General features: G+C 66.5%; 59 protein-coding genes (1 of these 59 running past the window's edge). 30 read left to right on the forward strand and 29 right to left on the reverse strand.

Going from position 1 to position 55409, the window contains the following annotated elements:
* From UU7_RS10250 to UU7_RS10270, 8 genes are all read right to left on the reverse strand, one after another.
* On the reverse strand, positions 1 to 286 hold a 286-nt coding region (locus UU7_RS10250; protein ID WP_007807998.1), incomplete at its 3' end, for a hypothetical protein.
* 24 nt (positions 287 to 310) lie between these two features.
* On the reverse strand, positions 311 to 778 hold the full coding sequence (locus tag UU7_RS10255) for a GNAT family N-acetyltransferase (protein ID WP_007808000.1): 468 nt from the start codon (positions 776 to 778) through the stop codon (positions 311 to 313).
* Between the two features lie 120 nt (positions 779 to 898).
* Positions 899 to 1231, reverse strand: coding sequence for a hypothetical protein (locus UU7_RS18390; protein ID WP_157582142.1), 333 nt, complete (start codon positions 1229 to 1231; stop codon positions 899 to 901).
* Positions 1232 to 1381: 150 nt separating this feature from the next.
* Complete coding sequence (locus tag UU7_RS10260; protein WP_007808002.1) at positions 1382 to 2107, reverse strand: hypothetical protein; 726 nt, start codon at positions 2105 to 2107, stop codon at positions 1382 to 1384.
* Positions 2108 to 2352: 245 nt separating this feature from the next.
* Positions 2353 to 2823 carry a hypothetical protein gene (locus UU7_RS18395; protein WP_157582145.1) on the reverse strand — a complete coding sequence of 157 codons (471 nt, stop codon included), beginning with the start codon at positions 2821 to 2823 and terminating at the stop codon, positions 2353 to 2355.
* On the reverse strand, positions 2823 to 4118 hold the full coding sequence (locus UU7_RS17695) for an AAA family ATPase (RefSeq protein WP_007808004.1): 1296 nt from the start codon (positions 4116 to 4118) through the stop codon (positions 2823 to 2825). Before UU7_RS17695 ends, UU7_RS18395 begins: the two co-directional genes overlap by 1 nt.
* An 81-nt stretch (positions 4119 to 4199) precedes the next feature.
* Entirely contained in the window at positions 4200 to 5870 is a 1671-nt protein-coding gene (hutU, locus tag UU7_RS10265; RefSeq protein WP_007808006.1) for a urocanate hydratase, read from the reverse strand.
* 63 nt (positions 5871 to 5933) lie between these two features.
* A complete protein-coding gene (locus UU7_RS10270) occupies positions 5934 to 7550 on the reverse strand; it encodes a tetratricopeptide repeat protein (protein ID WP_007808008.1) in 1617 nt (538 codons plus the stop codon).
* A gap of 153 nt (positions 7551 to 7703) precedes the next feature.
* Between UU7_RS10270 and UU7_RS10275 the strand changes: the two genes are divergently transcribed.
* The 3 genes from UU7_RS10275 (at position 7704) to UU7_RS10285 (ending at position 10338) form a co-directional block, all read left to right on the forward strand.
* Positions 7704 to 8249 carry a YybH family protein gene (locus UU7_RS10275; RefSeq protein ID WP_040673269.1) on the forward strand — a complete coding sequence of 182 codons (546 nt, stop codon included), beginning with the start codon at positions 7704 to 7706 and terminating at the stop codon, positions 8247 to 8249.
* An 80-nt stretch (positions 8250 to 8329) separates the two neighbouring features.
* Positions 8330 to 9829 (forward strand): DNA-3-methyladenine glycosylase 2 family protein, encoded by a 1500-nt coding sequence (locus UU7_RS10280; RefSeq protein ID WP_007808011.1) that lies wholly within the window; start codon positions 8330 to 8332, stop codon positions 9827 to 9829.
* A complete protein-coding gene (locus tag UU7_RS10285; RefSeq protein WP_007808013.1) occupies positions 9826 to 10338 on the forward strand; it encodes a methylated-DNA--[protein]-cysteine S-methyltransferase in 513 nt (170 codons plus the stop codon). The genes UU7_RS10280 and UU7_RS10285 overlap by 4 nt, the downstream gene beginning before the upstream one ends.
* Before the next feature lie 168 nt (positions 10339 to 10506).
* Here the strand turns inward: UU7_RS10285 and UU7_RS10290 are convergent, their stop codons facing one another.
* Positions 10507 to 10926 carry a hypothetical protein gene (locus tag UU7_RS10290; RefSeq protein WP_040673271.1) on the reverse strand — a complete coding sequence of 140 codons (420 nt, stop codon included), beginning with the start codon at positions 10924 to 10926 and terminating at the stop codon, positions 10507 to 10509.
* A gap of 52 nt (positions 10927 to 10978) precedes the next feature.
* Here UU7_RS10290 and UU7_RS10295 point away from each other — a divergent pair, with 52 nt between their 5' ends.
* On the forward strand, positions 10979 to 12268 hold the full coding sequence (locus UU7_RS10295; protein ID WP_007808015.1) for an alkaline phosphatase family protein: 1290 nt from the start codon (positions 10979 to 10981) through the stop codon (positions 12266 to 12268).
* Between the two features lie 127 nt (positions 12269 to 12395).
* Here the strand turns inward: UU7_RS10295 and UU7_RS10300 are convergent, their stop codons facing one another.
* The 4 genes from UU7_RS10300 to UU7_RS10310 all read right to left on the reverse strand — a co-directional run bounded on the left by UU7_RS10300 (position 12396) and on the right by UU7_RS10310 (position 16444).
* On the reverse strand, positions 12396 to 13679 hold the full coding sequence (locus UU7_RS10300) for an MFS transporter (RefSeq protein ID WP_202946801.1): 1284 nt from the start codon (positions 13677 to 13679) through the stop codon (positions 12396 to 12398).
* Positions 13680 to 13697: 18 nt separating this feature from the next.
* Positions 13698 to 14684: a multidrug resistance efflux transporter family protein gene (locus UU7_RS10305; protein WP_007808017.1), complete on the reverse strand. Its 987-nt coding sequence runs from the start codon at positions 14682 to 14684 to the stop codon at positions 13698 to 13700.
* Between the two features lie 96 nt (positions 14685 to 14780).
* Complete coding sequence (locus UU7_RS18400; RefSeq protein ID WP_007808018.1) at positions 14781 to 14969, reverse strand: hypothetical protein; 189 nt, start codon at positions 14967 to 14969, stop codon at positions 14781 to 14783.
* 107 nt (positions 14970 to 15076) lie between these two features.
* Positions 15077 to 16444 (reverse strand): formimidoylglutamate deiminase, encoded by a 1368-nt coding sequence (locus UU7_RS10310; protein ID WP_007808019.1) that lies wholly within the window; start codon positions 16442 to 16444, stop codon positions 15077 to 15079.
* Positions 16445 to 16529: 85 nt separating this feature from the next.
* Between UU7_RS10310 and UU7_RS10315 the strand changes: the two genes are divergently transcribed.
* The 3 genes from UU7_RS10315 to hutI are packed head-to-tail and all read left to right on the forward strand — an operon-like array spanning position 16530 to position 20921.
* The gene (locus tag UU7_RS10315; RefSeq protein WP_007808021.1) at positions 16530 to 18089 is read left to right on the forward strand and encodes a bifunctional GNAT family N-acetyltransferase/carbon-nitrogen hydrolase family protein; all 1560 of its coding nucleotides are present in this window, start codon (positions 16530 to 16532) and stop codon (positions 18087 to 18089) included.
* A gap of 60 nt (positions 18090 to 18149) precedes the next feature.
* Complete coding sequence (locus UU7_RS10320; protein WP_007808023.1) at positions 18150 to 19643, forward strand: chloride channel protein; 1494 nt, start codon at positions 18150 to 18152, stop codon at positions 19641 to 19643.
* 48 nt (positions 19644 to 19691) lie between these two features.
* Complete coding sequence (gene hutI, locus UU7_RS10325) at positions 19692 to 20921, forward strand: imidazolonepropionase (RefSeq protein ID WP_007808025.1); 1230 nt, start codon at positions 19692 to 19694, stop codon at positions 20919 to 20921.
* Here the strand turns inward: hutI and lpxK are convergent.
* The 14 genes from lpxK to UU7_RS19160 form a co-directional block, all read right to left on the reverse strand.
* Positions 20907 to 21893 (reverse strand): tetraacyldisaccharide 4'-kinase, encoded by a 987-nt coding sequence (gene lpxK / locus UU7_RS10330; protein ID WP_007808027.1) that lies wholly within the window; start codon positions 21891 to 21893, stop codon positions 20907 to 20909. The two genes, hutI and lpxK, sit on opposite strands and share 15 nt — an antisense overlap.
* A gap of 9 nt (positions 21894 to 21902) precedes the next feature.
* A complete protein-coding gene (gene msbA / locus UU7_RS10335; RefSeq protein WP_007808029.1) occupies positions 21903 to 23687 on the reverse strand; it encodes a lipid A export permease/ATP-binding protein MsbA in 1785 nt (594 codons plus the stop codon).
* Positions 23684 to 24115 (reverse strand): ExbD/TolR family protein, encoded by a 432-nt coding sequence (locus UU7_RS10340; protein ID WP_007808031.1) that lies wholly within the window; start codon positions 24113 to 24115, stop codon positions 23684 to 23686. Before UU7_RS10340 ends, msbA begins: the two co-directional genes overlap by 4 nt.
* A gap of 10 nt (positions 24116 to 24125) precedes the next feature.
* Positions 24126 to 24791: a MotA/TolQ/ExbB proton channel family protein gene (locus UU7_RS10345; protein WP_007808032.1), complete on the reverse strand. Its 666-nt coding sequence runs from the start codon at positions 24789 to 24791 to the stop codon at positions 24126 to 24128.
* Between the two features lie 99 nt (positions 24792 to 24890).
* The gene (locus UU7_RS10350; protein ID WP_007808035.1) at positions 24891 to 27191 is read right to left on the reverse strand and encodes a DNA internalization-related competence protein ComEC/Rec2; all 2301 of its coding nucleotides are present in this window, start codon (positions 27189 to 27191) and stop codon (positions 24891 to 24893) included.
* Between the two features lie 92 nt (positions 27192 to 27283).
* Positions 27284 to 27997, reverse strand: a complete 714-nt coding sequence (gene lolD, locus UU7_RS10355; RefSeq protein WP_425480512.1) for a lipoprotein-releasing ABC transporter ATP-binding protein LolD — start codon at positions 27995 to 27997, stop codon at positions 27284 to 27286.
* Positions 27990 to 29231: a lipoprotein-releasing ABC transporter permease subunit gene (locus UU7_RS10360; RefSeq protein WP_007808039.1), complete on the reverse strand. Its 1242-nt coding sequence runs from the start codon at positions 29229 to 29231 to the stop codon at positions 27990 to 27992. Before UU7_RS10360 ends, lolD begins: the two co-directional genes overlap by 8 nt.
* Before the next feature lie 98 nt (positions 29232 to 29329).
* Positions 29330 to 29767 carry a protein YgfX gene (locus UU7_RS10365; RefSeq protein ID WP_007808041.1) on the reverse strand — a complete coding sequence of 146 codons (438 nt, stop codon included), beginning with the start codon at positions 29765 to 29767 and terminating at the stop codon, positions 29330 to 29332.
* Positions 29739 to 29987, reverse strand: coding sequence for an FAD assembly factor SdhE (locus UU7_RS10370; protein WP_007808043.1), 249 nt, complete (start codon positions 29985 to 29987; stop codon positions 29739 to 29741). Before UU7_RS10370 ends, UU7_RS10365 begins: the two co-directional genes overlap by 29 nt.
* A 102-nt stretch (positions 29988 to 30089) precedes the next feature.
* A complete protein-coding gene (locus UU7_RS10375) occupies positions 30090 to 30872 on the reverse strand; it encodes a succinate dehydrogenase iron-sulfur subunit (protein ID WP_007808046.1) in 783 nt (260 codons plus the stop codon).
* Positions 30873 to 30968: 96 nt separating this feature from the next.
* Positions 30969 to 32756: a succinate dehydrogenase flavoprotein subunit gene (gene sdhA / locus UU7_RS10380; RefSeq protein ID WP_007808048.1), complete on the reverse strand. Its 1788-nt coding sequence runs from the start codon at positions 32754 to 32756 to the stop codon at positions 30969 to 30971.
* A 19-nt stretch (positions 32757 to 32775) separates the two neighbouring features.
* On the reverse strand, positions 32776 to 33180 hold the full coding sequence (sdhD, locus tag UU7_RS10385; protein ID WP_040673274.1) for a succinate dehydrogenase, hydrophobic membrane anchor protein: 405 nt from the start codon (positions 33178 to 33180) through the stop codon (positions 32776 to 32778).
* Positions 33177 to 33572: a succinate dehydrogenase, cytochrome b556 subunit gene (gene sdhC / locus UU7_RS10390; RefSeq protein WP_007808050.1), complete on the reverse strand. Its 396-nt coding sequence runs from the start codon at positions 33570 to 33572 to the stop codon at positions 33177 to 33179. The genes sdhD and sdhC overlap by 4 nt, the downstream gene beginning before the upstream one ends.
* 86 nt (positions 33573 to 33658) lie before the next feature.
* Positions 33659 to 34003: a DUF1674 domain-containing protein gene (locus UU7_RS19160; protein ID WP_350015519.1), complete on the reverse strand. Its 345-nt coding sequence runs from the start codon at positions 34001 to 34003 to the stop codon at positions 33659 to 33661.
* On the opposite strand from UU7_RS19160, the gene ygfZ reads away from it, so the two are divergent.
* On the forward strand, positions 33946 to 34752 hold the full coding sequence (ygfZ, locus tag UU7_RS10395; RefSeq protein ID WP_007808052.1) for a CAF17-like 4Fe-4S cluster assembly/insertion protein YgfZ: 807 nt from the start codon (positions 33946 to 33948) through the stop codon (positions 34750 to 34752). The genes UU7_RS19160 and ygfZ overlap by 58 nt on opposite strands.
* A gap of 472 nt (positions 34753 to 35224) precedes the next feature.
* Complete coding sequence (locus UU7_RS10400) at positions 35225 to 35659, forward strand: cell wall hydrolase (protein ID WP_040673275.1); 435 nt, start codon at positions 35225 to 35227, stop codon at positions 35657 to 35659.
* 126 nt (positions 35660 to 35785) lie between these two features.
* On the opposite strand, the gene UU7_RS10405 is transcribed toward UU7_RS10400, so the two are convergent.
* Together UU7_RS10405 and UU7_RS10410 are read right to left on the reverse strand one after the other, a co-directional pair.
* Positions 35786 to 36283, reverse strand: a complete 498-nt coding sequence (locus UU7_RS10405; RefSeq protein ID WP_007808055.1) for an outer membrane lipoprotein — start codon at positions 36281 to 36283, stop codon at positions 35786 to 35788.
* Between the two features lie 35 nt (positions 36284 to 36318).
* Complete coding sequence (locus tag UU7_RS10410) at positions 36319 to 36906, reverse strand: glycine zipper 2TM domain-containing protein (RefSeq protein WP_007808056.1); 588 nt, start codon at positions 36904 to 36906, stop codon at positions 36319 to 36321.
* Between the two features lie 171 nt (positions 36907 to 37077).
* Between UU7_RS10410 and UU7_RS10415 the strand changes: the two genes are divergently transcribed.
* The 21 genes from UU7_RS10415 to UU7_RS10515 all read left to right on the forward strand — a co-directional run.
* A complete protein-coding gene (locus tag UU7_RS10415) occupies positions 37078 to 37845 on the forward strand; it encodes a TatD family hydrolase (RefSeq protein WP_007808057.1) in 768 nt (255 codons plus the stop codon).
* Between the two features lie 66 nt (positions 37846 to 37911).
* A complete protein-coding gene (locus tag UU7_RS10420) occupies positions 37912 to 38436 on the forward strand; it encodes a MarR family winged helix-turn-helix transcriptional regulator (RefSeq protein WP_007808058.1) in 525 nt (174 codons plus the stop codon).
* Positions 38437 to 38447: 11 nt separating this feature from the next.
* On the forward strand, positions 38448 to 39932 hold the full coding sequence (locus tag UU7_RS10425) for an efflux transporter outer membrane subunit (protein ID WP_007808059.1): 1485 nt from the start codon (positions 38448 to 38450) through the stop codon (positions 39930 to 39932).
* Positions 39919 to 41124 carry an HlyD/EmrA/EmrK family protein gene (locus UU7_RS10430; RefSeq protein WP_007808060.1) on the forward strand — a complete coding sequence of 402 codons (1206 nt, stop codon included), beginning with the start codon at positions 39919 to 39921 and terminating at the stop codon, positions 41122 to 41124. The genes UU7_RS10425 and UU7_RS10430 overlap by 14 nt, the downstream gene beginning before the upstream one ends.
* Positions 41125 to 41135: 11 nt before the next feature.
* Positions 41136 to 42698 carry a DHA2 family efflux MFS transporter permease subunit gene (locus UU7_RS10435; RefSeq protein ID WP_007808061.1) on the forward strand — a complete coding sequence of 521 codons (1563 nt, stop codon included), beginning with the start codon at positions 41136 to 41138 and terminating at the stop codon, positions 42696 to 42698.
* A gap of 79 nt (positions 42699 to 42777) precedes the next feature.
* Entirely contained in the window at positions 42778 to 43275 is a 498-nt protein-coding gene (phaR, locus tag UU7_RS10440; RefSeq protein ID WP_007808062.1) for a polyhydroxyalkanoate synthesis repressor PhaR, read from the forward strand.
* Between the two features lie 125 nt (positions 43276 to 43400).
* On the forward strand, positions 43401 to 44162 hold the full coding sequence (gene phbB / locus UU7_RS10445) for an acetoacetyl-CoA reductase (RefSeq protein WP_007808063.1): 762 nt from the start codon (positions 43401 to 43403) through the stop codon (positions 44160 to 44162).
* A 341-nt stretch (positions 44163 to 44503) separates the two neighbouring features.
* The gene (locus UU7_RS10450; RefSeq protein WP_007808064.1) at positions 44504 to 44779 is read left to right on the forward strand and encodes a hypothetical protein; all 276 of its coding nucleotides are present in this window, start codon (positions 44504 to 44506) and stop codon (positions 44777 to 44779) included.
* Between the two features lie 146 nt (positions 44780 to 44925).
* The gene (locus UU7_RS10455; RefSeq protein WP_007808065.1) at positions 44926 to 46332 is read left to right on the forward strand and encodes an FAD-dependent oxidoreductase; all 1407 of its coding nucleotides are present in this window, start codon (positions 44926 to 44928) and stop codon (positions 46330 to 46332) included.
* On the forward strand, positions 46325 to 46732 hold the full coding sequence (locus UU7_RS10460) for a DUF3293 domain-containing protein (RefSeq protein ID WP_007808066.1): 408 nt from the start codon (positions 46325 to 46327) through the stop codon (positions 46730 to 46732). Before UU7_RS10455 ends, UU7_RS10460 begins: the two co-directional genes overlap by 8 nt.
* 59 nt (positions 46733 to 46791) lie before the next feature.
* Positions 46792 to 47427, forward strand: a complete 636-nt coding sequence (gene ccmA / locus UU7_RS10465; protein ID WP_007808073.1) for a cytochrome c biogenesis heme-transporting ATPase CcmA — start codon at positions 46792 to 46794, stop codon at positions 47425 to 47427.
* Entirely contained in the window at positions 47420 to 48109 is a 690-nt protein-coding gene (gene ccmB / locus UU7_RS10470) for a heme exporter protein CcmB (RefSeq protein ID WP_007808075.1), read from the forward strand. The genes ccmA and ccmB overlap by 8 nt, the downstream gene beginning before the upstream one ends.
* Positions 48110 to 48118: 9 nt before the next feature.
* Complete coding sequence (locus tag UU7_RS10475) at positions 48119 to 48877, forward strand: heme ABC transporter permease (protein WP_007808077.1); 759 nt, start codon at positions 48119 to 48121, stop codon at positions 48875 to 48877.
* Complete coding sequence (gene ccmD, locus UU7_RS10480) at positions 48874 to 49080, forward strand: heme exporter protein CcmD (protein WP_007808079.1); 207 nt, start codon at positions 48874 to 48876, stop codon at positions 49078 to 49080. The genes UU7_RS10475 and ccmD overlap by 4 nt, the downstream gene beginning before the upstream one ends.
* A 24-nt stretch (positions 49081 to 49104) precedes the next feature.
* Positions 49105 to 49566, forward strand: coding sequence for a cytochrome c maturation protein CcmE (ccmE, locus tag UU7_RS10485; protein WP_007808081.1), 462 nt, complete (start codon positions 49105 to 49107; stop codon positions 49564 to 49566).
* Between the two features lie 132 nt (positions 49567 to 49698).
* Complete coding sequence (locus tag UU7_RS10490; RefSeq protein WP_007808083.1) at positions 49699 to 51684, forward strand: heme lyase CcmF/NrfE family subunit; 1986 nt, start codon at positions 49699 to 49701, stop codon at positions 51682 to 51684.
* Positions 51681 to 52223: a DsbE family thiol:disulfide interchange protein gene (locus UU7_RS10495; protein ID WP_007808085.1), complete on the forward strand. Its 543-nt coding sequence runs from the start codon at positions 51681 to 51683 to the stop codon at positions 52221 to 52223. The genes UU7_RS10490 and UU7_RS10495 overlap by 4 nt, the downstream gene beginning before the upstream one ends.
* Positions 52223 to 52669, forward strand: coding sequence for a cytochrome c-type biogenesis protein (locus tag UU7_RS10500; RefSeq protein WP_007808087.1), 447 nt, complete (start codon positions 52223 to 52225; stop codon positions 52667 to 52669). Before UU7_RS10495 ends, UU7_RS10500 begins: the two co-directional genes overlap by 1 nt.
* The gene (locus UU7_RS10505) at positions 52666 to 53718 is read left to right on the forward strand and encodes a tetratricopeptide repeat protein (protein ID WP_007808089.1); all 1053 of its coding nucleotides are present in this window, start codon (positions 52666 to 52668) and stop codon (positions 53716 to 53718) included. The genes UU7_RS10500 and UU7_RS10505 overlap by 4 nt, the downstream gene beginning before the upstream one ends.
* 2 nt (positions 53719 to 53720) lie before the next feature.
* A complete protein-coding gene (metX, locus tag UU7_RS10510) occupies positions 53721 to 54845 on the forward strand; it encodes a homoserine O-acetyltransferase MetX (RefSeq protein ID WP_007808092.1) in 1125 nt (374 codons plus the stop codon).
* A gap of 48 nt (positions 54846 to 54893) precedes the next feature.
* A protein-coding gene (locus UU7_RS10515; protein WP_007808094.1) for a cysteine dioxygenase family protein crosses the window boundary here: on the forward strand, positions 54894 to 55409 show its 5' portion. 66 nt of this gene lie beyond the right edge of the window; the window shows 516 of its 582 coding nt (coding positions 1–516); its start codon is at positions 54894 to 54896; the stop codon falls past the right edge of the window.

A 55409-nucleotide genomic window follows, 5' to 3' on the forward strand; every position in this document is an offset into this window, starting at 1 on the left:
TGTTGCCCGAACGCTGGCCACCCTTGAGCAACTTGGGGCCGCTCAATCGAGACATGCCGTTCTTGCTTACATGGGTGACGTTCCAGTTGACCGCCTCTTCATCCAGGCCCTTGAAATCACACACGAACAGTCCGAGCGCAACCTGGACCTCCGACGGCAACTCCTCCAAATCCGATGTGGCGACGTAGCCGGCTTCCCCGCCATCCGCGTTGAAGTTGTGCCACCAGGTGTCTTTCGTCAAAGCCGGGTCGTGTTTCACCTTCACTTCTTCCTGGGGTGCGTCCATGACTTTCTCCTCAGACGTGGTTGATCAGACGAGCGAACTGCAATAGTGCACCAAGGTCGGTAGTCCACCGCCTTGCCGGCGCAGGCCGAGTTCCCGCCATTGTGCAGCCTCGAACGCCAGCCGCGCTGCGCGGTTCTCGCGTACCGTCCACGCACTCAAGTTGGGCCAAACCCCGAGTGTTTGGCGCAACTGCAGCAACGCAGCGAGAGATGCGCGGCCATAGCCCTGGCCTTGGAGATCGGAGCGCACGAACAAACGCACCTCTTCGCGTACGACACCGATGCCTCCGACAATGCGCTGCGACTCTACGCAACGCACCAGCCATCTTGTCTCATCATCAACGGAGTGCGACCAGATTCGCTCAGCATGCCACGCACTGATGTGTCCGCTGCCACCAAACAGGGACGCTCGCAGCACCGAATCATCCAGCATGTCGGCCAGGAACACACGGGATTGGGCATCCAGCGAATCGAGTGTCACGATCTTCATCATTTTCCCTTTCCGAAAAAAAGGAATAGCCAATTATTCCCGGCGGATGGCCCGCCCTGCCAGACAACGGGCGAAGTTAGTTGGCCACGTCCCATTTAATTGCATAACATTTGTGGCGATTATTCAAGTATGCATCAAGACTTTAAACATGATGATGCCTAGAAGCCCCCATATCCCCAATTCCAGGGCTACTCCAAACAGAAATCCGAACGGCGCGTCGGCAGCAGTTGACTTGATAAGTTTTATTCCTTGAATCGAGACGACATATCCTCTAGAAATATTCAGGAATAATTTTACTATTTGCAAAGCACTAACCACTAAGATTGGCAAAAAGAATCCTCGCCGCATAACAACGAGCGCATGAGATCCATGCGCCGGCACATAAAGGTGAGCTAGCACCCAGAAAACAAGTAGATCAAGGAAAAGAACGCCGCCCATTGCGCCGTAGAATTTCATACCCTACTCCCACTTTGTCAAATATTTTTATCTGGAAACTTTCTAGATGGCTTCCGCAGTAGAAATTGCATCCAGATACTGCCGTATACAACAACAAAGGGATCAAGTTAATTTAGCGAGCCTGGACTTAAATGAACCTGACCCCTTATTTTATCGCGCAACGTCTTTATTGATCGAGGAGATTCGTGAGGAAACATCAGTTCCTGACAGTTTTGTCCGTGAAAGGATCAGGTAGGCGATAGTAAGGAATGCGATCAAGGCGCTCAGCTCCGCTGCTTTCGCGCTGACCATGGGAAGTATGCGGTACCAGTGGATGGCCGCGATGAAGACCGCCAGCGAAAGCACGGGAACTGCCTTGAGATACCAGGCAGACCATTTCTTCGGAAACAGTAAAGCAACCGCGACAGGTATCAAGAGAACATCGGCCGCCGCGCCGACCTCAAGAAAGCTCAGCCCCGCGTGAAAGCACTTCACCAATGGCCCGGAGTCGCAAAAAACATTCGCTACCACGAAGAGCCCAAGGCCGAACGAGGTGGCTAGTTGCACCGACCACACACACGCCGCAAGCAGGCCGAACCGGGCGACCTGCGCCCAGGTTTCCCGAAGGCGGCCCCGTTCTCTAGCCCGTAAAGCGAAAGCCGCTACTTCTAACTCGAGCCATCGCCACGCCATGGGCAGCGATCGCTTCGCATTTAATGACACCGAGTGAGCATCGACCACCTCATCAACCCGTGACGTGGCGATCCCAGGTGCGCCTCTGCCCTCCAACGCTTCAACGGCGCAGCCACGGTCCGCGAGCACCTCCAGCAACGCGGCCTCGGCATCCGGCAACAGCCCGCCGCCATGGTAACGAGCCAACAAGATGCTCGTATCCATTGCCCGATAATGATGAAAAAAATCCTGCGTCCGTCCAGTCACAGGGACATTCCTCTATAGGTACTTCTGGAGTCGAACGGGGTCAGGTTCAGTTACTAGCCAAGCTCATAAAAATTCAAACGACTGTAAGTGAACCTGACCCCGTTTTTTTGCTCCAAGCAACCGTTCGCAAGCGATCAAGTTGCGCCGCCCAGTGGGCTAAAAAATTGTCCCTGACACCTTTTCGGTCCCATATTTTTGTCGCGTCATCCAACATTCCATAACCTAGCACGTTGCTTTTTCAATAAACTCACGTTTTTATCCGAGCTATAGATTTTTACGCGTACATTATCCTTTGCATAGAAACTACGATCGCGAATAAAACTATAAGACCGCTTATCCACTGAACAAAGTAAGGCGCAATTGGAGGCAGCTAAAAGGCCAATAATATGAGGATCATCACAGTCCGTTCCGGCGGTCGCTTTAGCGACCACTTTCGTTATTCTGTCAACCGCTTCATCGCGTATGGAAATAGCCCGCCCAGCTTTTCGTAATTCAATAATAAATGCCAAGTAGCGATGAGCTTTGCTCAACTCTTTCTTATATCCCGTACCGCCGTAGACCACCTTTCCGACACCGGTTTCTACAAAAATTCGCACCGCGGCAAATTTTGAATGCTCATCGTTAGAAGTATTGAACACCCTAGCCAAACAATTTACATCAATGACGATCGCCATCAGACGTCCAAAAGCTTAAGTTGTTCATGGACGAAGAAATCACGAAATTCGCTTGGCTGATCAAGCGAATAGGAACCGTCTTCTAGAATGGGGATCGAGTGACAGCGATTCCCATCTTTTTCGCGCACAAAGAAAAGTATTTGCGCAGACGGCTTATCCTTTGCCTTATCAGCGTGCATTTCGATACGGTACCTGTCAATCAAGTAATCGGAATGGGTTTCCACAAAGAAGGAATGTTTGACACTTTTTGCAAGACTGTAGATAAGCCCCCCAAGTGCCGCCTGAGCCCGGGGGTGCAAATGAACCTCCGGTTGCTGTACAGCAAAAGCACGTGCTTTAGGACGTGTAAGAAACTCAACGACCAACGGCAACGCCTGCGAAACGCCGTAACCCACATTATTCATGTTGATTTCGGCGCCCGAAAATTTAACAATAATTTCAAATGGCGCCCGAGCATCGGTACCAAACGCGTGCGGAAAGATTGTCTCGAAGAGCCCGCTCGCCTTACCGAATTCGTCGAGTTTTTGCGCAAACTGCGTCGCTTTATTACCAGCCTTCAACGAACTTCGAAGGAGTAGAGGTGTATGTTCACCTTCAGGTGAATAACCATTAGAAACCCCATCATAAAAGCGCTTTGGTGCCGTGCGAATTGGAGCGATTGATGTGACAGAAAATCCATCCAAAAGAGGATCACCGAAAGGACTTTTATCCTCATCATTCACATCAAGTTCTTTATTGATAGATTGCAATAGAAATGGCAATGGCAATACGGAAGGAAATTCATTAGGAAAATCTTTGAATTTACCATCAGCCATCGACTCAGCCTGCGTCAAAATGGCGCCACCATCAACATTTCCTGACTTAGGCAATATCGTCGTAAACGGTGTAATTCGATATTTAGCATTCTTTTCAGAAAAATCAATTTCCAAAAATTTGCCATTCAAAAAAAGCTTATACACGTTCAGCTTTGGCGCGCCATCGTTGTCAACAAAGCGATAAATGCCGAATCTTATGGCCGTCTTGCGTTTATTTGGAACAACCTCAGCTGTCCCTATCTCAAAGAAAGAGCGATCTTTCGACCAAGCAGACACGAAGTCATCAAAGACCCCGTTTGCCGATGTATCTTTCATTACCAAATCTGGTAGCAAATAAAATTGAGATTGAGAGAGAATATTTATCGTTTTGAGAAAAGAACTCTTACCAGTACTGTTCTCACCGACCAGAAAATTCGTGTTACAAGTCGGAATGAATGCATCGGAGAATCCCCGAAAATTCCGCATAAATATATATCTCATAGCTTCTCCAAACTAATTTAGTTTTCTATCCGTAAACACAACTCTAAATATCGACAGGTGCGCGACGCGTGTTGCCCCCAATCAAACCATCGGCAACTTCAACCCCTGCTCCTTCGCACACTCCACCGCAATCTCATACCCCGCATCCGCATGCCGCATCACGCCGGTCCCCGGATCGTTCCACAACACCCGCGCAATCCGCTTATCCGCCGCCTCGGTGCCGTCGCACACAATCACGATCCCCGAATGCTGCGAATACCCCATCCCCACCCCACCCCCATGATGCAACGAAACCCACGTCGCCCCACCGGCCACATTCAACATCGCATTGAGCAACGGCCAGTCGGACACCGCGTCCGAGCCATCCTTCATCGCCTCGGTCTCGCGATTCGGTGACGCCACCGACCCCGAATCCAGATGATCCCGCCCAATCACCACCGGCGCCTTCAACTCCCCGTTGCGCACCATCTCGTTGAACGCCAACCCCAGCTTGTCGCGCAACCCCAGCCCAACCCAGCAAATCCGCGCCGGCAACCCCTGGAAGCTGATCCGCTCTTTCGCCATGTCCAGCCAGTTGTGCAGATGCTCATCGTCCGGGATCAGCTCCTTCACTTTCTGGTCGGTCTTGTAGATGTCTTCCGGGTCGCCGGACAGCGCGACCCAACGGAACGGGCCGATGCCGCGGCAGAACAGCGGGCGCACGTAGGCGGGCACGAAGCCGGGGAAGGCGAACGCGTTTTCGCAGCCGACGTCCTGCGCCATCTGGCGGATGTTGTTGCCGTAGTCGAAGGTGGGGATGCCCTGGGCGTGGAAGGCGAGCATGGCGTCGACGTGGGTTTTCATCGACAGCTTGGCGGCGCGCGAGGTGCCGACGGGATCGCTCTTGCGGCGCTCGAACCACTGTTCCACCGTCCAGCCCTGCGGCAGGTAACCGTTGACCGGGTCGTGCGCGCTGGTCTGGTCGGTGACGGCGTCGGGGCGCACGCCGCGCTTCACCAGTTCGGGCAACACGTCCGCCGCATTACCAAGAAGCGCGATGGATTTCGCTTCGCCAGCCTTGGTGTATTTGTCGATGCGGGCCAGCGCGTCGTCGAGATCGGTGGCCTGCTCGTCGACGTAGCGGGTCTTCAGGCGGAAGTCGATGCGGCTCTGCTGGCATTCGATGTTGAGGCTGCATGCACCGGCGAGTGACGCGGCCAACGGCTGCGCCGCACCCATGCCGCCGAGGCCGGCGGTGAGAATCCAGCGCCCCTTCAAGTTGCCGCCGTAATGCTGGCGGCCCATCTCGACGAAGGTTTCGTAGGTGCCCTGGATGATGCCCTGCGAGCCGATGTAGATCCACGAGCCGGCGGTCATCTGGCCGTACATCATCAGGCCCTTTCTATCGAGCTCGTTGAAGTGCTCCCAGGTGGCCCAGTGCGGCACCAGGTTGGAGTTGGCGATCAGCACGCGGGGCGCGTCGGCATGCGTGCGGAACACGCCGACCGGCTTGCCCGATTGCACCAGCAGGGTCTCGTCGTCTTCCAGTTCGCGCAGTGATTTCAGGATCGCGTCGAAGCACTCCCAGTTGCGCGCGGCGCGTCCGATGCCGCCGTACACCACCAGCTCGGCCGGGTTTTCCGCCACCTCCGGATCGAGGTTGTTCTGCAGCATGCGGAACGGTGCCTCGCTGAGCCAGCTCTTGCACGAAAGCTCGCTGCCGCGGGGCGCGCGGATGGTGCGGGTGGTGTCGATGCGGGTGGGTGCGTTCATCACGAAGGGCTCCGGTGAGTCAGACCACCGAGTATAGGTCAGCGGCCGGGTCGAACCGGAGGCTCACGGCGCCGCGGGCTTGCTGTCGATGCCGGTGTGCTTGCGCAGCGCCACCGCGGCGCGCATGCGCACGAGGATCTTCGCCATGTTCGGATCCTTGCCGAAGCGCGTCTGCAGCTGATCGACGGTGACATTCAACCCGCCACGCGGCTGCTGTTCCTGGATGCCGGCGCGCAGCAGCAGGCCGTAAGGATTCTGCGGCTGCTCGCGGATCAGCTGGTCGGCCACGGCCCAGCCCTTGTCCCAGTTCTTTTCCCAGTTGACGAACATGTCGCCGAGTTTGGACAGCGTGCGCATGTCGCCCGGGTTCAGTGCCAGCAGGGCGCGGAAATCCTGCTCGGCACGCCGGTAGTCGCCCTGCATCTCGTACGCGTTCGCGCGCGCGTCGAGCGCCCTCGCGTTGCCGGGCGAGCGGGCCAGCAACTGGCTGAGGTCGGCCGCGGCCCAGGCCGACTCGTCGTAGTCGACCAGGGCGAACGCCCGGTTCACGCGGGCGTCCTCGTCGCCGGGCGTGAAGCGCAGCGCTTCGGACTGGTAGATCAGGGCCATGGTCTGGTCGCGGTACTTGCTGGCCATCCGGCCGATGCCGAGCAGGTTGCTGCTGCTGGTCAGCTCGTCGACCGCATGCGGATACGCCGCCATCTCGTCCGCATCGCTGCAGTCGCAACGCCAGACTTGCTGGAACGGCCGCTCCGTCGACAGCACCTTCATCAGCGGATTGTTCGGCGCCCGGGCCCGCGCCTGCGCGGCCAACTGGTCCATCGCTTCGTATGAACCGCCCCAGTTCGGCTGGCGCGTCCACAGCGCCATGCTGTAGGTGGAATAGTCGTCGGGCACCGCCGCCAGCGCGTCGTGGATCGCCGTGTCGACATAGTCGCGCCCGTAACCCAGGCCGCCGGCGTGGATCAGCGCGGCGTAGCTGGGGGTGACCTTCGGGTTCAGCGCGATCGCCCGGCGCAGGTCGCTGTCGGCCTGGGCCAGCAGCTTGTCCATCGCCTGCAGCTGGCCGTCCGGCGTGTCCTGAACATAGCGCTCGCCGCGCGCTTCGGCGGCCATCGACACGTAGGCCGTGCCGCTGGCCGCGAACGCGAACGCGCTGTCCGGCGCCTCGCGTTTCCACGCATCCAGGATGGGCCGCACCTCGAACGAGCCGTTCTGGAACGCGTCCTGATAGATGCGATCGAGCAGGCCACGTGAGTTCGGATCGGTTTGTTGCGCATGCAGGGCCGCGGCGAGGCGACGATCGAGCTCGGCCGCCTTGCCCTGTTGGATCAGCGACTGCGCCTCGGCGAACGTGAGCCGCGGTTGCAGGCGGTAGTGGCAGTAGGCGACCACGGCATCGCGCGACCAGTGGCTGTCCGGCGGGTCGGGATAGGCAAGGCAACGCTGCAGCGGATCGGCGATCGCCTCGGCTTTCTTCAGCGCGGCGATGAACGCATAGCCCTGCTCGCGGGTGAACGTGTGCGCGGGCAGCGACGAGGGGCGGTGGTGCGGCTTCGCCGCCTGCGCCTGCACCATCTGCCGAACCTGCGATTGCACAAGGTGCATGTTCCAGATCCACTCGCCCAGACCCAGCAGGATCAGGGCCGCTATCAGCAAACCGCGTTGCAGTGCAGTCATGCGGGCCTCCCCCAGCCCTGGCGACGCCGACGATCATACTGCGCCGGCCGCACCTGTCGGGGCCGGCGCTGCCCACCCCTGCCGTCCTGCACTGGCCACCGGCGCGGGCAAGGGGAATCCTGCGCCGGCGGGTGGTCCGCGGGGAGCAGGCTGATGACATTGCGATGGCGTGGGGTGCTGTTGCTGGCGTGCGTTGTCGCCCCGGTGATGGCGCAGGCAGCGACGCCGGAGTGCGCGGTATGGCAGCGCGAGTTGTCGTTCGCACAGAGCGTGCAGAAACACGATGCGGCGGCGTTTGCCGGGCATGTGATGGCCGATGCGGTGTTCGATGCGAACTCGCCGCAGCCGACGCGCGGTCGCGCCGCGATCATCCAGCACTGGGCGCCGATGATCGCGGGCAGGACGATGCGCCTGGACTGGTATCCGCAACAGGTCGTGGTGAGCGGCGATGGCACGCTGGCGTATTCCAGCGGTGCCTACCTGTTCGAGAACATGGCACCGGGCGCGAAGCGGCGCTACACGATCGGTCGGTTCGCGACGACGTGGCGGCGCGCGGTGGACGGTGTGTGGCGCGCCGCGTTCGATGGCGGCGACGAAGGCAGGCCGGCGAGCGCGACGGAAGCAAATGCATTCCGCGCCGGCCGCGTGACTGCGTGCCCACGCAGCGACACTGCCGCGCTGCCCGTCATCCGGCATTGACGCGTGCAGCACGGACGCATGCGGTATTGATGTCCGAAAACGGCGAGTCTGCACGACGTGGCAGTGCTAGCCTCAAGGCCATGAATCCCGCCCCTTCCCTGCCCGCGACATCCATCTGCGAACAGGCCCGACGCAGCCGCGACGCGCGCTTCGACGGGCTGTTCTTCGTTGCCGTGAGCAGCACCGGCATCTACTGCCGCCCGGTCTGCCCGGCGCGAACCGCGAAGCGCGAGAACGTGCGCTATTTCGCGAACGCGGCGGCGGCGGAGGTGGCCGGCTATCGACCATGCCTGCGCTGTCGTCCGGAGCTGGCGCCGGGCAGCGACGAAGGGCAACGCGGCAACCGGGCGGTGGCCCGCGCATTGAAGCTGATCGAGGCCGGCGCACTGGGGGAGCAATCGCTGGACGCACTGGCCACCCAGGTCGGCGTGGGCACGCGGCAGCTGCGCCGGCTGTTCGTCGAGCATGTCGGTGCGCCGCCGATCAGCGTGCACACGACGCGCCGGCTGCTGTTCGCCAAGCAGCTGCTGACCGAGACGGCGCTGCCGGTGACGGAAGTGGCGCTTGCGTCCGGCTTCCGCAGCCTGCGCCGGTTCCACGCCGCGTTTGCCCAGGCGAACCGGATCGCGCCGCGCGAATTGCGCCGGCATCCGCGCGCGATGGCGGGCGCGCCGCTGCGGTTGCGGCTGGGCTACCGGCCACCGTATGCGTTCGATGCGCTGCTCGCGTTCCTGCGCACCCGCGCGTTGCCCGGCGTGGAACAGGTCGACGATCACAGCTATGCACGCGTATTCGGCCCGGCGGACACGCCGGGCTGGTTGCGCCTGCGCGCGTGGCCGGGTGGCGAACATGCGCTGCAACTGGAATTGCATTGCCCGCAGCCGACGCAGATTCTCGGCGTGGTGACGACGCTGCGCCGGATGTTCGACCTGGATGCGAACCCGCAGGCGATCACCGACACGTTCCGCGCCGACCCGATCCTGGGCCCGCTGCGCCGGCGCGAACCGGGCCTGCGCCTGCCCGGTGGCTGGGACGGTTTCGAGATCGCGGTGCGGGCGATCCTCGGCCAGCAGATCAGCGTGGCGGCGGCGCGTACGCTGGCGAGCCGGATCGTGCAACGCTGGGGCGCGCCGTTGCCGACGGCGCCGTGGCCCGACCTGGCCCGGCTGTTTCCGACGCCGGCCGCGCTGGCCGCCGCGGATCTGCGCGAGGTCGGGCTGACCACCGCGCGCGCTGCGACGATCAGCGGCATGGCGCAGGCCTTGCTGGATGGCCGCGTGGATTTTCGGGCGGGCCAGTCGCTGGACGAGTTCGTGGCGCGCTGGGTCGCGCTGCCGGGCATCGGCCCGTGGACCGCGCACTACATCGCGATGCGCGCGCTCGGCGATCCGGACGCGTTCCCCGCCGCCGACCTGATCCTGCGCCGCGAGGCGACGACGTCCGCCACGCCGCTGGGCACGAAGGCGCTGACCGAACGGGCGAACCGCTGGCGCCCGTGGCGCGCCTATGCCGTGATCCACCTTTGGCGCGGTGCCGCGGACACGCCACCACGCCCACGCAAGACGGAGACGATGGCATGACCGCTGGCCCCGACACGATCTGGTACGACGAGATGGACAGCCCGGTCGGCACGCTGCGCCTGGTGGCGGACCGGCATGGCCTGCGCCAGGTCTGGTTCGAGCGCGAACGGCACCCGAAGCAGGCGCACCCGGGCTGGCTACGCGCGGCGGCGCCACTGCAGTTCGCCCGGGTGCAACTGGAGGAATATTTCGCCGGCCAGCGCCAGCACTTCGAGCTGCCGCTGCACCCGGTGGGCACGCCGTTCCAGCTGGAGGTGTGGCAGGAGCTGGGACGGATTCCGTACGGCATCACGATCAGCTACGGCGAACTGGCCCGGCGCATCGACAAGCCGCTGGCGGTGCGGGCGGTGGGCGCCGCGAACGGACGCAACCCGCTGCCGATCGTGCTGCCCTGCCATCGGGTGATCGGCGCGGATGGCAGCCTGACCGGCTTCGGCGGTGGCCTGCCCACGAAGCGCTACCTGCTGAACCTGGAACAGCGCATCGCGCACGGCGACCTGTTCGGTTGAGAGGTTGTGAGTTCTTTCAACCTCTCAGGTCGGCCATGAGGACCGAGCCTGAAGCAGTCATGCAAGTGACTGTTTCATGTGAGCGAGTCCGGGCGTGTACCGGGCTCGCGATAGAAGAAAACCACAGGACGTGGCTTTCTTCACAGGCTCCAGGAGGAGCCGCGCGGCTTAACCGCCCTGCGCGGAGGTCGGCAGCGCCTTCGGCACGACGCGGGGCAAGGGCTGCACGTTCTGCTGGTCGCGCTGGCGGTCGAGCAGATCCTGTTGCGCGGCGCGGTCACGGTCGCGCTGCGCCTGCTGGGCCTTGTCCAGCTGCTCGAGCGCACGCGGGTCATTCGCGGACGGTCGCTTCGCGGTGTCCTGCACGGCATTGTGCAACTGCTGCTGCAGCTGGCTCTGCTGCAGGTCGTCGCGGGTCTTCTGCTGTTGTGCAGCCTGCTGGAACCGCACACTGGGCGACACCGGCCGGATCACCGGCTGCACGGTGGACTGCCATGCCGCCGCCGTGCCCGGCGGAACGAGCGCCACGAGGCCGGCCATCAGCAGGCGTGTCGTCCGGGAATAACGATCGAGACGTGTATTGGTCATGAGGGTGCGCGATCATGTGCAGTTGGTTTCAATGCATCTTAAGGTTGTCCGTATGAAAATCCTGTTTCGCCTGCTGCTCTGCTCCCTGGCAGCATTCAGCTTCGGTTGCGCCACGCAGCGCCCCGCAACGACCACCACGCCGGCCGTCGTCGCCGCGACGGGCAAGCCCGCCCCGCTGCTGCTGATCTCCATCGACGGCTACCGCCACGACTACATGCAGCGCGGGCTCAGCCCGACCCTGGCGATGCTGGCCCGCGGCGGCGTGCAGGCCGCCTCGATGCAGCCCGCGTTTCCGTCGCTGACGTTCCCGAACCACTACACCCTGGTCACCGGCCTGACCCCGGACCACCACGGCGTGGTCAACAACACCATGTTCGACCCGCAGCTGGGCAAGTTCTCGCTGAGCAGCCGCAAGGCCATCAGCGACGGTCGCTGGTGGGCCGAGGGCACGCCGATCTGGGAAACCGCCGACCAGCACGGACTGCGCACGGCCACGATGTTCTGGCCCGGTTCGGAAGCGGACATCCACGGCCATCGTCCGGATCACTGGCTGGCCTACGACGGTGCGGTCACCCCGGCCCAGCGGGTCGACCAGGTGCTGGCGTGGCTGGACCTGCCCGTCGCCGAGCGGCCCAGCTTCCTCACGCTGTACTTCGACGGGGTCGATCACGCCGGCCACACCTACGGCCCCGATACGCCCCAGGTGAACGAGGCGCTGCGCGAAACCGACGCGGCGCTGGCGCAGCTGGTGGGCGGACTGAAGCAGCGCGGCCTGTTCGAGCGGATCAACCTGGTCGTGGTGTCCGACCACGGCATGGCCACCGTGCCGGAAGCGAACAACGTGATGATCGACACGCTGATCCCGCTGGACCAGGTCCACGCGGTGAGCCTGGGCATCCTGGCCGGGTTCAATCCGAAGTCGGACAACGCCGAGGACCGCGCCGCGTTCCACCAGATCGAACGAACCCTGGAACAGCCGCAGGCGCACATGCAGTGCTGGGACAAGAGCCGCGTACCGGCGCGACTGGCCTACGGCCACAACGCACGCGTGCCGCAACTGCTGTGCCTGGCGGACGTGCACTGGCGCATCACCACCACCGACTACGCGGCGAAGCGCAAGGGCCGGGTGAGCCTGGGCGAACACGGCTTCGACAACGCCGAGCCGCTGATGCAGGCGATCTTCGTGGGCCACGGCCCCGCGTTCCGCATCAACGCAAACGTGCCGGCGTTCCCGAACCTGGACGTCTATCCGCTGATGACCCATCTGCTGGGGATTCCCGCCGCGGCGAACGACGGCAGCTATGACGCCGTGAAAGGCATGCTGAAACCCGCGTCACGCTGAGCCTTTCTCCCTCCCCTGCACGCAGGGGAGGGTTGGGGTGGGGTTCGCTCTTCCCGCCAGTCCTGCAAGATCAAAAGCACCCCCTCCCGACCTCCCCCTGCCAGCAGGGGGAGGAGGAGTGCAGGCCCTACCCCATCGCGCCCTTGCTCATCGGCGTGGGCGGCGTCGCCACGTTGACCAGCGGGGCCAGGCGGAACAGCCACAGCGCGATCAGCAGCCCGGCCAGCACCAGCGCGCCGACGAACAGCGCCACGCCGTTCCAGCCGTGCGATGCGTAGAACAGCCCGCCGCTGGCCCCGGCGATGCTGGAGCCCATGTAGTAGCAGAACAGGTAGACCGACGCGGCCTGCGCCTTCGCCGCGCCGGCGCGACGGCCGACCCAGCTGCTGACGATGGAGTGGCCGCCGAAGAAGCCGAACGTGATCGCCACGATGCCCAGCATCACCAGCAGCAGCGGCGTGGTCATGGTCAGCGCCACGCCCAGCAGCATCAGCGCGAACGCGGTCCACAACACCTTGCGCCGACCCAGCTTGCCGGCCAGGTGTCCCATCCACGCCGAGCTGAAAGTGCCGATCAGGTAGATGCCGAAGATCAGCCCGACCACGGTCTGGCTGAGCTTGTACGGTGGCGCCAGCAGGCGGTAGCCGAGATAGTTGTAGACGGTGACGAACGCGCCGAGCAGCAGGAAGCCCTCGACGAACAGCCATGGCAGGCCGCGGTCCCGGAACATGCCGCCGAAGCGGGCCAGCAGGCTGCGCCAGCGCAGCGGCTGCCGCACGAAGTGCCGCGACGGCGGCAACATGCGCCAGAAGATCAGCGCGGCCAGCACGCCGACCAGGCCCACCGTTGCCACGCCGATGCGCCAGCCGAAGAAGTCCGCCAGCACGCCGGAGATCAGCCGCCCGCCCATGCCGCCCACCGCGCTGCCGCTGATGTACAGGCCCATGCCCAGGCCGACCGATTCCGGGTGCATCTCCTCGCTGACGTAGGTCATCGCCACGGCTGGCAAACCGCTCAGGGTCAGGCCGAGCAGGCTGCGCACGAGCAGCAGCGCGTTCCAGTCCGGCATCAGCGCGGTGACCAGCACCAGCACGGCCGAGGCCAGCAGCGAGGCGACCATGATCGACTTGCGTCCCCATGCATCGGACAAGCCGCCGGCAAACAGCATCGCGAACGCCAGCACGCCGGTGGTCAACGACAGCGACATCGCCGCGCCGGCCTCGCTGACCTCGTAGTGGCGGCTGAACTCGGGCATCAGCGGCTGCACGCAGTACAGCAGTCCGAACGTGGCGAAGCCGGCGGCGAACAGGGCAAGGTTGGTGTGACGGAACGCGGGCGTGCCGTGGCGGATGTACGGAGCCGGCTCCGCCTGCTGGTTCATGGTGTCGGTCTTGCCTGGGGACGTGGGCATCGCGCAAGCATAAGCCGCTCAGGCGCTGCGATCACCGCGCAGCACACGCACGGCCTCGTCGTCACCCGCCGCACCGCGGCCGCTGACCCAGCCGAACAGCGCGATGCCCACGATGATCGCCAGCGCGCCGAACAGCGCGTAGCCACGCGGCCACGCTTCGCCGAGGAACAGCACGCCCAGCACGGTGGCGAACAGCAGCTCGGCGGCCTGCATCGCCTCCACCGCGGCCAGCGCGGTCGGTGCGCTGCGCACCATGTCGGTGGCGCGGAAGAACAGGATGGTGGCGATGGTGCCCGAGGACAGCGCCACGCCACCGGCCAGCAGCGCCTCGCGCAGGCTCGGCGGGCCGACGGTGAACCAGGCGATCACCGCGAACAGCAGCCACAGTGGCCAGCTGCACAGCGTCATGCCGAACACGCGCTGCACCGCGTTCAACTGCGTCGGCCCCTGCTCCAGATGCAACAGCAGTTGCCGATTGCCCAGCGGATAGGCGAATGCGGAAAGCACCACCGCGCCGATCGCCAGCCAGTCGCCGGCATGCAGCCGGCCCTGGGCGTGACCCCATTGCAGCGCGAACACGCCGGCCACGATCAGCGCGCCGATCGCCAGCGTGCGCCAGGCCAATCGCGCCCGTTCGTCGCGATAGATCAGCGGTGCCAGCAAGGGGCCGGCCAGCACGGTGGTCTGGAAGCTGCCGGCGATCAGCCACGACGGCCCGCTGCTGGCCGCCCAGGTCAACGGCACGCCGAACAGCGCGAAACCCACGCCGCTCCACAGCAACCACGGCCGCGCATGCCGGCGCAATTCCCCCGGCAGTTCACCGAGCCCGCCCTGGAACGGCAGCACCACGGCCAGCATCGGCAAGGTCAGCAGGTAGCGCAGGATCACCGCCCATGCCCAATGCCCGCCACCGGCGACCAGGCTGCGGTTGAGCACGTAGGTGAGCGTGAAGAACAGCGCCGAGCACAGCGCCAGTCCCACCGCGAGCAAGGCATTCGAACGCATGCAGGCACGCCGACAGAAAAACGGAGTGTGGCAAATCGCATCGGGCGTGCGTAGGGGCCAGCGCCGCCGATGCCGGCGGCGCGGACTTCGGAGGCGTCAGCGCCAGTAGCCGCCGACCCAGACGCGGCGGGGGCCCCAATGACCGGGCACCCAGACCCGGGCGTGGACAGGCTCCACCACCCTCACGCGGGCGACCGGGCGCGGCGCGGCCACGATGCAGCCGGTGAGCGAGGCACTGCCGGCCAGCAGCACGCCGAGGGCAAGGCAGGAAGTGATTCGACGCATGGGACACTCCATTCGTGGCAGGTGTCCGTCAGAACGCCGCTGTCGTCCACGCCGATGACGCCGGGGCGGGCAGTCGATGGCCGGCGTTCATTTTCCGCCGTGCTGCCTCAACGCGCCGCCAGCGCGCCCACCGCGGCGCGGTAACGTGCCGCGATGGCGGCCTCGTCGCGATGCCTGAAGTCGCGCACCTGCCAGCGGCCGCCGACCATCACGTCGCGCACCAGCGGCGTGTTGCCGGAGAACAGGAAGCTGTCGATCAGCGAACGCGTGTCGCGGGCGGCCAGCAGCGGCGAGGCGTCATCCAGCACGATCAGGTCGGCGCGGGCGCCGGCGCGCAATTCGCCGACCGGCGCGCCGCTGGCCCGGGCACCGCCGGCAAGAGCAGCCCGCCACAGCGTCTCGCCCACGCTGTCGCCCTGCTGTCGCGCCGCGATGTTGCGGTGGCGGGTGGCCAGGCGCTGGCCGTATTCCAGCCAGCGCAGCTCTTCCACCGGCGAGATCGAGATGTGCGAATCCGAACCGACGCCGAGCGTGCCGCCGGCGTCGAGGAAGTCGGCCAGCGGAAACAGGCCGTCGCCCAGGTTCGCCTCGGTGGTGGGACACAGGCCGGCGACGGCGCCGCTGCGCGCCAGCTGCGCGGTTTCCGCCTCGGTCAGATGGGTGGCGTGCACCAGGCACCAGCGCTCGTCGACATCGGCATGCTCGAACAGCCACTCGACCGGACGGGCGCCACGGGTGGCCAGGCAATCCTGCACTTCGCCGATCTGCTCGGCGATGTGGATGTGGATCGGACCGGTGCGGGCCAGCGGGCTGGCCAGCACCTCGGCCAGCGCCTGTTCCGGCACCGCGCGCAGCGAATGCAGCGCGATGCCCACGCGCACCGCGTCGTCTTCATGCGCGCGCAGGCTTTCCAGCAGGCGCAGATAGCCGTCCACCGAATGGCCGAAACGGCGCTGCCGCGCGCTGAGCGCCCGGCCGTCGAAGCCGCCGCTCATGTACAGCACCGGCAGCAGGGTCAGCCCGATGCCGGCCTCGCGCGCCGCCTCGATCAGCGCCAGCGACATCGCCGCGGGCTGCGCGTACGGCGTGCCGTCGGGCTGGTGGTGCAGGTAGTGGAATTCGCAGACCCGGGTGTAACCGGACTTCAGCATCTCGACGTAGAGCTGGCTGGCGATCGCCTTCAGCTGCTCCGGCGTGATCGCCGCGGCGAACGCGTACATCGTCTCGCGCCAGCTCCAGAAGCTGTCTTCGGCCTTGCTGCGACGCTCGGCCAGGCCCGCCATCGCACGCTGGAACGCGTGCGAATGGAGGTTCGGCATGCCCGGCAGCACCCACGAGCCGATCGGGGCCTGCGGCCCGGCGCAGTCGAGCAGCGCACCGGCGGACGACAGCCCGAACCGGTCATCGGCCAGCCAGCCGTGGCCGCGCCAAAGCTGCCCGGCTTCGAAACCCGAAGGACTCGCCCACTCGCTCATCACGTTCGCTCCGCATCGAATGGTGCAGTGTAACCGGCGCCCCGCTCCGTCTTCACCCGAGCGCAAACCGACCGTGCACAGGCCCATGAGCAAGAAAACCAGCGAAAACACCCCGAAACTGCTGTTGCGCCAGGCCCGCCTGGACGACGTGCCGCAACTGGCCGAGCTGACCGCGCGCATCTACACCGCCGAGTGGGGCCACTCGCCGGAGATGCTGCGCTCCCAGCAGACGCATTTCCCCGAAGGCCAGTTCGTGGTCGAGTACGAAGGCAAGGTGGTGGGCTACTGCGCCACCTTCCGCATCGACGAGGAAACCGCGCTGGCCCCGCACACCTGGTCGCAGATCACCGGCGGCGGCATGGGTTCGCGCCACAAGCCCGACGGCAACTGGCTGTACGGCATGGAAGTGGTGGTGCACCCGGACTATCGCGGCATGCGCATCGGCCAGCGGCTTTACCACGCGCGCAAGCGCCTGTGCACCGACCTGAAGCTGCGCGGTATCGTGTTCGGCGGGCGCATCCCCGGGCTGGCGAAGAACATCCAGCGCTACGGCAGCGCCGAGGCCTACGTGCAGGCGGTGGCGGAAGGCAAGCGCCGCGACCTCACCCTGAGCTTCCAGCTCAACAACGATTTCGAGGTGATCGGGCTGCTGCGGGCATACGTGCCGTCGGACCACGATTCGCTGGGCTACGCGGTGCACCTGGTCTGGCGCAACCCGCGCCTGCTCGACCAGCCGGACATGCCGCCGATTCCCTCGCCCCGGCACCTGCCCGATTCGGTGCGGGTGGCCTCGGTGCAGTACCAGCAGCGCAAGATCACCTCGTTCGAGGAGTTCGCCACCCAGGTCGAATACTTCACCGACATCGCCGCCGACTACAACGCGGACTTCGTCACCTTTCCCGAGCTGATCACCCTGCAGCTGCTGTCGATCGAGAACACCGAGCTGTCGCCGTTCGAGTCGATCCGCAAGCTGAGCCAGTACACGCCGCAGGTGAAGGAGCTGTTCAGCCGTCTGGCCGTCCATTACAACATCAACATCATCGCCGGCACGCATCCGACCGAGCAGGCCAACGGCGACATCCACAACGTCTGCTACGTGTGCCTGCGCGACGGCTCGCTGCACGAGCGCGAGAAGCTGCATCCCACGCCCAGCGAACGCAACGTGTGGAACATCTCCGGCGGCGACAGCGCCGCGACGATCCTCACCGACTGCGGCCCGATCGGCGTGATGATCTGCTACGACTCCGAATTCCCCGAGGTGGCCCGCCACCTGACCGACCAGGGCGCGCTGATCCTGTTCGTGCCGTTCTGCACCGACGTGCGCGAGGGCTACCTGCGCGTGCGTTACTGCTCGCAGGCGCGGGCGATCGAGAACCAGTGCTACGTGGTGCTGTCCGGCAACGTGGGCAACCTGCCCGGCGTCAACAACTTCGACATCCAGTATGGCCAGAGCTGCATCCTCACGCCCAGCGACTTCCCGTTCGCCCGCGACGGCATCGCGGCCGACTCCACGCCGAACATCGAGACCGTGCTGTTCGCCGACCTGCGCCTGGAAAGCCTGGCCCGCGCCCGCAACGCCGGCGCGGTGACCAACCTCAAGGATCGCCGCTTCGACCTGTACGAGACGCGGTGGCGGCCGCGCTGAGGGAAGGCCGGGAGCGGGGCGCACCCCATCGCCAGTCACGGCTCTGCGATAATCACGGACATGCCCAAGTCTTCCGAACCTGTTTCAACCTCATCGAACCCGCGCCTGCGGGCACTGCTCGGACACGAGTTCTTCGCGCCGCATCACTGGAAGCGCCGGCTGGTGCTGTGGTTCGGCGCGATACTCGTGGCGCTGGCGGCGATCCTGTTTGCCAAGGCAAGCGTGTGGTCGTACCAGCTGTTCCTGCGCATCCTCGACCACGGCGTCTGGATTCCGCTGATCCTCACCCCGATCGTGTTCGCCCTGCTCGCCCGGGTCACCGAGGGCCGGTTCCGCGCAACGCGGGGCAGCGGCATTCCCCAGGTGATCGGCACGTTGCACATCGAGGACGAAGGCTTTCGTGCGCGGATGCTGGCGCTGCCGATTGCCGCGGGCAAGATGGCGCTGACCCTGATCGCGCTGGCGGTGGGCGCGTCGATCGGCCGCGAAGGACCGACCGTGCACGTGGGTGCGGGCCTGTTCTACTCGCTGGGCCGGCGCTTCGGCTTCGATGATCCCAGGGCCGCTTCGCGTTTCATCCTGGCCGGTGGCGCGGCCGGCATCGCGGCGGCGTTCAACACGCCGCTGGCCGGCGTGGTGTTCGCGATCGAGGAACTGGCCGGCACCTTCGAGCACCGCTTCAGCGGCCTGCTGCTGACCGCGGTGATCATCGGCGGCGTGGTGTCGCTCGGCATCATGGGCAACTACTCATACTTCGGCGAGGTCGAGGCCAGCCTGCCGCTGGGCCACGCCTGGCTGGCGGTGTTGCTGACCGGGGTGATCGGCGGCTTGCTGGGCGGCCTGTTCGCGCGCCTGATCCTGCTGAGCCAGCGCGGCCCGCTGGCCCGCATCGGTCGCCTGCGCGCGCGCTGGCCGGTGGCGTTCGCGGCAGGCTGCGGGCTCACCCTCGCCGTGCTCGGCGTGTGCACCCACAACAGCATCTACGGCACCGGCTACGACCAGGCGCGGGCGATCGTGCAGGGCGCCGCGAACATGCCCGACCAGGGCTTCGGCATCGCCAAGCTGCTGGCCAACGTGGTCTCGTACTGGGCCGGCATCCCCGGCGGCATCTTCTCGCCGGCACTGGCGGTCGGCGCGGGCCTTGGCCAGAACATCGCGCACCTGTTGCCCGGCGTGCCCGCCGCCGCGGTGGTGCTGCTGGGCATGAGCGCCTACCTGGCCGGCGTCACCGGCGCACCACTGACCTCGGCGGTGATCGCGATGGAGCTGACCGACAACCAGGACATGGTGATCCCGATCATGGCGGCCTGCCTGCTGGCCCGCGCCGCCGCCTCGCTGTTCTGCCCCACGCCGGTGTACCGCGATTTTGCCGAGCGCATGGTGCAGGACTTCGAGCGGCAGCAGGCCAGCCAGCGCCCAAGCCAGGACGTGGTCTACGAACTGGCCGACGATACTCTGGACGAGACCGGCGACGTCGCGCCGACCTCAGTGCGCACCACCGCGTTCGACGAGCCGGCCACACCGGCCGACCCGCCACCACCCGCACAACCCTGATCCCTCCGCGCCGCCCCTTGCGCCGACCTCCGCCGGAACCCGATCGACATGAGCCACCCTCGCTGGGACACCTTGCTGATCAACGCGACGCTGGCCACGTTCGCGGGTGAGGCGCCGTACGGACTGATCGAACACGGGGCGATCGCGATGCACCACGGCCGCATCGCCTGGCTCGGCCGGATGGACGAGCTGCCCGGCGAACCCGCATCGCTGGCCGACGCGATCCGCTCGCTGGACGGCGCGCTGGTCACGCCGGGACTGATCGACTGCCATACCCACCTGGTCTTCGGCGGCGACCGCGCCCACGAGTTCGACCTGCGCCTGAACGGCGCCAGCTACGAGGAGATCGCCCGCGCCGGCGGCGGCATCGCCTCCAGCGTCACCGCCACCCGCGCCGCCAGCGAGGAACAGTTGCTGGCGCAATCGCTGCCACGCGCCCGCGCGCTGCTGGCCGATGGCGTGACCACGCTGGAGATCAAGTCCGGCTACGGGCTGGACCTGGACAGCGAGCGGCGCATGCTGCGCGTGGCGCGCCGGATCGGGCGCGAACTGGGCATCGGCGTGCGCACCAGTTTCCTGGGCCTGCACGCGCTGCCGCCGGAATACAAGGATCGACGCGACGATTACGTGGCCCTGGCCTGCGACGAGATGCTGCCCGCGCTGGCCGCCGAGGGCCTGGTCGATGCGGTGGACGCCTTCTGCGAAGGCATCGGCTTCAGTCGCGAGGAGACGCGCCGCGTGTTCGAACGGGCGAAGCAGCTCGGCCTGCCGGTGAAGCTGCACGCCGAACAGCTTTCCGACCTGGATGGCGCCGCCCTGGTCGCCGAGTACGGCGGCCTGTCGGCCGATCACCTGGAACACCTCGGCGACAACGGCATCCGCGCGATGGCCGCGGCCGGCACCGTGGCAGTGCTGCTGCCGGGCGCGTTCTACGCGTTGCGCGAAACGAAACTGCCGCCGATCGAACGCCTGCGCGAGCACGCCGTGCCGATCGCGATCGCCACCGACTGCAACCCCGGCACCTCGCCGCTGCTGTCGCTGCGCCTGGCCGCCGGCATGGCCTGCACGCTGTTCCGCCTGACACCGGAAGAGGCATTGCGCGGCGTCACGGTGCATGCGGCGCGTGCGCTGGGCCTGCGCGATCGCGGCACGCTGGCGGTCGGCCAGCGCGCCGACCTGGCGGTGTGGCAGGCGAAGCAGCCGGCGGAACTGTGCTACTGGATCGGCGGACAGCTGCTGCGCGGGCTGTGGATCGGCGGCGAATCAGTGCCGGCGTAGCGCCGCCTCGACGCGGGCGGTCAGCGCGTCGAAGAACGCCAGCGGCAACTGCGCCCGCACCGGCACCCGGAACCAGTCCGGGCGGGCGAAGCCGGCGCACTTCACCGCGTCCTTGTCGGTCATCAGCAGCGGCAGCTGGTCACCGAAGGCGAGATCGCCCGGGACAAACGCATGGTGGTCGGCAAACGGGTGTCCGATCACCTCGATGCCCGCGTCGCGCAGACTGTCGAAGAATCGCTGCGGGTTGCCGATCGCGGCGACGGCATGCACGCGCTGGCCACGGAAGGTCGCCAGCGACTGCCGCCGCCCGTCGGCCAGGGCGACGACGTCGCCGCCGTGCAACTGCATCGGATACTCGCCGGGCTCGGCGACGCCACCATTGCATACGCGCAGGTCGACGCGCTGCAGCCGGGTGAGCGGTTCGCGCAAGGGACCGGCGGGCAGCAGGCGGCGATTGCCGAACCGGCGCACGCCGTCGATCACGCAGATCTCCACGTCGCGCGCCAGCCGGTAGTGCTGCAAGCCGTCATCGGCGAGCACCACGTCGCAGCCGGCGTCCAGCAGCAACTGCGCCGCGGCGGGACGATCGCGACCGATCGCCACCGGCACGCCGCTGGCGTGGATCAGGCAGGGTTCGTCGCCGACCCGCGCCGGGTCGGGCGCAGCGCCGAGCAGCAGCGGTTCGCGCTGGGTTCCGCCATGGCCGCGGCTGACCACGCCGGGACGATGGCCGCGCTCGCGCAGGGCTTCGACCACGGCGATCGTCAACGGCGTCTTGCCGGTGCCGCCCACGCTGAGGTTGCCGATCACCACCACCGGTGCGGCCAGTCGCACGCTGCGCAGCACGCCGCGCCGGAACAGCAGGCTGCGGGTGCGGGTGACGGCGCCGTACAGCAGCGCCAGCGGCGCCGTCCACCACGGCGCCGGGGCGCCGCGATACCAGGCTGATTCGAGCGTGTCGATCAGCGCCACGGCCGCTCCTCAGTCGCCGGCCTGGTCGGCCGCATGGTCATGGAACTGCATGCGATGCAGCGCGGCGTACTGGCCGTCCAGCGCGATCAGTTCGGCATGCCTGCCCCGCTCGATGATGCGGCCCTGATCCATCACCGCGATCTGGTCGGCGCCTTCGACGGTGGACAGGCGGTGGGCGATCACCAGGGTGGTGCGGTCGCGCATCAGCCGTTGCAGGGCCTGCTGGATCAGCTGTTCGGATTCGGTGTCGAGCGCGCTGGTGGCTTCGTCCAGCACCAGGATCGGCGCGTTCTTGAGGATGGCGCGGGCGATCGCGATGCGCTGGCGCTGGCCGCCGGACAGCGTGTTGCCGCTCTGCCCGATGCGGGTGTGGATGCCGTCGGGCAGGCGCGCGATGAACTCCATCGCGTTGGCCGCCTCGGCCGCCGCGACGATGTCGGCCTCGCTGGCGCCGGCCAGCTCGCCGTAGGCGATGTTGTTGGCCACGGTGTCGTCGAACAGCACCACGCTCTGGCCGACCCAGGCGATCTGCCGGCGCAGCGACGGCAGCGTGTATTCCTGGTAGTCCATGTCATCGAGCACGATGCGCCCCGCACCGGGCTCGTAGAAGCGCGGCAGCAGGCTGACCAGGCTGCTCTTGCCGCTGCCCGAACGGCCGACCAAGGCGGTGACCGTGCCCGGCGCACAGGCCAGGTCGACGCCACGCAACGCTTCGTAGTCGCTGTTCGGATAGGTCAGCCGCACGCCCTCGAAACGCAGGTCGCCACGGGTACGCGCCAGCTCGCGCGTGCCGTGGTCGACTTCGGGCGGCAGGTCGATGACCTCGAACAGATCCTCCGCCGCCGACAGGCCGCGCTGGATGTTCGCCTGCACCTGGGTCAGCCGCTTCAGCGACGGCATCATCGCGCCCATCGCGGTCAGCACCGCAATGAACACGCCCGAGGAAATATGGTCGATCACGCCCGGCCGGGTACCCAGAAAGACCAGTGCCGCCAGCGCAAATGCGGCGACGGTCTGGATCGCCGTGCTGGACGTCGCGCTGGTCGCGGCGATCTTCAGGTTCAAACGGCGGGCCTGGTGGGTGACCTGGTCGAAGCGCGCGGCCTCGTGCTGCTGGCCGCCGTAGATGCGCACTTCACGATGCGCACCAACCGATTCCTCCACCGTGCCGGTCACCGAACCCATCATGCCCTGGATGCGCCGGCTGATCAGCCGGTAGCGGCGGCTGACCACGGTGGCGATCAGCACGATCGGCGGAATCATCACCAGCAGGGTCAGCGTGAGGTAGGCGCTGTTGTGCAGCATCACGTAGAACATGCCGATCACGGTGACGCCTTCGGTCACCGCCACCTTCACCGCATCGGTCGAGGCCGAGGCCACCTGTTCGCTGGTGTAGGTGATGCGCGAGATCTGCTGGCCCGATGGTTCGCGGCCGAAGAAGGTCGCCGGCAGGCGCAGGTAGGAAGCGAACACGTCGTGCTGCATCGCCTGCACGATGTTGCGTCCGATGTAGGCAATGCCGTAATTGCTGACGAAGGTGCCCAGGCCACGGATACCGAAGATCGCGATGATCCAGATCGGCATCCAGAAGATCAGGTACGGGTCCTTGTCGAGGAACAGGTCGTCGAACATCGGCCTGAGCAGGTTGGTGAACATCGCCAACCCGCCACCATCCACCGCCATGCCGAGGATCGCCACCAGGCCCACCGCCCAGTAGCGCCGAGTATAGCCGAGCAGCCGCCCATAGACGCGCCGGCTGTCGGCATCCCACGCCCCGCCCTTGCGCTTGCTCACTGCGCCGCGCCCGGCTTGGTCGGCGTGGTGGCGATCGACAGCCGGGTGAAGCCGAGCTGGCCCAGCGCGTCCATCGCGGTGACCACGTTCTGGTTCGGCGTCATCGCATCGGCCCGGATCGTCACCGGGCGGTCGCGGTCGTCACCGGCGTTGCGCGCGATGGTCTGCTTCAGCGCCTCGATGCCCTCGCCCATCACCTCGTCGCTGCCCACGAAGAAACGGCCGTCGCGGTCGATCATGATGGTCAGCACCTGGGTGTTCAGGTCGCGATCCTGGGCGCTGGCCTGCGGCAGGGTCACCTGCATGCGCGAGTGCTGGATGAAGGTGCTGGTGAGCACGAAGAACATCAGCAGGGTCAGCAGCACGTCGATCAACGGAATCACGTTGATCTCGAAGTCGTCGCCCCGGCGGTCGTTGCTGATACGCATCGGTGTGCGCTCAGCCTGCGCCTGGCGCGGTCGGCGCCGGCGTCCGGCGCGGTCGTGCCGCCGCGCTGGCCGCGGCCGTGGCGGCCGCCGGCGACAGGGTCAGCTCGTCGAGCAGTGCGGTGGCCTGCTTTTCCATCTCCACGCAGTAACCGGCCACGCGCGAACGGAAGTAGCGATGCAGCACATAGGCGGGAATCGCCACGGTCAGGCCCGACGCTGTACAGATCAGCGCTTCGCCGATGCCGCCGGCCATCTTCGCCGGATCGCCGATGCCGCCGGCCATCACCTCCATGAACATGCGGATCAGGCCGATCACCGTGCCGAACAGGCCCAGCAGCGGGCCGATCAGGGCGATCGTGCCCAGCGTGTTGAGGTAGCGCTCCATCCGGTGGATGACGTGCCGGCCGGTGTCCTCGATGCGTTCCTTGATGATCTCGCGGGGCTGCCGGCGCACGGTCAGCGCGGCCGCCAGCAACTCGCCCAGCGGTGAGCCGCTGGCCAGCGTGTCCAGGTGCTTGGGATCGAGTTGACCCGAGCGTGCCCACTGGCGCACTTCGTCGCCCAGGCCGGGCGGCAACACGGATTGCCGGCGCAGCGTCCAGCAACGTTCCAGCACGATCGCCAGGGCGATCGCCGAACAGATCAGGATGGGCACCATCGCCCAGCCGCCAGCCATCAGAATTTCCAGCACTTTTCGACCCCAACATGCGACCCGACTTGGAAGCGCGCATGATAGCAGTCTGGCCCGGCCGTACTGCGGCGGGTGTGGCATTCCTCACTCGCGCCAGTAACGCGGTTGCCGCTGGCGCCAGCCGGCTTCGCGCCGTGGCGGGGCATCGACCGGGAAATCCAGCGCGATGGCGCCCTGCACCGCGGTATTGAACACCGGCACCCCGGCTGCCGCGTAGCGCGCCAGCACCTCGGGCTTCGGATGACCGAAGCGGTTGCGCCAGCCGGCCGACACGATCGCCACCGACGGCTGCACCGCGGCGATGAAGCCCGCGCCGGACGAGGTCTTGCTGCCATGGTGGGGCACCAGCAGCACGACGGGCGGCCCCGCTCCGAGACTCGCCGCCACCGGCGGCTCCACCGCGGAACTGATGTCGCCGCTGAGCAGCAACCGGCCGGAACGGTTCTCCACCAGCAGCACGCAGGAACTGTCGTTGTCGCGATCAGCCGCACCCGCCGGCGGATTCAGCACGCGGAAGCGCACGCCATCCCAGGTCCACGCCTGGCCGGCCACGCATTGGCGCATCGGCAGGTGCATCCGCGCCGGTTCGCCTGCGTAGCGCGGCGCCTCCGGAAACGCCTCGGCAACGACCCGGGCGCCGCCGGCGTGATCGTTGTCGCCGTGGCTGATCATCAGCAGGTCGAGCCGGCCCACGCCCAGCGCATGCAAGGCGGGCAACACCACCGCTTCGCCGAGGTCGAAGCCCGATGGATAGCGTGCGCCGGCGTCGTAGACCAGCACGTGGTCGTGCGTGCGCAGCAACACCGACAGGCCCTGCCCCACGTCGAGCACCCACGCCTGGAACGCGCCTTCCGGCGGCGTGGACAGCGGTGGCCGCAGCAGGGGCAGGAACAGCAGCAGGCCCAGCCAGCGCAGCGGCATCCCGCGCGGCATGAACAGCCACAGCGCGCCCAGCACCGCGAGCAGCAGCGCCCAGGGCTGCACGGTGGGCAGATACCAGTGCGCACCCGGCCAGGTCGCCATCTGCTCCAGCAACCACCATTGCGCGTGGGCCATCCGTGCGGCCAGCCACAACACCGGCCCGGCCAGCGGCGGGCACAGGCCCAGCATCAGCATGCCGCCCAGCGCGCATGGCACGATCACGAAGCTGACCAGCGGCACCGCGATCAGGTTCGACAAGGCGCCGACCAGCGAAGCCTGGCCGAAGAACCACATCGTCAGCGGCAGCAGGGCCACCGTCATCACCAGCTGCCCTGCGGTCAGCTCGTGCAGGAACGCGCGCAGGCCGCGCCCGCGCGATTGCAGGCACAGCATGAGGAAGCCCACGCCGACGAAGGACAGCCAGAATCCCGCCGCCAGCACCGCCAGCGGGTCGAACAGCAGGATCGCGATCATCGCCAGCGCCAGCGACTGGGCGCCGCCGCTGCCACGCCGGCTGCAACGCGCCAGCGTCACCACGGCGATCATCAGCAGGGTGCGCACCGTCGGCAGGCCGAAGCCGGCCAGCGCGCTGTACATCGTCGCCACCAGCAAGGCCGCGGCCGCCTGGGCTTGCGGCCGCGGCAGGCGCAGACCCAGCCCCGGCCACAACGCATACGACAGCCACGCCAGCCACACGCCGAACACCGCGGCCACGCCGACATGGAAGCCGGAAATCGCGATCAGGTGCGAGACCCCGTTGGCGCGCGCCACCGCCCAGTCCTGCGGCTGCAGGCCGCGGGTGTCGCCCACGGCGAATGCCTGCAGCAAGGCGGCGTCATGGTGGTCGCCGACCCGTGCGGCGATGCCGCGGGCGACCGCATCGCGGATCGCGTTGACGCACCAGCGTCGCTCGCCGAGCGAGCGGTTGTCCGGGTCATCCCGCACGTAGCCGGTGGCGACGATGCCGCGCTCCAGCGCGGAACGTTCGCTGTCGGCCGCACCCGGGTCCAGCAGGCCGCGGGGCCGCTTCAGGCGCAGCAGCAGATGCCAGCGCGAACATGGCTGCAGCGGTGGTGCATCCTCGTACCACGACACGGTGACCCGCCCATGCAGCGCGACGGGCTTTCCGTCGGCGGTGGCTTGCTCCACGCGCAGACTGAAACGACTCGCGTCGGGATGGATCAGCGGCAGATCGGCGATGCTGCCGACCACGGCCAGGTCGACGCCTTCCAGCGCGCGCGGCAGCCTTGCATCCATTGCCGCTGCGCCATGCCACGCCGCCCACGCCGCGCCGAACAGCAGGCAGGCCAGCCAGTGACAACGCGGCCAGCGCCAGGCGAGCAGGACGATCACCGGCACCAGGCACGGCAGCCACGCATGCGGCGGCAGCCGCGGCAACCATTGCACCAGCAGGACCCCGAGCAGCAAGGCCAGCGCCGCGGTGATCGCCGTCAGTCGCCCCATGCCGCGCGCCCCGTTCCATCCTGGAAGAAGCCGAGACTAGCGCGGCTCGAGCCGGGGCGCAGATGAAATGCGTGTAGGTCTTCGCCGGGACGTCAGTCCCGTGGAGCTTCCTGCAGCCTGCCGTTGTGCAGCACCAGGGTGCGATCCATCTTCGCGGCCAGATGCGGATCATGGGTGACCAGCACGAAGCTGGTGCCGATCTCGCGGTTGAGCTCCAGCATCAATTCGTAGACCTGCGCCGCATTGGCCTCGTCGAGGTTGCCGGTGGGTTCGTCGCCCAGCACGCAGGCCGGCCGGGTCACCAGCGCCCGGGCCACCGCACAACGCTGGCGCTCGCCACCGGACAACTCGGACGGCTTGTGATGCGTGCGTCCGCCGAGGCCGACCCGCTCCAGCAGCACCATCGCCTGCTTTTCCGCTTCGGCGATTGCGGTGCCGCGGATCAGCAGCGGCATGCACACGTTTTCCAGCGCGGTGAACTCGGGCAGCAGGTGGTGGAACTGGTAGATGAAACCCAGCGAGCGGTTGCGCACGCGGCCGCGCTCGGCGTCGGACAGTTTCGACAGCACGCGGCCGTCCACCTCCACCTCGCCGGTGGTCAGCGTGTCGAGCCCGCCGATGATGTGCAGCAGCGTGCTCTTGCCCGAGCCGGACGCGCCGACGATCGCCATGGTCTGCCCGCGCTTCAGGGTGAAGCTGACGTCGCTCAGCACGTCGGTGCGCAGGCCGCCTTCGGCATAGGTCTTGGCCACGCCGGTGGCGCGCAGCACGTTTTCGGTCTTCTCGGTCATGACGGTCTTATTCATAGCGCAGCGCCTGCGCCGGCTGCGTGCGCGAGGCGCGCCACGCGGGATAGAGGGTGGCCAGCAACGAGAACGCGAAGGTCAGCAGCGCGGTCCAGCCCACGTCGTGCCAGTCGAGCCGGCTCGGCACCTCGCTGATGTAGTAGACGTCCGGCGACAGGAAGGTCACGTGGAAGGTGTGCTCGATCCACTTGATGATGCCGGGCAGCTTCCACGACAGCAGCGAACCGAGGCCCACGCCGAAGCCGATGCCCACGAAACCCACCAGCACGCCCTGCACCATGAACATGCCCATGATGCTGCGCGGGGTGGCGCCCAGCGTGCGCAGGATCGCGATGTCGGCCTGCTTGTCGGTGACCAGCATCATCAGCATCGAGATCAGGTTGATCACCGCCACCAGGATGATCAGCGACAGGATGATGAACATCACCATCTTTTCCATCGACAGCGCGGCGAACAGGTTCGCGTTGGTATCCATCCAGGTCTGCACCCGGTAGACCTGGCCCAGCTGGTCGGCCAGTTCGCGCGCGACCGGGCGGGCGTTGAACAGGTCGTCGAGCTTCAGCCGGATGCCGGTCGGACCGGCGAGGTCGCCGAGCTTCTCGGCATCGCTCATGTTGACCAGGGCCAGGCCGGAATCGAACTGCTCCATGCCCAGTTCGAACGTGCCGACCACGTGGAAACTGCGCATCCGCGGCACGCTGCCCATCGGCGTGGCACGCAGTTGCTGCACCACCATGGTTACCCGGTCGCCGACGCCCACGCCCAGTGTCATCGCCAGCTCGCGACCCAGCACGATGTTCCAGCTGCCCGGGGTCAGCTGGTCAAGCTTGCCCTCGAGCATGTGCTTGTCGATGTCGACCACCTTCGGTTCCTGCGCCGGCTCGACGCCACGCACCAGCGCCCCGCTGGAACGGCGGGCGTTGAGATACGCCTCCATCTCCACATAGGGTGCGGCGCCCAGCACGTGCGGGTTGGCCTCGGCCACCTTCAGCGCGCGCGGCCATTCCTGCACGCTCTCGCCCACGCCGGAAACCGTGGCGTGCGAAATCGCCCCGAGGATGCGCGAGCGCATCTGGTAGTCGAAGCCGTTCATCACCGACATCACCGTGATCAGCGCGATCACGCTGATCGCGATGCACACGATCGACACGGTGGAGATGAAGGAGATGAACTGGTTGCGCCGCTTGGCGCGGGTGTAGCGCAGGCCGATGAAAAGTTCGAGCGGTCGGAACATGGGCGGGTCGCTTGTGGGGAGTTGCAGGGCGGGCCGCCCGGTCATCCATTATCAGGTATTCGCTGAGACCCTGCCGCGCGCCGGAAGTTGCGGTTCAGTCACAGGCGGGGCAAGGCGTCGGCAGCCTGGATCGTGGCCAGCCGCATGCGCAGCCGGCGACGGGTGTCTGCGTCACTGTTGTCCGTGGCGATCAGCAGCATCTGCGTCCCGTGCGCGTCGGTGCGCAGGCGCAGCAGGATCATTTCGCCAAGCACACGGAACGAACTCAGCGTGGCCGGCACGTCCTCGTGGTCGTGCAGGCGCAAGGTCCATGCCTGGTCGGCACTCCAGCCCGCCGCCGCCACGGGGCCGCTGGCCAGTCGTCGCAGCACGAGAGCCGCCGACAGCAGCACGATCGCCGCCAGCAGCAGCTTCGACCACCACGGAATCATGCACAGCAGCGTGGCCAGCAGCGCGGCCCCGGCGATCAGCAGCAGCGCCGCCCGCAGCAGCCGCGAAGGTCGGTATTCAAAGCCGATGGCGGGCGCGGATGTCATCGATGATCGCCTGCCAGTCCGCGCGCTCGGGGCGGGCATGGCCCATCACCCAGTCCCACAGGTCGGGGTCCTGCACGTCGAGCAGCTGGTCGAACGCCTGCCGCTGCGCTTCGTCCGCACCGGCGAAGCGCTCGTCCAGCCAGCCGCCGAACAGCGCGTCCAGCTCGCGCGTGCCGCGGCGGGCGCGCCAGCGCAGGCGCTTGATGCGGGCTTCATCCATCACGGGGCTCGGTCGTATCCATGAATGCGCAGTGTAACCGTTGCGCTAGAACGCGACAGGCCGCACGCGGCGGCCTGTCGTCGTGAATGACGCGCGGCGCGATCAGGCTGAACGCCGCTCCACCATCAGCTTCTTGATCTCGGCAATCGCCTTGGCCGGGTTGAGACCCTTGGGGCACGTCCGCGTGCAGTTCATGATGGTGTGGCAGCGGTACAGCTTGAACGGGTCTTCCAGGTCGTCCAGGCGCTCGCCGGTGGCTTCGTCACGGCTGTCGACGATCCAGCGGTACGCCTGCAGCAGGATCGCCGGACCAAGGTACTTGTCGCCGTTCCACCAGTAGCTCGGGCAGCTGGTCGAGCAGCAGGCGCACAGGATGCATTCGTACAGGCCGTCGAGCTTCTTGCGCTCTTCCGGCGACTGCAGGCGCTCGCGATCCGGCGCCGGGCTCTGCGTGCGCAGCCACGGCTTGATCGAGGCGAACTGGGCGTAGAAGTGGGTCAGGTCCGGGATCAGGTCCTTCACCACCGGCATGTGCGGCAGCGGGTAGATCTTCACGTCGCCCGCATCGCATTCGCCGATCGCCTTGGTGCAGGCCAGCGTGTTGGTGCCGTCGATGTTCATCGCGCACGAACCGCAGATGCCTTCGCGACAGGAGCGACGCAGGGTCAGCGTGGGATCGATCTCGTTCTTGATCTTCAGCAGCGCGTCCAGAACCATCGGACCGCAGGCGGCCAGGTCGACCTCGTAGGTATCGATGCGCGGGTTCTGCCCGTCATCCGGCGACCAGCGATAGATGCGGAAAGTACGCGGCTTCTTCGCATCCTTGGCCGGGTAATGCTTGCCCGGCTGGATTTTCGAATTCTTCGGTAGCGAAAACTCTGCCATGTGCTGAACCCTTCGACTTTCTGCAGGAGGGCTTGCGCCCCGACCGTACAACCAATGATGTCCATGCCACGAGGCGGCCGCAGCCGCCTGGCGGCATCAGTAAACGCGTTTCGCCGGCGGCACGGCCTTGACCTCGTCGGTCATCGGATTCATGTGCACGGGGCGGGAATCGAACCGCGGCTTGCCGGTCTCGTCGACCCATGCCAGGGTGTGCTTCATCCAGTTGACGTCGTCGCGCTCGGGGAAGTCCTCGCGCGCATGGCCACCGCGGCTTTCCTCGCGCTGCGCGGCGCCGTACATCGTGGCGACCGCCTGATCCAGCAGATTGGCCAGCTCCAGCGTCTCGATCAGGTCGGAGTTCCACACCAGCGACCGATCGCTGACGCGCACGTCCTTGAACGACTCGCGCACGGCGGAGATCTTTTCGCAGCCTTCCTTCAACGTCTTGCCGGTGCGGAACACCGCCGCGTCGCTCTGCATGGTGCGCTGCATCTCCAGCCGGATCTGCGCAGTCGGCTTGCTGCCGTTCGCGTTGCGCAGGCCGTCGAAACGCTCCAGCGCCTTGTCCAGCACGTTGGCCGGAAGATCCTTGTGCGCGGTTTCCGGCTTGATCAGCTCGGCGCAGCGATGCGCCACGGCGCGACCGAACACCACCAGGTCGAGCAGCGAATTGGAGCCCAGGCGGTTCGCGCCATGCACCGACACGCAGGCCGCTTCGCCGATCGCGAACAGGCCGGGCACCACCGCGTCGACATCGTCGCCGCGCTTCTGCACGACTTCGCCGTGATAGTTGGTCGGGATGCCGCCCATGTTGTAGTGCACGGTCGGGATGACCGGGATCGGCTCCTTGGTCACGTCGACGCCCGCGAAGATGCGCGCCGATTCGGCAATGCCCGGCAGGCGCTCGTGGATGACCTCGGGGCCGAGGTGCATCAGGTTGATGAAGATGTGGTCCTTGTGCTCGCCGACGCCGCGACCCTCGCGGATCTCCAGCGTCATCGCGCGGCTGACCACGTCGCGCGAGGCGAGGTCCTTCGCGCTGGGCGCATAGCGCTCCATGAAGCGCTCGCCCTCGGAGTTGGTGAGGTAACCGCCTTCGCCACGCACGCCTTCGGTGATCAGGCAGCCGGCGCCGTAGATGCCGGTGGGATGGAACTGCACGAACTCCATGTCCTGCAGGGCAAGGCCCGCACGCAGCACCATGCCGCCGCCGTCGCCGGTGCAGGTATGGGCCGAAGTGGCGCTGAAGTAGGCGCGACCATAACCGCCGGTGGCCATCACCACGGCATGGCCGCGGAAGAAATGCAGGGTGCCCTCGTTCATGTCGAGCGCGAGCACGCCGCGGCAGACGCCTTCCGCGTCGAAGATCAGGTCGATCGCGAAGTATTCGATGAAGAACGTGGCGTCATGCGCCAGCGCCTGCTGGTACAGGGTGTGCAGGATCGCGTGGCCGGTGCGGTCGGCCGCGGCACAGGTACGCTGCGCGGTGCCCTTGCCGTAATGCGTGGTCATGCCGCCGAACGGGCGCTGGTAGATCTTGCCCTCGTCGGTGCGCGAGAACGGCACGCCGTAGTGTTCCAGCTCGATGATCGAGGGGATCGCCTCGCGGCACATGTACTCGATCGCGTCCTGGTCGCCGAGCCAGTCGGAACCCTTGACTGTGTCGTAGAAATGGAAGCGCCAGTCGTCCTCGCCCATGTTGCCCAGCGCGGCGGAGATGCCGCCCTGCGCCGCCACGGTGTGCGAGCGGGTCGGGAAGACCTTGGTGATGCAGGCGGCCTTGAGCCCCTTCTCGGCCAGGCCGAAGGTGGCGCGCAGACCCGCGCCGCCGGCGCCGACCACGATCACGTCATACAGGTGCTGCTGAATCTTGTAGCTTTCCATGAAACCTTTTCCTCGCGTCTTATGGGGTCAGCGCAATGCGCAGCACGGCCAGCACGCCAGCCAGCGCGCCCAGCACCGCGAGGAACCTGATCGCCACCATCAGGACCACTTCCTTCCAGCGGGTATGCACGTAATCCTCGATCACCACCTGCAGACCGAGCACGGCATGCCAGAACATGGTGAGCACGAACGCGATCAGCAGCAGTGCATTCCACGGCTTGGCCACGGTGGCGCGGGCGGTGGCGTAATCGGCGTGCAGCAGGCACAGCACGGTGACCACGAACCACAGGCCCAGCAGCACCAGCGCCACCGCGGTCACCCGTTGGGTCCACCAGTGCTCCACGCCCGACTGGGCGGAACCCAGGCCACGGGCCGTCTTCAACGGGTTGCGCCGATCCTTCACGGCGACATCCTTTGCACTCATGCCGCACCCCCGGCCATCAACACGTAAGCCCACACCACGACCGTCAGCACGATGCTGCCGATGACCGACAGCCAGCTGGAACGCACGAACTGGGGAATCGAATAACCGAGGCCGGCGTCCTGCAGCAGGTGCCGGATGCCGTTGCAAAGATGATAGAAAAGCGACCAGCTCCAGCCCAGCATCAGGATCATGCCGAGCGGGCTGCCCAGCACGCCCCTGAAGTGGTTGAAGCTTTCCTCACCGGTGGCCAGGTGGATCAGGCCGCAGACGACGAGCAGGCTGCCGACGGCCAGTGCGATGCCGGTGGCGCGGTGCGTGATGGAGGTCATCATCTGCACCTGCTTCCGGTAGATCTGCAGGTGCGGTGAGAGCGGTCGTTGCGTATCTGCCATGGCGGCTATCCTGTGTGGAATCGCTGATGTCCATGCCGCCTCTGTCCTGCCCCTTGCACGACGGCGACGAGCGCCGGCGCGAACGTTCAGAAGTCGATGCAGCGTCCGTTCTTTTCCCAGTCACCATAACGCGTGGGATCGGGAACCGCGCGCTCCGTGGAATCCTTTTCCGATGGCTTGCCCGCAGGCACGGCAGTCGTTTCCGCAGGAACGGAAGCAGGATGGGATTCGGCGGGAGTCGTGGTATTGGACATGGTTTTTGTAAGCCGACAAAGGTTAATACTTGCGGCAGTGCAGTACAACCATGCAGGCTCGCGCCGTGACGTCCGCTCCCTTGTGTCTGCAGCCCTCCGTCCCCAACTCCACCACTTCCATGAACCTGCCCCTGTCCGCCGAAACATTGCTGATCGAAGGTGCCGACGCACCCGCATTCGCGCACGCCCAGTTCAGCAGCGCCGTGAAATCGCTGGCGGTCGATCGATGGCAATTCAGCGCCTGGCTCGATCCACGGGGACGCGTGCTGGCGCTCTTTCATCTGGCCCGTCTCGCCGATGATCGCCACCTGCTGCTGTTGCGTGGCGGCAGCGCCGCGGTGATGGCCGAGGCGCTGCGCCGTTTCGTGTTCCGTTCGAAAGTGCGCATCACTGCACTGCCACCGCGACATCTCGCCTGCGGACCTGCGCTGGCGCAGGGATCACTGGCGAGCGAACCGGCCGGCGATGACGATCTTTCGCTCGGTTGTGACTCGCACAGTCTGCGCATCGGCAGCGTCGGCGACGACGCCTGGCGACTGCAGCAATTGCGCGCCGGCTGGCCATGGTTGCCGGACTCCTGTCTGGGTGAACTGCTGCCGCCGGCAATCTCGCTGCAACGCCTGCAGGCCGTGGTGGTCGACAAGGGTTGCTATCCCGGCCAGGAAATCGTGGCACGCCTGCATTTTCGTGGCGGCCACAAGCGGCACCTGCATCGCGTCACATTGTCGCAAGCGGCAAATGCGGGCGACGTGCTGCGACAGGAAGGCCGTGATATCGGGCGCGTGCTTGACGTGATCGCAAACGGCACGGAGTTCGAGGCACTGGCGACATTGAATGACGAACTCGTCGCCGAGGCGGATGCCGGCAACACCTTGATCCTCGACGACGACGTCGCAATCACCCTGCTTTCTTCATGGCCGGCCTGAACAAAAGTTCGTGATAACAACGAGATTCGCAATGGCACTTGTCAACCCATCGTGAGTGCCGGTTAAACTTCGGCACCCCGGCACTTGCCAGCGGCGAATTCCGCCACTAGGCTCCGCCGATCGAATATCGCGGCACCCGTAACACGGGGTGTCGATTGACGCGACGAACCGGATGAATTCCGAATCGGCGCGACCCGGCAGCCACATCGCCGGATGGAACAACGCCTCGCAGCCAACGAGTGCGTACAAGTCGCAGGCAATACGGCCCCATAGCGCCGCGCAACGCCCGACCGAAACCAGTCCCCCGAATGGCCTGACCGTCGTTCGACCGCCACAATCCCGTGGCAAAGCGTCATGGCCACAAGTTTCGGCCATGACGACAGATCCAGGTGGAACGGCCTGCCCGCCCGTCCACCGCAACGGCACGCGAAGCTGCTTCTGCTTCGCGCGTACAGCACGCTGGAGGCAGAACATGAAACTTTCCATGCTGTTGTGGCTGACCACGTTGATGCCGCAACCCGTCGCCGATCAGGCCTGTCTGGCCACCACGGTGTATCTCGAAGCACGCAGCGAGCCGGTCAATGGCCAGCTTGCGGTCGCCGAAGTGGCATTGCGTCGTCGCGATCGCGGTCGCTGGGGCGACACGGTATGCAAGGTGGTGACGGCACCCCACCAGTTCGCCACGACGACCACGCCCGGTTCGTTCGAGATCACCAACCTCGAAGCGTTCAACAAGGCATGGCAGATCGCCGGCATGTCCCTGCACAACTGGCAACTGCCCGTGGCGGAACGTCGCATGGTGGTTCCGCGCGCCGATCATTTCGCCACCACCGCCATCTCGCCCGCGTGGTCGCACAACCGGCCCAGCGTGACGATCGGCGAACACGCCTTCTATGCGGTGAATTGAACCGGGCGGCGACCTTGCAGCAACACATGCCCGCAACAGTCAGTCGGAAAACGAGAAAAGGCCCTCTTTCGAGGGCCTTTTCATTTGGACGTCCAGACGTCCAGACGTCCAATTACGCAACTTGTCTCAGCGCGCGTAGACGTGGTCGCCACGCACCTCGACATAGTCGCCATTGCGGACACCTGGGTTCTCGCGCTGGGTGACGGTGGCGTACTGGCCATTGTCCAGTCGAACCACGACGCGCCAGGCGACATCGCTGCCGCTGTTGCGCTTGCCTACCTGGTTGCCGACCACGCCACCGGCGACCGCGCCGGCAACGGTGGCGGCCTTGCGACCGTCACCCTTGCCCACCTGGTTGCCCAGGACGCCACCGGCAACCGCACCGATGATTGCTCCCAGCGTGCCGCCGTTGCCGCTGCCGCCATCCGTATAGACCTGCTGCACTTCCTGCACCACGCCGCAAGTCTGGCAACGGACGTTGCGGTTGCCGTAGCTGCCTTGCTGCGACTGGTACCCGCCGTTATACCCGCCGTTGTTGCCGTAGGGCGTCGTGGCGCAGCCGGCCAGGGCCAGCCCGCCGGTCATTGCCGCGACGAGTGCCAACTTGCTGGTGAGTGCATTCATGAGTCAGTTCCTTGTAACGGGGAGGGAGAGGGGTTTCAGCGGGCGTCCGACACGGCAGTGACACCTTCCTGCACCTGCACGCGGTCGCCCGGATCGTGATCCATGCGCACGGTACGGGTCACGCCGTTGTACTCGTAGCGCACGTCGTAGCCGACGATCTTGGTGGTGCTGTCGTTCACGGTCTCGCACTTGCGCTCGACCGTCGAGGTCACCTGCCCGTGCTGCTTGCTCGCCTGGATGCGGTTGCCGGCATAGCCGCCACCGACGGCGCCGGCCACGGTTGCCAGGGTCTTGCCCTTGCCGCCGCCCACCTGGTTGCCGACCAGCCCGCCCACCACCGCGCCGATCGCGGTGCCGGCGATGCGGTGCTCATCCTTCGGTGGAGCGGTATGCGTTACGGTTTCGTCGTGGCAGACCTGCTTGGGGTTGTTCACCGTGGAGCGCACCGGATCGACGCTGACGACCTTGGCATACTTCACGGCCGCGCCGCCGGCATCCGTGCTGCCGGCGTCGGCCGCACCGTTGGAGACGCCCGCGTCCGCGTTGCGGTTGCAGGCGGAAATGCCGGTCGCCAGCACCGCAGCGATCGCGATATTGAGCACGTTGATCGTCAATCTGTTCATAACAACCTCTCCTCTGTTTTGTTTTTGTGGCTGGCTGCATTGCCGGATGCAAGCGCAATAACATGCGAGTTCATTGAACCTTGCTCCAACTGAATCGGAGTTAGCTCGGTCCGGCTACATTATCTTCACGCCATCACGACATTTCCCTCGGCCACGACACGAAAATCAACCATGCGCAAGATCGCCGACAGCCACGTGCATCTCAATGACTCCGCTTTCCGGGACGACGGCGACCAGGTGATTGCACGGGCACTCGAGGCTGGCGTGGACACCATGGTCGTGCCGTCCGTGGATGCCGCCAGCTGGCCGGTCATCGGCGAGCTTTGCGGTCGTCATCCTGCATTGCATCCGGCGTGGGGTCTCCACCCGGTGTTCCTGGCGAATCATGTTCCCGCGAATGTGCAGGCGCTGTCTTCGCTGCTGAACGACAGCAGACCGGTGGCGGTCGGCGAGATCGGGCTCGACTTCCATCGCGACGACCTCGACGCGGACAGGCAGCGCGAGTACTTCCTGCGCCAGCTCGAACTGGCACGCGAACACGAACTCCCGGTGATCGTGCACGCCCGCAACGCACTGGAGGAGGTCATCCTCACCCTGCGGCGCCAGGGCGGGTTGCGTGGCGTGGTGCACAGCTTCTCCGGCAGCGAGCAGCAGGCCCGCCAGTTGTGGGACCTGGGTTTCCACCTGGGCATCGGCGGCCCGGTGACCTACGAGCGCGCGCAGCGACTGCGCCGCATCGTGGCCGGCATGCCGCTCGAATTCCTGCTGCTGGAAAGCGATGCGCCGGACCAGCCGGATGCCCTCCACCGCGGCGAGCGCAACGAGCCGGCCCGGGTGGTCGAGGTATTGCGCTGCGTGGCCGGCCTGCGCGGGGAAACGGAACGGCATGTCGCCGACGTGACGCGCTCCAATACCCGGCGCCTGTTCGGCATCCACTGACGACCACTTGCATGCGCCGGCCGCGTGCTGATATTTTAATTCACTGGTGAAATATGAATCAGTGAAATGGATCGGCTGAAGCAGTGCATCGCGATGATGGACGAGGGCATCGGGCGGGTGAGCGGGATCATCCCGCAGATGCCGGCGGACGAGGCGCGCCTGTGCCGCCTGATGCTGATGCTCGGGCAGGACATCGAGGAGGAGCTCGAGTCCGAGCTGAAGCCGAACAAGCTCAACCACAGCGAATTCCTCACCCTGATGATCCTGTACAGCCGCCCCGACGGGATCTCCACGCCCGGCGAGCTGTGCGAGTACACCAATCAGGGCGCGACCAACATGACCCGCATCGGCAACGCGCTGGTCAAGCGCGGCCTGATCAGCCGCGGCAGCGGTGCCAGCGACCGGCGCAAGGTGGTGATACGCATCAGCGCGGCAGGCCGGCGCATGGTGCAGAAGATGCTGCCACCGATGTTTCCCCGCCTTGCCAACATGTTTGGCGGCTTCAGCGCCACCGACAAGCGTCAACTCGACCGTCTCCTGCGCAAACTGGCGGGCAACCTCGACCAACTGGGCGAAAGCCGCCACCCATGAAGGAAACCCCGATGAAGCATGCTCCGCATCGCGGTCGCACCGTGCTTGTCGCCGCCATCGTGCTGATGCTGGCCGGCTGTGCCCGCGCCCCGGCCAAGCTGGATACCCCCGCACTGCGCGACGAGGCCCCTCTGGCCGGCCTGCAGACGGCCGTTCGCCCCGGCTGGCCCGGCACCGAATGGTGGCGGCAGTACAACGACCCGCAACTGGACGACCTGATGGGCCGCGCGATGCTGCAGTCGCCCGATCTGGCGCTGGCTCGCAGCCGCGTCGAGAACGCCGAGCAGTCGGCGAAACTGGCCGCTGCCCAGCTCGGCCTGTCGATCAACGGCAGCGCGCAGGCGTCGCGCACGCGGATGAGCGACCACGGCCTGATCCCCAGCAAGTTCCTGGGCTTCAGCTGGTACAACCAGGCCGATCTCGGCGTGCAACTGGAATACGATTTCGACTGGTGGGGCAAGAAGCGCGCCACCATGGAGGCCGCTCTGGATCAGGCGCGCGCCGCCCAGGCCCAGCGCAGCGCTGCGGCGCTGGCGATCCAGTACGCCGTGGCCGACACCTATTTTGGCTGGCAGGCCGACCAGGCACGGTTGCAATTGGCCGATCGCCTGCTGGCCACGCAACAGCAGTTCGCCCGCATCGCGGACCTGCGCGTGAAACAGGGCGTGGACCTGCCTGACGAGGCGCAGAAGGCGCGCGCGCAACTGGCTGCGGTGCGCGAAATGCGCGCGGCGCTCGATGGCTCGGGGAAGATTCGCCGCGCGGCGCTGGCCTCCCTGCTCGGCGTGGCGCCGGCCGAACTGCCGGAGCTGCACGCCAGCCCGCTGCCCGTGATCAACGGCGGCGTACCGGCGGATGCCAGCCTGGACCTGCTGGCCCGGCGTCCCGACATCGCGGCCAGCCGCTGGCAGGTCGAGGCGGCACTGAAGCAGACCGATGCGGCCCGTGCCCAGTTCTTTCCCGACTTCAGCATCAAGGCGCTGGCCGGCCTGTCCAGCATCGACATGGGCAAGCTGCTCACCGCGGGCAGCCGCACCTTCGCGGTGACGCCCGCGCTGCATCTGCCGATCTTCAACGGCGGCACGCTCGAGGCCAACTACGGCGTCAGCAAGGCCCAGCTCGATGCCGCCGTCGCCCAGTACGACAGCACGGTACTCACCGCCGCCCGCGAAGTGGCCACCCAGTCGCTGAGCGCCGAACAGGTCGCGGCCCGCCTGCGTGAACAACAGGCCCAACTGGATGCCGACAAGGCGCTGCTGGCCAGTGCGCAGGCACGTGCCCGCCAGGGCGTGCGCGACCTGCGCGAAAGCCTCGGCGCGCAGGCGACGCTGCTGCAACAGCGCGATGCCGCCACCCAGTTGCAGGCCCAGGCGCTGAGCACGGATCTCGCCCTGATCAAGGCTCTCGGCGGCGGCTATCGCAGCGCCGACGCCACCACCTCCCCCTCCTCTTCCTCTTCCGTCAACGCCGGAGCTTCCGACCATGAGCGCCACTGAATCCGAAACTGCTGTCGACAGCAACGACAGCGGCATGGCCGCGAAGAATCCGGCCAAGCGCCGTCGCGCCCTGCTGATCGTCGCCGCGGTGTTCATCCTTGCCGGACTGATCTGGTTGCTGCTGTGGATGTTCGTGTTCTCCACCCGCGTGAAAACCGACAACGCCTATGTCGGCGGCAACCAGGTGGCGATTTCCGCCCAGGTGCCGGGCACCGTGGTGGCGATCCTCGCCGACGACACGCAGCGCGTGGAAGCCGGCCAGGTGCTGGTGAAGCTGGACGCCACCGACGCCGAGACGCGACTGGAGCAGGCCCGCAGCGCGCTGGCCCAGGCCGTGCGCGGCGTGCGCCAGCAGACCAGTTCGGCCACCGGCGCGGACGCCCAGGTCGTCACGGCCCGGCTCGCTCTGAAGAAGGCCCAGGCCGACCTGCAGCGCCGCCTGCCGCTGATCGCCGCCCAGGCCGAATCGCCGGAGATCGTGCAGCACCTGCGCGACGGCGTGGAGCAGGCGCGCGCCGCGGTGAACGCCGCCGAGGCGCAAGCCGCCGCCGCGCATGCCGCGATCGAAGGGACCGACGTGGCGCAGAACCCCGCAGTGCTGCAGGCCCGCGCCAACTTCCGCGCCGCCTGGGTCGCCGCGCAACGCAACGCGATCTATGCGCCGGTGTCCGGCTACGTGGCCGAACGCAGCGTGCAACTGGGCAACAGCGTGCAGCCGGGCCAGCAGCTGATGACCGTGGTACCGCTGCACGACCTGTGGATCGACGCGAATTTCAAGGAGAGCCAGCTGCGCCATATCCGCATCGGCCAGCCGGTGAAGATCGTCTCCGATGTCTACGGCGACGACGCCGAGTTCCACGGCAAGGTGATCGGCCTGGGCGCCGGCACCGGCAGCGTGTTCTCGCTGCTGCCGGCGCAGAACGCCACCGGCAACTGGATCAAGGTGGTGCAGCGCGTGCCGGTGCGCATCGCGCTGGACAACAGGGAACTGGACAAGCACCCGCTGCGCATCGGCCTGTCCACCGACGTCACCGTCGACATCCGCCATGACCAGGGCAGCGTGCTGGCCAACACGCCGACGCAGCAGCCGGTGGCGCAGACCGACGTCTACGACCAGATGGCCAGCAAGGCCGATGCGGAAGCCGAGCGGATCATCCGCGCCAACCTGCCCCACGCCACCGCCGCGAACTGAGCCGGACATCCATGGCCGCCACGCCGAACGACGCCGCACCCGACGCCCCGCTGAAGCCTCTGCACGGCGGTCCGCTGGCGCTGCTCACCATCGCCGTCGCGTTCAGCACCTTCATGGAGGTGCTGGACATGACGATCGTCAACGTCGCGGTGCCGCACATCGCTGGCAGCCTCGGCGTGAGCCCCAGCGAAGGCACCTGGACGATCAGCTCGTACGCGCTGGCCAGCGCGATCATGCAGCCGCTGACCGGCTGGCTCGCGCGCCGCTTCGGCGAGGTGAAGACCTTCGTCGGCTCGGTGCTGATGTTCGTGGTGTTCTCGATGCTGTGCGGCCTGGCCACCAGCATGCCGATGCTGGTGATCGGCCGCCTGCTGCAGGGCGCCGGCTCCGGCCCGATGGTGGCGCTGTCGCTGACCCTGCTGCTGTCGAACTATCCGAAGGAGAAACAGGGCATCGCGCTGGCGCTGTGGGCGATGACCGTGGTGGTGGCGCCGATCTTCGGGCCGATCCTGGGCGGCTGGCTGACCGACAACTTCTCCTGGCCATGGATCTTCTACATCAACCTGCCGGTCGGATTGGCGGCGGCGGTGATCACCTGGGGCCTGCTGCGCAAGCGCGAGACGAAAACCTACAAGGCGCCGATCGACATGATCGGGCTGGTGTTGCTGGTGGTTGGGGTGGGCGCGCTGCAGTTCATGCTGGACAACGGCAACGACAACGACTGGTTCTCCTCGCCGATGATCCTGGTGCTGGGGCTCACCGCACTGATCTGCCTGACCTTCCTGATCGTGTGGGAACTGCATGCGAAGCACCCGGTGGTCGACCTGTCGCTGTTCAGGCAACGCAACTTCACGGTGGGCGTGATCAGCCTGTCGCTGGGCATGTTCGCGTTCTTCGGCATCAACGTGGTGTTCCCGCTGTGGCTGCAGATCACCTTGGGCTACACCGCGACCTGGGCCGGCCTGGCCACCGCGCCGGTCGGCGTGCTGGCGTTCCTGATCGCGCCGGTCCTGGGCAAGAACATGCACAAGCTGGACTTGCGCGCGGTGGTGACGTTCGCGTTCCTGGTCTTCGCCGGCACCGCGTACTGGTTCTCCACCTTCGACAGCTCCGCCTCGTTCTCCACCCTGGTGATCCCGCGTTTCGTGATGGGCCTGGCGATCCCCTGCTTCTTCATCCCGCTGAACCAGGTCTACCTGTCCGGCCTGCCGGTGGACCAGATCGCCAGCGCCTCGGGCCTGTCCAATTTCTGCCGCACGATCGGTTCGAGCGTGTCCACCGCGATCATGGTGACGATGTGGCAACACCGCGGCGAAACCCACCATGCCACGCTGACCGAGTACGTCAGCCCCGGCCACCCGGCCGCTACCCAGTTCATCGGCCAGCTGTCGCATGCCGGGCTGTCGCATACGCAAAGCCTGGGCCTGATCGACCAGTTGCTGACGCGCGAGGCACTCACGCTGGCGGTGAACGACGTGTTCTGGGCCTGTGCGATCCTGTTCGTGCTGCTGATTCCGGTGCTGTGGTTCGCCAGGCCGCCGTTCGGCAGCGCAGGCGGCGCGGTCGGCCACTGAAATGCTGCGGCCGGCGGCCGCAGCATGAAAACTCCCGGTCGACTGGTGCGGCGCAATATCTTCTGCTAGCGTTCGCCGCATGGCACAAACAAAGCGCACCATCAAGAAGTATCCGAACCGGCGTCTCTACGACACGGAAATCTCCAGCTACATCACGCTGGAGGAAGTCCGCCAGCTAGTGCTGGACAACGAGGATTTCGAGGTCCGCGACGCCAAGAGCGGCGAGGACCTGACCCGTTCGGTACTGCTGCAGATCATCTCCGAGCACGAGGACAAGGGGCAGCCGATGCTGTCGCCGCAGTTGCTCAGCCAGATCATCCGCTTCTATGGCGATTCGCTGCAGGGCTTCATGGGTCCTTACCTGGAGCGCAGCCTGCAGGTCTTCCTCGACCAGCAGACCCAGTTCCGCAGCCAGCTCAACAGCCTGATGGGACAGACTCCCTGGAATACGCTGAACGACCTGACCGAGCGCAACATGGCCGCGTTCCAGGCGATGCAGCGCGGGCTGATGGACACCGCCGCCCAGGTCATGCCGACGCCGCCCGGCGGCGCCCGCGGCGGCAAGAAGTCCGGCTGATCCGGACCCCATGGACGGCGCGCATCGACGCGCCGTTCGCTTGTCACCACCCTGCCAATCCGATCCGGCCGCTGCAGCACAGCACGTGCTGCCCCGCGGCATGATCCTCCCATGGACGCACTGCAATGAGCCCTGCCCTCCTTCCCGAACGCGTTGCACTGGTCACCGGCGGCATCGGCGGCCTGGGTACGGAAATCTGTCGCCAGCTGGCCAGCGCGGGACGTCGGGTGGTCGCGCTGGACCTCGCTTCGCGCGAAGAGCGCGTGGCTGCATTCCACGACGAAGTGGCCGCGTTCGATGGAGCGATCAGCTTCGCGCCGGCTGACGTCAGCGACTTCGACAACTGCCGCGCCGTGGTCGAGCGCATCGAGCAAGAGCATGGCAGCGTGGACATCGTGGTCAACGCCGCCGGCATCACCCGCGATGCCAGCCTGCGCAAGATGACGCCGCAGCAATGGCACGAACTGATGCACGTGAACCTCGACGGCGTGTTCAATCTGTGCCGCAACGTGATCGACGGGATGACCGCCCGCGGCTTCGGCCGCATCGTCAACATCAGCTCGGTCAACGGCCAGACCGGGCAGTTCGGCCAGACCAACTACTCTGCCGCCAAGGCCGGCGTGCACGGCTTCACCATGGCGCTGGCGCGCGAGACCGCACGCAAGGGCGTCACCGTCAACACCGTTTCGCCGGGCTATTGCGACACGCCGATGGTGGCCGCGGTATCCGAAGAGATCCGCGCGCAGATCATTGCCGGCATTCCGGTCGGCCGGCTTGGTTCGCCCGCCGACATCGCCCGTGCCGTGGCCTTCCTCGCCGCCGACGAAGCCGGCTACATCACCGGCGCCAACCTGCCCGTCAACGGCGGGTATTTCATGAGCTTCTGAAGACGCCTCTGTCGGCAGCGCAGCTGCCCGGATTGCCGGCAGGTCAACGCGTGTGCCGATCCGCTGCTTTTATGTATGATCGAAACACCACTTTGACATGGATTTCGGAGCACGGACGGATGTCGAATATCGAGCTGGATCTCTATCGGAGCTGCAAAAGTCGTGACTGGGGGTGCCCGCAAGGCCAGTAACGACCAGCGCGTCAATACGGTGCAGGAACCAGATGACGCAAGAAGCTTTCCACGGCGCATTGGATACGCTTGCCAGGAACGCCGTTGCCAAGGCGGTCGAGCTCAACGTGCCTGTCCACTCCTTCTCTTGAGCCGGCACGAGGAAATCGCATGCGTTCCACAAGCGAAAACGACCTATCCGTCATCATCCCCTTGTTGGCTGAAAAGATAAGTGCTCTAAAGCAAGAACTTGCCCATGGCGACGGCAGGGAAGACGACATCACGGACGCAGAATTCGACGCACATACGGATACCTCCGACCTGCTGTCCTCATATATGGGGACGATGGACAACCTAGCCGAAGAATATGAGTCGGCACGCGCTGAAGGAATCATCCTCCCAAGCCTTGAAACCTTGACCCAGCGATTCTGCCAGCCCACGAATTGAGCCAGGGGTTAACGCTTGATCCTGCTGCGGCCGTGCATTCAGGCTGTTCCTTCACAACCGGGCGGACTCTGATTTACTTCGCTCCACACCTGAAAGCCTCCTGTTCAGGTCAGTTCAAAAATGCACGCCCATTGACGACACCTGACATGACGCAATCTCCTCGCATCACCCTCATCGGCGGCGGCCTGGTCGGCGCGTTGCTGGCGCAGCAGCTGGCGCAACGCGGTTTCGCGGTCGAGGTGTTCGAGAAGCGGCCCGATCCGCGGCTGGCCGGCTTCCTCGGTGGCCGGTCGATCAACCTGGCGCTGGCCGAGCGCGGCCTGCAGGCCTTGCGCAGCGCCGGGCTGGCCGACGACGTGTTGCAACGGGCGGTGATGATGCGCGGCCGCATGGTGCACGATCGCGACGGCCACAGCGCCCTGCAGCGCTACGGCGTGGACGACAGTGAGGTGATCTGGTCGGTCTCGCGCGGCGCCCTGAACATGCTGCTGCTGGATGCGGCCGAGGCGGCGGGTGTCACCTTTCATTTCGGCCAGAGCCTGGTCGCCGTCGATTTCGAGCGGCAGCGCATCCGGCTGGCGGACGCCGCGGGCGTGGAACGCGAGCAGACGGTGGGCCTGCTGATCGGTGCCGATGGCGCCGGCTCGGCCTTGCGCGCGGCGATGAACGCCCATGCGCCGCTGGGCGAGCGGATCGAAGCATTGGGCCACGGCTACAAGGAGCTGGAAATTCCGCCCGCCGACGAGCTCGCGGCCACGCTGCAGCAACTCGGCGGTGGTCGCGACCAGTACGCGCTGGAGCCGCATGCGCTGCACATCTGGCCGCGCGGCGGCTACATGTGCATCGCGCTGCCGAACACGGAAGGCAGTTTCACGGTCACCCTGTTCCTGCCCGCGCAAGGCGCGGCGCCGAGCTTCGCCAGCTTGCCCGGCTCGACCGCGGCGGCAGCGTTCTTCAGCGAACAATTCCCCGGGCTGCTGTCGCTGATCCCGCGCTTCGCCGAAGACTTCGACCACAACCCGGTCGGCACGCTGTCCACCCTGTACCTCGACCGCTGGCATCTGGACGGCCGCGCGCTGCTGGTCGGCGATGCGGCACACGCCATCGTGCCGTTCCACGGCCAGGGCATGAACTGCGGCTTCGAGGACACCGTGGTGCTGGCGAACCTGCTGGCCGCGGCGCCCGGCGACAGCGCCGAGGTGTTCGCCGAGTTCCAGCGCGTGCGCCAGCCGAATGCCGACGCGATCGCCGCGATGGCGCTGGAAAACTACGTGGAAATGCGCGACTCGGTGGCCGACCCGCACTACCTCGCCAAGCGCGAACTGGGCGCGCTGCTGGCCGCCCGCATCCCCGCCCACTACATGGCGCGCTACCGCATGGTCACCTTCACCCACCTGCCCTATGCCTATGCGCTGGAACGCGGCCGCGCCCAGGATCGATTGCTGGAGCAACTGTTGCGCGAGAATCCGGACGTGGCGACGATCGATATCGAAGCGGCGGCACAATTGCTTGTTTCCACCCTGCCCCCGCTGCCGGCGCTGCGTCATGGATGAGGCCCTGCTCGAAGCGTTCCGCTCGACCGCGTACCACGTGTGCATCGACACGGTGAACTGGGCCACGATCCGGGTCGACCTGCCCTTGCCCGCCGCACTGGCCGAGGTGGTCGGCGGCCGCTCGTGGGCCTTCATCACCGCCTGGAATCCGCAGGCACGCCGCCGCGCACCAGCCGAGAACCTGGCCGCCCAGCACGAATTGCTGGGCGCCCTGCAGGCGCAGCCCGGCGCCATCGTGCTGCCGGCCATCGGGGTGGGCAGCAGCGGCTGGAGCGAACCCAGCCTGTTCGCCATCGGTCCGGACCTGGCCATCCTCGATGCACTGGCGAAGGCACACGGGCAACTGGCCTATGTGCATGGCGAGGCCGCCGGCGCCGCCCTGCTGCGCACCGTGGGCTGAAGCTTCAGCGGCAGTGCGCCGCATGGACAGCACCGGCGCCATTGCGGACAATCGCGGGAATGACTGCCGCCAGCACCACCGTGCCCCTGCTCCAAGCACGGGCCCTGAGTTTCCATCGCCAGGACGAACCGGTGTTCGCGCCGCTGGACTTTCAGCTGCACGCGGGCGAACTGGCCCTGGTCGAGGGCGACAACGGCAGCGGCAAGACCACCTTGCTGCGCATGCTGGCCGGGCTGCTCCATCGCGGCGGAGGCGAACTGCTCTGGCGCGGTGAGGCGCTGCAGCGCGACCAGTGCGCAGGCCAGATCCTGTTCCTCGGTCACCAGCTGGGCCTCAAGGCAGACCTGAGTCCCCGCGAAAACCTGCGCATCGCCGCGGGCCTGCATGGCACGCGCGAAGGCCTGGGCATGGCTTCCGTGCTGGCCGACGTCGGCCTGCGCGGTTACGAAGACGAGCCGGTGCGGCGCCTGTCGGCCGGCCAGAAGAAGCGCGCGGCGCTCGCCCGGCTGGTTCTGCTGCCGGCCACGCTGTGGCTGCTCGACGAGCCGTACGCGAACCTGGACCGCATCGGCATCGCCCTGGTGAACCATTTGCTGGAAAAGCACACCGCCGCCGGCGGCGCCGCGATGGTCACCAGCCACGGCACGGTGAGCTTCCACGGCGGCGAGCCGCGACGGATCCGCATGCATGGCTGAGCATCCCGGCGTTGCCACCGCCTGCGCCGCGATGCTGCGGCGCGACCTCACCCTGGCCTGGCGCCGGCGCGGCGACATCGCGATGCCGGTGCTGTACGCGCTGATCGTGACCATGCTGTTCCCGTTCGCGCTGGGGCCGGAAGACACCTTGCTGCAACGGATCGCCGGCGGCGTGATCCTGGTGACCGTGCTGCTGGCGATGCTGCTGGCGCTGGATGCGATGTTCTCCAGCGACATCGAGGACGGCTCGCTGGAACAGCTGGTGCTGGCGCCGCAGCCGCTGGCGCTGCTGCTGGGCATGAAAATCCTTGCGCACTGGATCACCACCGCACTGCCGCTGATCGTGATTGCGCCGCTGATGGCCGCGATGCTGCACCTGCCCGGCGCGGTGATTCCCGTGCTGTTGCTGGCCCTGCTGCTGGCCACGCCGCTGCTGAGTCTGCTGGGTGCGGTGCTGGTGGCGCTGACGGCCGGCACCCGGCGCTCTGGTATGCTGCTGGCCCTGATGTTGCTGCCTTTGTGCGTACCGGCCGTGATCTTCGCCGCCGGTGCCGTGGCGGCGGCCCAACAGGGTTTGCCGTGGCTTGCACCGATCGCCTGGCTCGCTGCCTCGCTGGCGCTGGCCGTGGTGCTGGCGCCGCTGGCCTGCGCCGCCGCCCTCCGTATTGCCCTGGACGCATGACGATTCACCATGTCTAACTGGATTCCGCTCTGGTTGCACCGGCTGAGCTCGCCGCCAACCTTCTACCGCTTCGCCGGAACGCTGCAGCCATGGGCGATGACGCTGGCCCTGCTGCTGGGCGCGGTGGCCCTGTACGGCGGCCTGGTGCTGGCCCCGGCCGACTACCAGCAGGGCGATGCCTACCGGATCATCTTCATCCACGTGCCCAGCGCGTGGATGGGCATGTTCATCTATGCGGTGATGGGCGTGGCCGGGTTCATCGCGCTGGTCTGGCGGATCAAGCTGGCCGAGGTCGTGGCGATGCAGTCGGCGCCGATCGGCGCGGCGTTCACCTTCATCACCCTGGTCACCGGTTCGCTGTGGGGCAAGCCGATGTGGGGCACCTGGTGGACCTGGGATGCGCGGCTCACCTCCGAACTGGTGCTGCTGTTCCTGTTCCTGGGCGTGATCGGCCTGTACCACGCATTCGAGGATCGCCGCCAGGGCGCCCGCGCCGCCGCCTTCCTCGCCATCGTCGGCGTCATCAACGTGCCGATCGTGCATTTCTCGGTGAACTGGTGGAACACCTTGCACCAGGGCAGCACGGTCAACGTGTTCGGCAAGTCCACCATGTCCTGGGACATGCTGTGGCCGCTGCTGACGATGACCCTGGCCACCAAGTGCTACTACGCCGCCAGCCTGTTCCGCCGCGTGCGCACCGACCTGCTCGACCTGGAAGGCGGCAAGGACTGGGTGCGCCAGATCGCCGAAAGCGAGGCCGACCGATGAACGCCCTGCAGCATTTCCTGGCAATGGGCGGTTACGCGGCCTACGTGTGGCCGGCCTATGCGCTGTTCTTCGTCGTGCTGATCGCCGACACCGTCGCGCCGCGCCTGCGCCGCCACCAGGTGCTGCGGGAACTTCGCGCACGGCTGGCGCGTCAGAGCGTGCGCCAGGAACGCAAACCCCCTTCCACTCCAGCATCCCCCTGACCGGGGCGGTTTTCGACCATGCCCATGAACCCCACCCGCAAGCGCCGGCTCACCATCGTGCTGTCGATCCTCGCCGCGGCCGTCGTCGCCGCCGTGCTGGTGGTGCTGGCGTTGCAGAACAACATGAACTACCTGCTGACCCCGAGCCAGGTGCAGTCGGGCGAAGCGGCCAGCTACAAGACCTTCCGCCTCGGCGGCATGGTCAAGGCCGGTTCGATCCAGCGCTCCAGCGACTCGCTCAAGGTCACTTTCACCGTGGTCGATGCCGGCGGCGCGATGCCGGTGGAGTACACCGGCATCCTGCCCGACCTGTTCCGCGACAACCAGTCGGTGATCGCCACCGGCCACATGGACAACGCCCGCTTCGTCGCCACCGAAGTGCTGGCCAAGCATGACGAGACGTACATGCCCAAGGAGTTGAAGGACGCCATGGCCAAGGCGCATGCCGACAAGCCGGGAATCGAGAAAGCCGGGAATCGGGAATAGAGAACAGGGAATAGGAAAAGCCATGTATGCCAACTCTTGTTGCCACTTCCTGCACCGAAGTACGCCGAAGCGGCGGGGTGCCTTGCTCTTGACCATTCCCCATTCCCCATTTCCCATTCCCGGCACAAACCCATGACCCCCGAACTCGGCCAACTCGCGCTGATCCTCGCCCTGTTGCTGGCGCTGGCGCAGAGCATCCTGCCGCTGGTCGGCGCGTGGCGCGGCAATCGCGCGCTGATGGCGGTGGCGCGCCCGGCTGCCGCCGGCCAGGCGGTGTTCGTGGCGATGGCGTTCGGCATCCTGGCCTGGGCGTTCCTGCGCTTCGACTTCTCGGTGCAGTACGTGGCCGACAACTCGAACCTGGCACTGCCGTGGTATTACCGCATCGCCGCGGTGTGGGGCGCACACGAGGGTTCGCTGCTGCTGTGGATCCTGATCCTCAACGTGTGGACGATCGCCCTGGCGGCGCTGAGCCAGAAGCTGCCCGAGGTGTTCGCCTCGCGGGTGATCGCGGTGATGGGACTGATCGCGGTGGGCTTCCTCGCCTTCATCATCTTCACGTCGAATCCGTTCGGCCGGCTGTTGCCGATGCCGGGTGACGGCGCGGACCTGAACCCGGTGCTGCAGGACCCGGGCATGACCTTCCATCCACCGATGCTGTACATGGGCTATGTCGGCTTCTCGGTGGCGTTCGCGTTCTCGATCGCCGCCCTGCTCGGCGGCGAGCTGGAACAGGCCTGGGTGCGCTGGGCGCGGCCGTGGACCAACATGGCCTGGGCCTTCCTCACCTGCGGCATCGTCGCCGGCAGCTGGTGGGCGTACGCCGAACTGGGCTGGGGCGGCTGGTGGTTCTGGGACCCGGTGGAGAACGCCAGCTTCATGCCGTGGCTGGTCGGCGCCGCGCTTATCCATGCGCAGGCCGTCACCGAGAAGCGCGGCTCGCTGCGCGCGTGGACCATCCTGCTGTCGATCTTCGCGTTCTCGCTGTCGCTGCTGGGCACCTTCCTGGTCCGCTCGGGCGTGCTCACCTCGGTGCATGCATTTGCTTCGGACCCGCGCCGCGGCGTGTTCATCCTGGCCTTCCTCACCATCGTGGTCGGCGGCTCGCTGCTGCTGTACGCGCTGCGTGCACCGAAGGTGCTGGGCGGCAAGGCGTTCAACGTGGTGTCGCGCGAAACGGTGTTGCTGATCGGCAACCTGATGTTCGCGGTGGCGGCGGCGATGGTGCTGCTGGGCACGCTGTTCCCGCTGATCGGCGATGCGCTGAACCTGGGCCGGATCTCGGTGGGCCCGCCCTACTTCGGCTTCCTGTTTCCGCTGCTGATGGCGCCGGTGGTGCTGCTGATGCCGTTCGGCCCGTTCCTGCGCTGGGGCAAGGGCGACGCGCCGGTGCTGAAGGGACTGCTGCTGCGGGTGGTCGTCGCCGCGCTGGCCTGCGCGATCGTCGCGGCCTTCCTGGTCGACGGCAACCTCAAGGCGATCGTCGGCGTCGCCGCCGGCGTGTGGGTGGTCGTCGGCGTGCTGCTGTATGCGCTCAAGCGCTGGCGTGAGGCACCGCGTGGCCGGCGCTATCCGGGCGAGATGGCCGGCATGCTGCTGGCGCATCTGGGCGTGGGCATCTTCGTGATCGGCGTGCTGCTGTCCGAATCGCTCAGCGTGACCCGCGACGTGCGCATGGCGCCCGGCGAGACCCAGCACATCGGCAGCTACGATTTTCGCTTCGACGGCGTGCACCACACCACCGGCCCGAACTGGACCGCCGACCAGGGCACGGTCACGGTCACCCGGGGCGAGAAGCAGATCGCGGTGATGCATCCGCAGAAACGCACCTACCCGCGTGGCCAGGTGCAAACCGAATCGGCCGTCGACGCCGGCGTCACCCGCGACCTCTACGTGGCGCTGGGCGAGCCGATGGACGCGAACAACCTCGAAGGCGCGTGGGCGCTGCGGCTCTACACCAAGCCGTTCATCCGCTGGATCTGGGGCGGCGGCCTGCTGATGATGCTGGGCGGCGTGGTCTGCGCCACCGACAAGCGCTTCCGCCTCAAGCGGGCGGCGAAGGCTGAAGGCGTCGTCGACGCCGGCGCCACGCTGCAGGTCGGGGAAAGCCGCGCATGAACCGCCTGCTTCCTTTCATCGGCTTCATGTTGTTGGTCGGCCTGTTCGGCTTCGGCATCTGGTGGAACACCCAGCACGATCCGAATGCGATCCCCACGCCGCTGCTGAACAAGCCGGCACCGGAATTCAACCTGCCCAAGCTGTACGAGCCGGCGCAGAAGGTCAGCAAGGCCGACCTGCTGGGCAAGCCCTACCTGCTCAACGTGTTCGCCAGCTGGTGCATCGAATGCGGCGTGGAGCACCCGGTGCTGAGCGCCGCGGCGCCGACCCTGGGCGTCCAGCTGGTCGGCTACAACTACAAGGACCCGCCGGCGGATGCGAAGAACTGGCTGGCCAAGCACGGCAATCCGTACGCCCTGCTGATCGCCGACGAACCGGGCAACACCGCGATCGACTTCGGCGTGTACGGCGCGCCGGAAAGCTTCCTGATCGATGCGAAGGGCGTGATCCGCTACAAGCACATCGGCCCGATCACGCCCGAGGTGATGGCGAAGGAACTGAAGCCGGCGATCGCGGCGATGCTGAAGGAGGCACAGTGATGCGCCGGTTGCTGCGGGTATTCCTCGTCGCTTCGCTGCTGCTGGGCGGCTTCGCCTGCGCGCAGGCGATCGAGCCGATGCCGTTCAAGGATCACGCGCAGGAACTGCGCTTCCAGCACCTCACCCACCAGCTGCGCTGTCCGATGTGCCAGAACGAGACACTGGCCGACTCCAACGCGCCGATCGCCCGCGACCTGCGCAACCAGATTTTCAGGATGATGCAGGAAGGCCGCAGCGACGACGAGATCAGGCAATACCTGGTCGCCCGCTACTCCGAGTTCGTGCTGTACGACCCGCCGCTGACCGTCGGCACTTCGTTGCTGTGGTTCGGCCCGCTGCTGATCCTGCTGGGTGGTGCCGGCGTGGTGCTGGTGATGATCCGCCAGCGCAGTCGTGCCGCCCGCACCATGGATGAGACACCTACCGATTCCGGGGACGACTGGTGAAGATCGCTTTTGTCGTGATTGCCGCGGCGATGGTCGCGGCGGCACTGGCCTTGTTGCTGTTGCCTTTGCTGCGCCAGGGCCGTGAAGCCGGCCGCCCGCGCAGCGTGTTCGCGCTGGCCCTGCTGATCGCCCTGGTGCTGCCGCTGGGCACCGGCACGCTGTACCTGCTGGTCGGCACGCCCAACGCGTTGAACCCCGCCAGCACGCAGGCACTGCCCTCGCTCACCATGGACCAGGCGCTGACCGAACTGCGTGCCCACCTGAAACAGCAGCCGGACGACCTGCAGGGCTGGATGCTGCTGGCCCAGACCAGCAGCATGCTGCATCAGCCGGCGGATGCGCGCGATGCCTTCGAGCATGCCCTGACACTGTCGCCGAACAACGCCGAGGCGATGATCGGCTGGGCCGAGAACGACTCGATGACGAGGGCCGATCACCGCATCGACGGTCGCGCACGCGAGCTGCTCCAGCGCGCCGTGAAACTGCAGCCGGACAGCCAGCGCGGCCTGTGGCTGCTCGGCATCAGCGATTTCCAGAATGGCGACTACCGCGACGCCGCCGCCACCTGGCGCCTGCTGCAACCGCAGCTGGAGCCGGGCTCGACCGTGGCCAAATCCGTCGCCGAACAGATCGCCGTCGCCGATGCCCGCGCCGGCGGCGCACCGGCCGGCGCGTCGTCGAGCACTCCCGCTGACGCCCCCCCAGGCGCCACGCTGCAGGTGCAAGTGGCGCTGGCGCCGGCGCTGAAGGACAAGCTGGCTGCAGGCGACGTGCTGTTCGTCTATGCCCGTTCGCCGGACGGCCCGCCGATGCCGCTGGCGGTGGCCAAACTCGATCCCGCCAGCCTGCCCGCCACGGTCACGCTGACCGACGCGATGGCGATGACGCCGGCGTTCAAGCTGTCCTCGGTCACCCAGGTCTTCGTCGGTGCGCGGATCAGCCACGGCGGCCAGCCCGAGGCCCGGCCCGGCGACCTGGAAGGCGACGCTGGCGTGGTCGCGGTGGACAGCAAGACGCCGATCAAGATCAGCATCGACAAGGTGCATTGACGATGGGCGACGCGCGCCGTTACCTCGACCTGCCCTCGCCCTTCGCGATGAAGCGCGGCGGCGAGCTGCACGGTGCGCACGTCGCCTACGAAACCTGGGGCCACTTGAACGCGGCCCGCGACAACGCCGTGCTGGTGCTGACCGGGCTGTCGCCCAGCGCACACATGACCTCATGCGACGAGGACCCCTCGCCCGGCTGGTGGCAGGAGATGGCCGGCCCCGCCAAGGCGATCGACACCGGGCGCTGGTTCGTGATCTGCGTGAACTCGCTGGGCAGCGACAAGGGCTCCACCTGCCCCGCCTCGAACGATCCGGCCACCGGTGACGCCTATCGGCTGAGCTTCCCCGAACTGGCGCTGGAAGACGTGGCCAACGCGGCGCACGCCGTGGTCGACAGCCTGGGCATCACGCAACTGGCCTGCCTGATCGGCTGCTCGATGGGCGGCATGAGCGCGCTGGCCTACATGCTGCTGCACCCGGGCAGCGTGCGCACCCACATCAGCGTGGACACCGCGCCCCAGGCGCAACCGTTCGCGATCGCGATCCGCTCGCTGCAGCGCGAGGCGATCCGGCTCGACCCGCAGTTCAACGACGGCCGCTACGACATCCATGCCACGGAAGGCGGCAGTTATCCCGACCTCGGCATGAGCATCGCGCGCAAGCTCGGCGTGATCACCTATCGCTCGGCGATGGAGTGGAACGGCCGCTTCGCCCGCATCCGGCTCGATCCGGAGCAGCGCGAGGACGAACCGTTCGGCCGCGAGTTCCAGGTGGAGTCCTACCTCGAAGGTCACGCCCGGCGCTTCGTGCGCAACTTCGACCCGAACTGCTACCTGTACCTGTCGCGTGCCAGCGACTGGTTCGACATCGCCGAATACGGCCACGGCAGCGTGCACGAAGGACTAAAGCGCATCCACATCGAACAGGCCATGGTGATCGGCGTCAGCACCGACATCCTGTTTCCGCTGCAGCAGCAGGAACAGATCGCCGAAGGCCTGCAAGCGGCCGGTGCACAGGTGGAATTCGTGGCGCTGGATTCGCCGCAAGGCCACGACGCGTTCCTGGTCGACATCGAAAACTACAGCCGCGCCATCGGCGGCTTCCTGAACCGGCTGGCGGCCGGCTGATCGCCGCGCTGCTAAGCTAGACAGCTCCCGCTTTCCCCCGAGAACGCCATGCTTACCCTGGATTTCCCCGGCAGCCGCACCCTGATCGACGCCATCGACGCCGCCGTGGCCAAGTCGACCACCCACGAGCTCACCGACAGCCTGCGCAACAGCCTGTGCAGGATGATCCGCGACAAGTCGGTGACCCTGCCGGAATGCGTGTTCGAAGCGAATGCCGAGCACTACGCGCGGCGCGAGCTGTACCGCAGCGAGGAGCACGGCTACTGCGTGGTGGCGATGACCTGGGGCCCGGGCCAGGGCACGCCGATCCACGACCACGACGGCATGTGGTGCGTCGAGGGCGTGTGGAACGGCGCGCTGGAGATCGTGCAGTACGAACTGCTGGAGCACGACGACAAGCGCTACTGCTTCCAGCCGGTCGGTTCGATCCAGGCCGGCGCCGGCTCGGCCGGCAGCCTGATCCCGCCACACGAATACCACAGCATCCGCAACCCCAGCGACGACGCGGTCACCGTCAGCCTGCACATCTATTCCGGCCCGATGCTCCGCTGTTCGGTGTTCCAG

Source organism: Rhodanobacter spathiphylli B39 (assembly GCF_000264295.1).
Lineage (GTDB): Bacteria > Pseudomonadota > Gammaproteobacteria > Xanthomonadales > Rhodanobacteraceae > Rhodanobacter > Rhodanobacter spathiphylli.

Bases quoted from the DNA above. Each gene is read 5' to 3' on its own strand.
- UU7_RS10475 (WP_007808077.1), top strand. From the start codon at position 48,119: ATGTCTAACTGGATTCCGCTCTGGTTGCACCGGCTGAGCTCGCCGCCA.
- UU7_RS17695 (WP_007808004.1), bottom strand. From the start codon at position 4,118: ATGAGATATATATTTATGCGGAATTTTCGGGGATTCTCCGATGCATTC.
- metX (WP_007808092.1), top strand. From the start codon at position 53,721: ATGGGCGACGCGCGCCGTTACCTCGACCTGCCCTCGCCCTTCGCGATG.
- UU7_RS10315 (WP_007808021.1), top strand. From the start codon at position 16,530: ATGAGCAAGAAAACCAGCGAAAACACCCCGAAACTGCTGTTGCGCCAG.
- ygfZ (WP_007808052.1), top strand. From the start codon at position 33,946: ATGAACCTGCCCCTGTCCGCCGAAACATTGCTGATCGAAGGTGCCGAC.
- UU7_RS10495 (WP_007808085.1), top strand. From the start codon at position 51,681: ATGAACCGCCTGCTTCCTTTCATCGGCTTCATGTTGTTGGTCGGCCTG.
- UU7_RS10255 (WP_007808000.1), bottom strand. From the start codon at position 778: ATGATGAAGATCGTGACACTCGATTCGCTGGATGCCCAATCCCGTGTG.
- UU7_RS10360 (WP_007808039.1), bottom strand. From the start codon at position 29,231: ATGTTCCGACCGCTCGAACTTTTCATCGGCCTGCGCTACACCCGCGCC.
- UU7_RS10500 (WP_007808087.1), top strand. From the start codon at position 52,223: ATGCGCCGGTTGCTGCGGGTATTCCTCGTCGCTTCGCTGCTGCTGGGC.
- sdhA (WP_007808048.1), bottom strand. From the start codon at position 32,756: ATGGAAAGCTACAAGATTCAGCAGCACCTGTATGACGTGATCGTGGTC.
- UU7_RS10415 (WP_007808057.1), top strand. From the start codon at position 37,078: ATGCGCAAGATCGCCGACAGCCACGTGCATCTCAATGACTCCGCTTTC.
- UU7_RS10375 (WP_007808046.1), bottom strand. From the start codon at position 30,872: ATGGCAGAGTTTTCGCTACCGAAGAATTCGAAAATCCAGCCGGGCAAG.
- UU7_RS18390 (WP_157582142.1), bottom strand. From the start codon at position 1,231: ATGAAATTCTACGGCGCAATGGGCGGCGTTCTTTTCCTTGATCTACTT.
- sdhC (WP_007808050.1), bottom strand. From the start codon at position 33,572: ATGGCAGATACGCAACGACCGCTCTCACCGCACCTGCAGATCTACCGG.
- UU7_RS10295 (WP_007808015.1), top strand. From the start codon at position 10,979: ATGAAAATCCTGTTTCGCCTGCTGCTCTGCTCCCTGGCAGCATTCAGC.
- UU7_RS10260 (WP_007808002.1), bottom strand. From the start codon at position 2,107: ATGGATACGAGCATCTTGTTGGCTCGTTACCATGGCGGCGGGCTGTTG.
- hutI (WP_007808025.1), top strand. From the start codon at position 19,692: ATGAGCCACCCTCGCTGGGACACCTTGCTGATCAACGCGACGCTGGCC.
- UU7_RS10300 (WP_202946801.1), bottom strand. From the start codon at position 13,679: ATGCCCACGTCCCCAGGCAAGACCGACACCATGAACCAGCAGGCGGAG.
- UU7_RS10435 (WP_007808061.1), top strand. From the start codon at position 41,136: ATGGCCGCCACGCCGAACGACGCCGCACCCGACGCCCCGCTGAAGCCT.
- UU7_RS10455 (WP_007808065.1), top strand. From the start codon at position 44,926: ATGACGCAATCTCCTCGCATCACCCTCATCGGCGGCGGCCTGGTCGGC.
- UU7_RS18400 (WP_007808018.1), bottom strand. From the start codon at position 14,969: ATGCGTCGAATCACTTCCTGCCTTGCCCTCGGCGTGCTGCTGGCCGGC.
- UU7_RS10345 (WP_007808032.1), bottom strand. From the start codon at position 24,791: ATGGCTGGCGGCTGGGCGATGGTGCCCATCCTGATCTGTTCGGCGATC.
- UU7_RS10280 (WP_007808011.1), top strand. From the start codon at position 8,330: ATGAATCCCGCCCCTTCCCTGCCCGCGACATCCATCTGCGAACAGGCC.
- phbB (WP_007808063.1), top strand. From the start codon at position 43,401: ATGAGCCCTGCCCTCCTTCCCGAACGCGTTGCACTGGTCACCGGCGGC.
- UU7_RS10405 (WP_007808055.1), bottom strand. From the start codon at position 36,283: ATGAATGCACTCACCAGCAAGTTGGCACTCGTCGCGGCAATGACCGGC.
- UU7_RS10290 (WP_040673271.1), bottom strand. From the start codon at position 10,926: ATGACCAATACACGTCTCGATCGTTATTCCCGGACGACACGCCTGCTG.
- UU7_RS10370 (WP_007808043.1), bottom strand. From the start codon at position 29,987: ATGGATGAAGCCCGCATCAAGCGCCTGCGCTGGCGCGCCCGCCGCGGC.
- lolD (WP_425480512.1), bottom strand. From the start codon at position 27,997: ATGAATAAGACCGTCATGACCGAGAAGACCGAAAACGTGCTGCGCGCC.
- UU7_RS19160 (WP_350015519.1), bottom strand. From the start codon at position 34,003: ATGCGGGTGCGTCGGCACCTTCGATCAGCAATGTTTCGGCGGACAGGG.
- sdhD (WP_040673274.1), bottom strand. From the start codon at position 33,180: ATGAGTGCAAAGGATGTCGCCGTGAAGGATCGGCGCAACCCGTTGAAG.
- UU7_RS10270 (WP_007808008.1), bottom strand. From the start codon at position 7,550: ATGACTGCACTGCAACGCGGTTTGCTGATAGCGGCCCTGATCCTGCTG.
- hutU (WP_007808006.1), bottom strand. From the start codon at position 5,870: ATGAACGCACCCACCCGCATCGACACCACCCGCACCATCCGCGCGCCC.
- UU7_RS10285 (WP_007808013.1), top strand. From the start codon at position 9,826: ATGACCGCTGGCCCCGACACGATCTGGTACGACGAGATGGACAGCCCG.
- UU7_RS10340 (WP_007808031.1), bottom strand. From the start codon at position 24,115: ATGCGTATCAGCAACGACCGCCGGGGCGACGACTTCGAGATCAACGTG.
- UU7_RS10410 (WP_007808056.1), bottom strand. From the start codon at position 36,906: ATGAACAGATTGACGATCAACGTGCTCAATATCGCGATCGCTGCGGTG.
- UU7_RS10275 (WP_040673269.1), top strand. From the start codon at position 7,704: ATGACATTGCGATGGCGTGGGGTGCTGTTGCTGGCGTGCGTTGTCGCC.
- UU7_RS10350 (WP_007808035.1), bottom strand. From the start codon at position 27,191: ATGGGGCGACTGACGGCGATCACCGCGGCGCTGGCCTTGCTGCTCGGG.
- UU7_RS10310 (WP_007808019.1), bottom strand. From the start codon at position 16,444: ATGAGCGAGTGGGCGAGTCCTTCGGGTTTCGAAGCCGGGCAGCTTTGG.
- ccmD (WP_007808079.1), top strand. From the start codon at position 48,874: ATGAACGCCCTGCAGCATTTCCTGGCAATGGGCGGTTACGCGGCCTAC.
- UU7_RS18395 (WP_157582145.1), bottom strand. From the start codon at position 2,823: ATGGCGATCGTCATTGATGTAAATTGTTTGGCTAGGGTGTTCAATACT.
- UU7_RS10425 (WP_007808059.1), top strand. From the start codon at position 38,448: ATGAAGCATGCTCCGCATCGCGGTCGCACCGTGCTTGTCGCCGCCATC.
- UU7_RS10365 (WP_007808041.1), bottom strand. From the start codon at position 29,767: ATGACATCCGCGCCCGCCATCGGCTTTGAATACCGACCTTCGCGGCTG.
- UU7_RS10430 (WP_007808060.1), top strand. From the start codon at position 39,919: ATGAGCGCCACTGAATCCGAAACTGCTGTCGACAGCAACGACAGCGGC.
- ccmB (WP_007808075.1), top strand. From the start codon at position 47,420: ATGGCTGAGCATCCCGGCGTTGCCACCGCCTGCGCCGCGATGCTGCGG.
- UU7_RS10450 (WP_007808064.1), top strand. From the start codon at position 44,504: ATGCGTTCCACAAGCGAAAACGACCTATCCGTCATCATCCCCTTGTTG.
- UU7_RS10400 (WP_040673275.1), top strand. From the start codon at position 35,225: ATGAAACTTTCCATGCTGTTGTGGCTGACCACGTTGATGCCGCAACCC.
- phaR (WP_007808062.1), top strand. From the start codon at position 42,778: ATGGCACAAACAAAGCGCACCATCAAGAAGTATCCGAACCGGCGTCTC.
- ccmE (WP_007808081.1), top strand. From the start codon at position 49,105: ATGAACCCCACCCGCAAGCGCCGGCTCACCATCGTGCTGTCGATCCTC.
- UU7_RS10305 (WP_007808017.1), bottom strand. From the start codon at position 14,684: ATGCGTTCGAATGCCTTGCTCGCGGTGGGACTGGCGCTGTGCTCGGCG.
- ccmA (WP_007808073.1), top strand. From the start codon at position 46,792: ATGACTGCCGCCAGCACCACCGTGCCCCTGCTCCAAGCACGGGCCCTG.
- UU7_RS10420 (WP_007808058.1), top strand. From the start codon at position 37,912: ATGGATCGGCTGAAGCAGTGCATCGCGATGATGGACGAGGGCATCGGG.
- UU7_RS10490 (WP_007808083.1), top strand. From the start codon at position 49,699: ATGACCCCCGAACTCGGCCAACTCGCGCTGATCCTCGCCCTGTTGCTG.
- UU7_RS10320 (WP_007808023.1), top strand. From the start codon at position 18,150: ATGCCCAAGTCTTCCGAACCTGTTTCAACCTCATCGAACCCGCGCCTG.
- UU7_RS10460 (WP_007808066.1), top strand. From the start codon at position 46,325: ATGGATGAGGCCCTGCTCGAAGCGTTCCGCTCGACCGCGTACCACGTG.